The following is a 56,951-nucleotide window of genomic DNA, read 5'->3' on the forward strand; positions in this document are numbered from 1 at the left end:
AATGCCCGGCATGTTGACCGGAACGATCATCGGTATGGCGCAAGCCCTTGGCGAAACGGCACCGCTTCTGATGATTGGCATGGTAGCCTTTATCGTTGATATTCCCGGCGACTTTACCGACCCCGCAACCGTGCTGCCTGTGCAGATCTATATGTGGGCAGACTTCCCCGAAGTCGCCTTCCGCCAAAAGACAGCGGCTGCCATCATGGTGCTGCTAGGCTTCCTCGTTCTCATGAACGCATTTGCCGTGCTGCTGCGCAAAAGATTTGAGCGTCGCTGGTAGTCGCTTGCGAAAGAATTGACCTTATGGACACCCAAACAAACATGACCGAAAAAGCCACAACAGATATGCCGCACAACAAGATGACCGTTCGTGACGTCTCGGTGTATTATGGCGCTAAGCAAGCCCTTTTCGACGTCGATCTCGACATACGCGAAAAGAGCGTCACAGCGCTGATCGGCCCTTCAGGCTGTGGTAAGTCGACATTCCTGCGGTGTCTCAACCGCATGAATGACACGATCGACATTTGCCGTGTCGAAGGCCAGATTTTGCTGGAGGACGAAGATATCTACGCGCCGGATATCGACGTCGTGCAGCTTCGCGCCGATGTTGGCATGGTGTTTCAAAAACCCAATCCGTTTCCCAAGTCGATCTTTGAAAACGTCGCCTATGGCCCACGCATTCACGGCCTTGCAGACTCCAAGCAAGCGCTAACGGAGATTGTTGAGACAAGCCTCAAGCGCGCGGGCCTTTGGGAAGAGGTCAAAGATCGCCTCGACGAGCCGGGCAACGGCCTTTCCGGTGGCCAACAGCAGCGCCTCTGCATTGCGCGTGCTATCGCCGTGTCGCCAGAAGTCATATTGATGGATGAGCCATGTTCGGCGCTTGACCCCATCGCCACAGCCATTGTGGAAGAATTGATTGATGAGTTACGCCAGCAATACACGATCGTAATCGTGACCCACTCCATGCAGCAGGCTGCACGTGTGAGCCAGGAGACTGCGTTTTTCCACCTTGGATATCTGGTAGAACACGGCGCAACCGAAGACATTTTTACAAATCCCACCGATTCCCGCACGGAGAGTTACATCACCGGACGGATCGGCTAATCGAGGGACTGACCGCCATGCACAACGAAGCCCATATCTCCACCGCTTTCGACAAAGATCTTCGCCAGATTGAAGATCTAGTTGTGATGATGGGTGGCCTTGTCGAAAAACAGATCGAAGACGCGGTCGAGGTCATGACCACCCGCGATCTTGAATTGGCTGATGCTCTGAAAGCCTCCGACAAAGAGGTTGATCGCATTGAACAGGAGATTGGCGAACTTGCCGTGCGCTTGATCGCATTGCGTCAGCCCAAAGCGCAAGATTTGCGAGCGGTTTTGGCCGCCATCAAGGTCGCCGCAGACCTCGAGCGGATAGGCGACTACACCAAGAACATCGCCAAACGCACACATGTGCTGGCCCAAACAGATCCTATAGGCTCGTCAGCCAAAACCATCGCACGCATGTGCAATCTAGTGCGGCAAATGGTGAAAGATGTTCTGGACGCCTATATTGCGCGCAACATTGATCTGGCCGACGAAGTCCGTGCCCGTGACGACGATGTGGACCAGATGAACAATCAACTCTTCCGTGCGCTGCTCACCTACATGATGGAAAATGCCAGTAACATTACACCTTGCATGCACTTGCTTTTCATCTCGAAAAACGTCGAACGCATGGGCGATCACACCACCTCGATTGCTGAACAAGTTCACTTCTTTATCTCTGGCGAATTGCCTGACGACGAGCGACCAAAAGCGGATCTTACAAGCACCGCGTTCGTCACACCAAAATAGAGCGCCCCTAATGGCCCTTTCCGAAAGCGCGAAAATTTTGGTGGTGGAAGACGAACCGTCGCAGCGCGAAATGCTGGTCTACAATCTGGAGCAAGAAGGCTACGCCGTCATCTGGGCAGAAGACGGCGACGAGGCCATTCTGCTGGCAAAAGAAGAAGCGCCCGATGTTATTGTGTTGGATTGGATGTTGCCATCGATTTCCGGCATTGAAGTTTGCCGGCAGCTGAAAGCGTCGGCCACAACTTCCGAAATCGCCATTATAATGCTCACAGCTCGCGGCGAAGAAGCTGATCGAGTGCGGGGGCTAACAACGGGTGCCGATGACTATGTCGTAAAGCCTTACTCTGTGAGTGAGTTGCTGGCGCGGATACAAGTGCGGTTGCGCCACTCCAAGCCTTCAGCGACCGGCGGCATGCTGACTTTTTCCGACATCACACTCGACACAGCACAATACCGCGTTATGCGCGGCGGCAAGGCTTTGAAACTTGGGCCAACCGAATTCAAAATGTTGACAGTGTTCATGGAACGTCCAAAGCGCGTTTGGAGCCGCGACCAGTTGTTAGACAAGGTTTGGGGCCACGATGCGTTGGTTGATCTGCGAACCGTCGACGTTCATGTCGGTCGGCTGCGCAAGGCGTTGAACCGCGACGGAGAAGATAATGTGATCCGCACCGTGCGCGGTGCAGGCTATTCGCTGGACAACGAGGGCTAAGCGCTACTCGTTACCAAATGCTTTGCGACGCAGCTCGCCAACCGCATTGGCATGGGCATCAAAGCCTTCATAGGTGGCGAAAACTTCCGTTTTTGGACCAGTCTCGGCAAGCCCCTGCTCCGTCATACGCCCAAGCGAACAGGCTTTGAGAAAGTTGTGAACGCCAAGCGGAGACCGCGTCTTCGCCGCGCCAGATGTGGGCAACACGCAGTTGGGGCCCATCATGTAGTTGGCCACAGAACCGGGGGTCTGTTCACCGAGAAGAATTTCCGAAGCATTCCGGATATGAGGCAGGTGTTGTTCCGGCTTGGCGCTCAAAATTTGGCAGTGTTCTGGTGCGTAATCGTTGATGAAATCGTACGCAGCTTGGGTATTTTCTGCCAATACGATGCCACCGCTGTTACCCCCCAGAACAGCAGAGGAATAACCCACCCGTTCTTCACTCATATGCGCCCAATAATCCGGAATTGCAGCGCGGGCCGCTTCCGCCAGTTCGCGCGATGTGGTGACGAGAAAGACGGATGAGTCATCACCGTGTTCGGACTCGATGATCGTATCCAACGCAGCTATGCGCGGGTTCGCGGTCTCATCGGCAAAAACGATGCTTTCCGAAGGGCCAGCGGGCATGCCGGGGTCGATTCGATTTGAAAGGACAACTTTTGCCGCTGCCAGCCAAGGGCTGCCCGGCCCCTCGATCTTCATAACGCGTGGAATCGTCTCTGTGCCAAACGCCGCAGCGGCAACAGCTTGGGCGCCACCGGCCTTGAAGACAGTGCGGCACCCGGCAATATCTGCGGCCACCAGTGTGGCGCTATCAATTTTCCCGTCCGGTCCGGCAGGTGTGAGCACCGCCACCTTTTCCACTCCCGCAACAATGGCAGGAATAACACTCATCAGCGTAACGGAAGGAAACGAGCCTTTGCCACGTGGGCTGTAGCAGGCAACAGAATCAATGGCCGTGAAACGCTCGCCCACATGCACACCGGGGCGGATTTCCGTCCACCACTCCATATCCTTGGGCATCTGCATTTCATGGAAACGGCGGATGTTGTCCGCCGAATAACGGAGCACTTCGACAAACTCTGGATCAAGCGAGGAGTAGGCTTCTTCAATTTCCGCTTCGCTCGCTTGCAGGGTGCCGGGGGCGATGTTTGCGCCGTCGAATTCAGCGGCAAATCGGATCAAAGCATCATCACCTTCGGTCCGCACGGCCTCAATGATTGGCGCAACCTTGGCGATGAAAGGCGCAAGATCATCCTCGGCGCGCAACAAAAGCTGCGCGCGCTCAGCTTGGCTCAGCTTAATAAGTTCGTGGAGTGCAACGGTTTGATCGGTCATGATTGTCTTATAGGGCGGCATGAATTGGACTTCTATGCCACCCACCACGCGGCAAATCCACCACAAGCAGCTGCGGCGCTTGCAGCACGATTTTTTGCATGGAAAAGTCGTTTCGTCTTAAAGCCTTGGAATTTCCTCATGCGCGATCTCGAATTACCCGGCCGCTCTCCCGTCCACGCGAAAAATGGCATGGCCGCCACCTCCCATACGCTCTCAACACAAACCGCAATTGACGTTTTGAAGGCAGGCGGCAACGCGCTTGACGCAGCTATTGCAGCTTGTGCTGTGCAGTGCGTGGTGGAACCGGGTTCGACGGGAATCGGCGGCGATAATTTTTGCCTCTTTGCGCCGGAGGGTGGCAATAAGGTGATCGGTTATAACGGCTCGGGCCGCGCACCCGCCGCTGCGACTTTGGAGAAGTTGCGCTCGCTTGGTTTGAGCGAACTTGAACGGACGTCAGCGCATTCTGTGATCGTTCCCGGTGCAGTTGACGCTTGGTGTCGGTTGAACGCTGACCATGGACGCATACCTATGGCGGAGCTGCTTACGCCAGCCATCGATCATGCCCGCAACGGTTATCCGGTTTCCTCAAGGGTCCACACGGATTGGGTGGGGAATGCGGAAATTATCCGAAGCGATGAGAATTGCGCTCGCATATTTTTGCCAGACGGCAAGGTGCCGGCGGTTGGTCAACTGCACCACCAAAAGGGACTAGCGGACGCTTTAGAAATCATCGGCCGTGAAGGGCGCGATGCGTTCTACAAGGGCGAGCTTGCGCAGGAAATGGTGGCGACTTTGCAAGCGAAAGGCGGGCTTCATACGCTCGACGACTTTGCCTCTGCTAAGGGTGAATATGTGACGCCAGTGACAAGCACGTTTCGCGACCTCACAATCCATGAATGCCCGCCCAACGGCCAAGGCGTCATCGCGTTGCTGCTGATGAACATGTTCGAACGGGCGCCAGAAGGTTCGCTTATCTCCGCCGAACGTATTCATTTCGAAATCGAAGCGTGCCGCCGCGCCTATGCCGCGCGTGGGCTGACACTGGCAGACCCGGCACAAGCGGATGTGCCCGTTTCCGGTTTGATCGACAAAGCGTTCGCAGCTGAGTTGGTCGCTTCCATCGACCCCGCCAAAATGGTTGAGCCCGACAACAGCATCCTCATGCCGCGCCACAAGGACACCGTTTACATTTCGGTCGTGGATAAGGACCGCAATGCCTGCTCGTTTATCAACACCCTGTTCTGGGGCTGGGGCGGCGGCATCACGACGCCAAAACATGGTATCGTTCTCACCAATCGAGGCCAAGGTTTCGTGCTCGAAGAAGGCCACCCCAATTGCATCGCGCCGGGCAAGCGCCCGCTGCACACGATCATCCCGGCAATTGTCACGAAAGAGGGGCGCACGGTGATGAGCGTCGGCGTGATGGGTGGCGAATATCAGGCTATGGGTCAGGCACAATTCATCTCGCGCTACATCGACTTCGGCATGGACATTCAAGAAGCGCAAGACGCGCCGCGCTGGATGGTAGATCCGTTTGACGGCGAAGTGGAGATTGAAGGGCCGGTGCCAGACGCTATTGTCGAGCAGCTTCGCGGCATGGGCCATTCCATCGCGCGGTCGACGCGGCCAGTGGGCGGCAGCCAAGCCATTGCGATTGACTGGGAAACGGGCGTGCTAACCGGCGGCAGCGACCCTCGCAAGGACGGCTGCGCCATGGGCTATTAGGCGGCTTCCGCCTTCATCCACTTGTCGAGCGCAGCGATCTGTTTGTCGCTCATCAACATCCCCAGTTTGCTGCGCCGCCAGACGATATCGTCCGCCGTCATCGCCCATTCGTTGGTCATAAGATAGCGCACCTCGGCTTCGCTTAGACCGGCGCCGAATTCTTCGCCCAATTGGTCGGCAGAACTTGCCTGCCCCAGCACCATCGCAATGCGGGTGCCGTAAGCATGGCACATGCGGTCTGCGTCTTTGGGGTCTAGGAACGGGTAGCGCTGTAGCGTTTTCTCCACCAGCGCATTGAAGCTTTCGGTCGGAAAGTCACCACCCGGTAGCGGCTTGGTTCCCGTCCATTTGCCCTTGCGTCGACCAAGCTCGGTCTCAATCTCGTCCATCATCCGCTCGGCCAATTCACGGTAGGTCGTGATTTTTCCGCCGAAAATATTGATCAAAGGCGCACCAATCACATCCGGGTCGCCTTTGCCGCCATCCTGCTTGAAAATGTAATCGCGGGTCGCTTCTTGGGCAGCACTTGCACCGTCGTCATAGAGCGGTCGAACGCCGGAGTAGGTCCAAACGATGCTTTCCTTGGTCACCTCTTGCTCGAAATATTCCGACGCAGCGGCGCAAAGATAGTCAATCTCGTCTGGCGTGATGGCAACGTCCGCCGGATCACCCTCGTAATCGCGGTCGGTTGTGCCGATTAGCGTTGTATCGTGGGTGAAAGGAATAGCGAAAATGATGCGGCCATCGGCGTTTTGGAAAATATAAGCGTTGTCGTGCTCAAACAGTTTGGGCACCACGATATGACTGCCCTGCACCATGCGGACGTTGTGGGCGTCGTTACGCCCGAACGTCTTGCCGAGAACGCTGTCGATCCACGGACCGGCAGCGTTGACGACCAAGCGGGCTGAGAAGTCTTGGGTTCCGCCGGTCAGCGCGTTTCGCGTCGTCACGTGCCACTTGTCACCTTCACGGCGGGCGGAGACGCACTCGTTGCGCACCAAAATCTGCGCCCCATGTTCTTTCGCATCCATTGCGTTCAACACGACCAAACGGGCATCGTCCACCTGACAATCCGAATACTGAAAACCTTTGGTGAACATAGCTTTTAGCGGTTTACCGTAGACGCCGTTTGCCAAATCAACAGTCCTGGTACCCGGCAACAGTTTGCGGCCACCGATGTTGTCATACAAAAACAGCCCCAAACGCAGCAACCAGGCGGGACGAAGGTCTTTGTGGTGAGGCATGATGAAACGCATCGGGCGGATGATGTGGGGCGCGAGCGACCACAGCACTTCGCGCTCCTTCAGAGCCTTGCGCACCAACATAAATTCGTAATGCTCCAAATAGCGAACGCCACCGTGGACCAGCTTTGACGACCAATTGGATGTACCGCTGGCCAGATCGTTCATCTCGCACAGCACTGTTGTATAGCCCCGGCCTGCCGCATCGCGGGCGATGCCGACGCCGTTGATGCCGCCGCCGATAATGAAAACGTCGATGTCTTGCACGATGGTCTGCTTAAAAGTGGTATCTTTGCGTCTGTTCTAACACAGGCAATATCGCGCCGCGACGGGTTGCGGCACTTTATCCGGCGGTGGGCAATTTGAGTGCCGGTAGCAGGACCGAGAACTTTGAGCCCTTGCCGACTTCGCTGGAAACGATCAATCGCCCCCGGTGGCGCGATAGGATGTGTTTGACGATAGCCAATCCCAGGCCCGTGCCCCCTTTTTGGCGAGACCGGCCTGAATCGACGCGGTAGAAGCGCTCGGTCAGACGTGGAAGGTGTTCGGGCGCGATGCCCTGCCCTTCGTCGGTCACGCTGGCAATAAACACCGGCGTGGAAAAGCCCAACGCCTTATCGCGCCGTTCCAAGGCAATTGAGATGGTGCCCTCCGGTTTGGAGTATTTGGCGGCGTTCTCTATGAGATTCTGGAAAACCTGGGTGAGTTGGTCGGCATCGCCAAGCACTGTTGCCGTATTGTCAGCTAGGTTAATATTGAGGTCACGACCCTCGAAGTCTCCGCGTTCCTGCAAAGAAGCTACCACATCTGTGATGACTGCACTGAGATCGACACTGGCAGTCGGCCGCACACGCTCTTGTGCCTCAACGCGGGAAAGCGAAAGCAAATCATCAATCAAGCGGTCCATTCTCGCGGCTTCACGGCCCATGGTTTCAAGAAAGCGCACTTGGGCTTTCGGATCATTTCGCGCCGAGCCTTGCAGCGTTTCAATCAGGCCTGCGAGCGTGGTGAGCGGAGACCGCAATTCGTGGCTAACGTTTGCCACGAAATCCGATCGCATTTGTTCGGCCTCCAGTAGAGGCGAAATATCTTTGAGTACCAACGCTGCTGCGGCTTCATCGTCTACAAGTCGAACCGCCGTAAGCCTAAATGCGGTTCGATGAGGCACTTCTAGGTGAAATTGGGCCATAGAACGGTCCTGACCAGACAGCACGGCGCTTACGCAACGGATGGCCTCTGGGTGGCGCACAACGCGCACCAATTGGGTGCCGTCAATACCTTTCCCCAGGAGAGCATGGGCTGCCTCATTGGCGAACAGTATTGTCCGTGCTGTGTCGATGAGCAGAACCGGCTCGTCAAGGGCGGACAGGATTTGGTGTCGGTTGGCAGGCATTTTTATCGTTTCCCGCCGTACCATCAATCGAAGACGATGGCCGGACCTTCGGACTTCGCATTATCCAAGGACGCGTGAACCTTCTCGGCAATGGCGTTATAGATCGCCGCGTGGGGGCCATCCGGTGCGCTGTCGACAACGGGTGTGCCACCGTCTGAATTGGTGCGTATATCGAGGTGGAGCGGAACCGCGCCCAAGAAAGGAACACCGAGTTTCTCCGCTTCCGCCTTCGCGCCGCCGTGGCCGAAAATATCGGTCTGCTCACCACATTTAGGGCAGATGAATGTCGACATATTTTCGACAATGCCCAAGATCGGCACGGAGACTTTGTTGAACATATTGAGTCCCTTACGGGCATCAATCAAAGCAAGGTCTTGAGGGGTAGAGACGATGACAGCACCCGCCAGCGGCACTTGTTGCGCCATGGTTAGCTGTGCATCGCCCGTGCCCGGCGGCATGTCCACGATCAACACATCAAGAGGTGCCCATTCAACTTCGCGCATCAATTGGGTGAGCGCAGAAATGACCATGGGACCGCGCCAGATCATCGGCGAGTCTTCCGCTACCAGAAAGCCGATGGACATGGCTTTGAGACCCATGGCCTGCATCGGTTTCAGGATACGGCCTTCCGCTTCGGGCTTGCCGGTGAGGCCGAGTAGACGGGGGAGCGATGGGCCGTAAATGTCAGCGTCCAGAATGCCAACGGAGAGGCCGCGGTTGCGAAGACCGAGTGCAAGGTTCACAGATGTTGTGGACTTGCCAACACCGCCTTTGCCGGAAGCGACCGCGATGATGTGCTTCACGCCCGGTATACCCGGTTGAGCGGGCTTTGGTGGCGTCGTTTGAGCGGCAGCTTCAGGCTTGCCGATTTTCGCCGTGGGCATCATCGGTGGCGGAGGTGGCGGGGCCATGCCGCCGCCAGAGGCTGCGCCGGCCCCGAATTTCCGCTCAGCCGTTAGCGCCACCATTGCGGATGAAACACCGTTAATGTTTTCCACGACCACTTGCGCCTTGGCGCGCAGATTTTCCAGCTCCTGAGCGCGCTCAGCTGGAACGGTGAGTGAGAACATCACTTTGGCCTGACCATCACGGGTCGTCACAAAAGGGTCCGACACCATGCCAAGCGACACGATATCACCCTTACCGTCTGGGCCTGCCACTGTGGCAAGCGCCGCGCGGATGTCATCTGCGGTGATGGTCATACGTTCTCCCTCGGCCCCGAAAGGCCGGGGCGACAGTTCTTAACTAAGCAGCGTGCCGAGTTGCATAGCGATACCCATATCGCCTTCGACTTTCAGCTTGCCGGACATAAATGCCATTTGGGCATTCTCTTCGCCTGCCGCAATGGATTCGAACACATCTTTGTCGACCACAACGGTGCAATCAGCTTCGGCTTCGTTGTTGTGAACGCTTGCAGGGTCTGCCGCGCCATCAATCACCATGATGCCGTCATCGCCAAAATCAAATTTCACGACTTTGCCATCAATTGCGCCCTTGGCGGCAACGCGGGTCTGCATTTCTGCTGTCATTTCTTCTAGGGTCATGGGTGCTCCGATGGTGGCATTCAGTGAGTAACTTTTCGTTCCCTTGCCCTTGCCGAAAAGCCAAGCCATAGTCAACATACTACTGAGTATGTTGGGCCGCATCCGCCGCTCAATACCGGCACTATGGGAGGAGACATCCATGCGCGAAGCAGTCATCGTATCCACAGCCCGCACACCGATCGGCAAAGCCTATCGCGGCGCTTTCAACAACACGTCATCACAGACGTTGGCAGGCCATGCCATTGAACATGCGGTCAAACGCTCCGGGCTTGATCCGGCTGAATTCGAAGACGTGGTCATGGGCGCTGCCCTCCAGCAAGGCGTTCAGGCAGGCAATATCGGTCGTCAGGCAGCTTTGAAGGGCGGGCTTCCCGTCACGACCGCAGGCATGTCGCTGGACCGCCAGTGCGCGTCGGGCATGATGGCGATTGCCACCGCTGCAAAACAGATTGTGGATGACCACATGAATGTCTGCATCGGCGGCGGGGTTGAATCCATCTCGATGGTGCAAACGCCGGAAATGCGGATGGGGCCGGACCGCGATCTGATGAAGATGCACCCGCATATTTATATGTCTATGCTGGACACCGCCGAGGTTGTTGCTGACCGATACAACATTTCACGCGATGCGATGGATGAATACGCGTTGCAAAGCCAGCAGCGGACTGCAGCAGCCCAAGAAGCCGGTAAGTTTGACGACGAAATCGTGCCGCTCACCTCCACGATGGTGATGGTCAACAAAGAGACCAAAGAGAAATCCGAGCATGAAGTTACGTTGGAGAAAGACGAGGGCAACCGCCCTTCGACCGATCTGGCTGGCTTGAACGGGCTGAACCCGGTTATGGGTCCGGGAAAGACGATAACGGCGGGCAACGCCAGCCAGCTTTCCGATGGCGCGTCGGCCGCTGTTGTGATGGAAGCCAAGGACGCAGAGAAGCGCGGCATCCAGCCTCTTGGCGCTTATCGCGGCATCGCGGTCGCAGGGCTTGAGCCAGACGAGATGGGCATTGGGCCTGTCTATGCTGTTCCGCGCCTGCTGGAGCGTTTCAACCTGAAAATGGACGATATCGGCCTGTGGGAACTCAACGAAGCGTTCGCAGTGCAAGTGCTTTATTGCCGCGACAAGCTGGGCATTCCCAACGAGCTGCTGAACGTCAATGGCGGCGCGGTTTCCATCGGCCACCCCTATGGCATGAGCGGCGCGCGCATGGTTGGCCACGCGCTGATCGAAGGCAAACGTCGTGGTGCGAAATATGTTGTTTGCACCATGTGTGTTGGCGGCGGCATGGGCGCTGCTGGCCTGTTTGAAGTTTATTGAGAGCGCTGAATCATGGCTGATATTGAACTCACCAAGAATGGCCGCATCGCGACCATAACCTTGAACCGTCCTGAAGCCCGCAACGCCGTTACACGGGACGGGTGGATGGATCTGCTGTCGATGCTGCAAGACGTGGCAGCGGACGATGAAATCGGATGTGTGGTGCTGACTGGCGCGGGCGATGCGTTTTCTGGCGGCGGCGATGTTAAGGACATGGTCGCGAGGCTTAAAAGCACCGAGGAAGACGCGCCGATTGATGAACAGCAGAAGTTCATCCGCCACATCGTAGAATCATCACGCCTGCTTCACACGATGCCAAAGCCTACAATCGCCGCCATCAACGGCGCGGCCGCAGGTGCGGGCCTTTCGCTGGCGCTGGCTTGCGACATGCGGCTGATGGTGGAGGATGCCAAGCTGACCACGGCTTTTGGCAACATCGCGCTGTCGGGCGACTTTGGCGGCGCGTATTTCCTGACGAAAATTGTCGGCACAGCAAAAGCGCGGGAGATGTTTTTCATGCCGCTGCCCATGACCGGCAAGGAAGCGGCGGAAGCTGGCGTGGTGAACCGCGCCGTGCCTCGCGATCAATTTGACGCCGTTCTGGGCATGATAACGCAGCATATCGGCAACGGCCCCACGAAGACATACGACTTCATGAAGCGCAACTTGAACCTCGCGCTGAACAGCACGCTGGACGATTATTTCGATCAGGAAACAATGCTGATGACGCTGTCTTTCACATTCGAAGACCACCGTGAGGCGGCGACAGCTTTCGTTGAAAAGCGCCAACCAAAATTCAAAGGCAAGTAAGCCATGACTGATTCCGTTTCCATCGAATGGCGTGACAAGATCGCAGTAATCTGGATCGACAATCCCCCCGTCAACGCCCTGTCGCACCATGTGCGTGTGGGAATCGTGGAGCGCGTGAAAGAAGCGGTTGATGCGGGAGCAGAAGCGGCTGTTCTTGCAGGGCGCGGTGGCACGTTCATCGCCGGTGCTGATATCCGCGAATTCGGTAAACCGCCGATGGAGCCGATGCTGCCGGAAGTCTGCGATATTTTGGAAGCGACCGACATGCCGCTGGTCGCTGCCATTGAAGGCAACACGCTGGGAGGCGGTTTGGAAACGGCATTGGGCTGCCATTTTCAGGTGGCCGACGCCAAGGCAAAAATCGGCCTGCCGGAAGTTCTGCTCGGCCTCCTTCCCGGCGCGGGCGGTACGCAACGCGCGCCTCGGGCGATTGATGATCCTGCAGAAGCGTTGGCGATGATCACAAGCGGCAAACCTGTGAGCGGAACCAAAGCGTTCGAGATCGGGCTGGTAGATGCGGTTTCGCAGGGCAATACGGTGGATGATGCGGTTGAATTTGCAAAGGGCGTTGTCGGGCAGGATATGACCGATCGACGGCTTTGCAATCAGACTCGCGAAATGACGCCTGAAATCGTCGCTGTCTTCGATGAAGCGATGCCGAAAATCATCAAGCAGGCCAAGGGTGCCATCGCGCCCGTGAAAGCTGCAGAATGCGTGAAGGCAGCGTTCGAATTGCCGTTCCGCGAGGGTTTGGCGAAAGAGCGCGAGACTTTCATTGAACTGGTTCAGTCTGATCAATCAGCCGCCCTGCGCCACATATTTTTTGCTGAACGTGCTGCTGCTAAAGCACCGAAGGATGTGAAAGGCGAGCCACGCACCATCAAGAAAGTTGGCGTGATTGGCGCCGGCACGATGGGTGGCGGGATTTCGATGACGTATATCGAAGCCGGTTTCCCCGTCACGCTGCTGGAAATGAGCGATGAAGCGCTGGACCGTGGCCTGACCACCATTCGCAAGAACTGGGAGCGCGGCATCAGGAGCGGTCGCGTAACCGCCGAACAGGTTGAAGAGCGAATGGCGCTCTACACCCGCACAACGGACTTCGCTGACCTCGCCGATTGCGATCTCATTATTGAAGCCGTTTTCGAGACGATGGACATCAAGAAGGAAGTTTTCGGCAAGCTCGACAAGATCGCCAAGCCCGGCGCGATTTTGGCCACCAACACGTCCTATCTGGATGTGGACGCTATCGCTGCGCAAACCTCCCGGCCGCAAGACGTTTTGGGCATGCATTATTTCTCTCCCGCTAACATCATGAAACTGCTGGAAATTGTTCGTGCCGAAAAGACGGCAGACGATGTTTTACTCACCGCGCTCGACATGGCGAAAAAAACGCGCAAACAGCCTGTCGTTGCTGGCGTCGGCCACGGCTTTATCGGCAACCGGATGCTCACCCCGTATATTCGCCAAGCGAATCTGCTGGTGCTGGAGGGTGCAACGCCGGAGCAAGTTGACAAAGCTTTGACCGATTTCGGCTGGGCGATGGGCGTGTTCGCTGTGAGCGATCTGGCTGGGTTGGATATCGGCTACAAATCCCGCGCTGACCAAGACCTCTCCGACGACGAGCGGCGGGTTTACACGATCGCTGATCGTTTGGTGGAGGCCGGTCATTTGGGTCAGAAATCCGGCTCTGGTTTCTACTCCTACGACCCGGAAACACGCGCCCGCACGCCGAACCCTGAGGCGCTGCGCATCATGGAAGAGGTGCGCCGCGAAATGGGCATCAACACCCGCACGATCACCGATGAAGAGATCATTGAGCGCACGCAATTCGCGCTCGCCAATGAAGGCGCACACGTGTTGGGCGAGGGCGTGGCGCAAAGCGCAGGCGATATCGATGTGGTCTATAACTACGGCTACGGCTATCCGCGCTGGCGCGGTGGGCCGATGAAATATGCCGAGACGGTGGGGCTGGATAAGGTCGCCGCGAAGTTGACCGAATGGGCAGACGGTGCCGGAGGTGTTCACTGGAACCCGTCGGATCTGCTGATGGAAGCCGCCGAGCAAGGCGACGGATTTGACGGAGTGAAAGCATGAACCTGTTCGACCTCTCTGGCAAAACGGCCATCATCACTGGCTCCTCACGCGGCATTGGCAAGGCGATTGCCGAACAAATGGCGGCGCACGGCGCCAAAGTCGTCATCTCCTCACGCAAGCAAGATGCCTGCGATGCAGTGGCGGCGGAACTGAACGAGAAGCATGGCGCGGGAACGGCGCTGGCGGTGGCGTGCAATATCTCATCAAAGGACGCGCTTGAGAACCTCGTCACAGAGACCAAATCCGCCTTTGGTGACATTCATGTTCTCGTCTGCAACGCTGCATCAAATCCCTATTACGGGCCGATGGCTGAGATTGAGGACGAGGCGTTCGCCAAAATTTTGCACAACAACGTCATTGCCAACAACCAGTTGATCGCCATGGTCACGCCAGAAATGATTGAGCGAAAGGATGGCTCGGTTGTCATCGTATCATCCATCGGCGGCATCAAAGGATCGCCTATCATCGGCGCATACTGCATCTCCAAGGCGGCGGATTTCCAACTGGCACGCAATCTGGCCGTAGAATACGGCGCTCACAATGTGCGGATCAATTGCATTGCGCCAGGGCTGATCAAAACCGATTTCGCCCGCGCGCTTTGGGAAAATCCTGACAATTTGAAAGCCGCGCTTTCCACTACTCCCATGCGCCGCATTGGCGAGCCAGACGAAATCGCAGGCGCCGCTGTGTTCCTAGCGTCAGACGCTGGGCGATATATGACGGGCCAGCAAATCGTCATCGACGGTGGTCAAACCATTACATAAGGGCAATCACATGAGCGATCTTGAAACATTCCGCGCGGAGACCCGCGCTTGGCTGGAAGAAAACTGCCCTGCCGACATGCGCGATGGCGCTAAAGACGAGGCATCATCTTGCTGGGGTGGCCGCAAGTGGGAATTTACGTCCGAAGGCCAGAAGATTTGGCTTGAGCGCATGGGCGCACGCGGCTGGACTGTACCCACATGGCCGAAGGAATATGGTGGCGGAGGCTTGAACAAGGCGGAAGCCGCCGTCCTGCAAGAGGAAATGGACGCCATCGGCGCACGCAAGCCTCACGATAATTTCGGCATCACCATGCTTGGGCCAGCCATGCTTCACTTCGGCTCCGAGGAACAGAAGCGCGAGCATTTGCCAAAGATCGCCCGCGGCGAAATTCGGTGGTGTCAGGGCTATTCAGAACCGGGTGCAGGCTCCGACCTTGCCTCGCTTCGCACCAGCGCGGACGATGGCGGCGACCACTACATCGTCAACGGCCAGAAAATCTGGACCTCCTATGCAGACCGCGCGGACTGGATTTTCTGCCTCGTGCGCACCGATAAGGACGCGCCAAAGCACAAGGGCATTTCGTTCATCCTTTTCGACATGGAAAGCGAGGGCGTTTCCACAAAACCGATCAAGCTTATCTCCGGCTCATCGCCCTTTTGCGAGACGTTCTTCGACAACGTGAAAGTGCCGAAGCAAAATCTAGTTCACGAAGAAAACCGGGGCTGGGACGTCGCTAAATATTTGCTCACGCATGAGCGCGAAATGATCGGCGCCCTGTTTGGCTCAATGGGCGGTCCTGCGCTGGGTTCGCTGGCAGTGGAAGAACTCGGAACCGACGAAATGGGCCGTGTAGACGATCCACTCTTGCGTTCGAAACTTGTGCAAGCGGAAATCGACAGCCTTGCCTTTTCTGCCCTGTTGGAAAGCGTGGAAGCGAAAAATGGCGCCGGCGAAAGCCTCGGTGCAACGTCGTCAGTGTTGAAGTATTACGGCACGGAGCTGAACAAGCGCCGTCACGAATTGATGATGGAAGTGGGCGGCAGCGAAGCTATGGAAGTCGGGCAACGTTCGTCTGACTGGCTGCGCACCAAGGGCAACTCCATCGAAGGTGGGACGAGCGAAATCCAGCTTCAGATCATCGCCAAGCACATCCTCCAAATGCCGGGTGCATAGGCCATGATTTTATCTGACGATCAACAGATGCTCCGCGAAGCTGCGGCTGGATTTCTTTCCGAGAAAGCGCCTGTTTCCGCTCTTCGCGCCCTGCGCGACAAGGGTGAAGACAAGGGGTTTGACCCGGACCTTTGGCAGGAAATGGCGCAGATGGGTTGGGCGGGAATCATCGTGCCGGAAGACGCGGGCGGCGCCGAGTTCGGCCTAGTAGGCGGTGGGCTAATCGCGATGGAAATGGGGCGGCATTTGACGGCGTCCCCGTTTTTCAGCACCGCAATTGTAGCGGCAAGCGGCGTCTCGGCGTTTGGGAATGATGCGCAGAAGTCTGATCTTTTGCCTGCTATCGCAGCAGGCGAGCTGTTGATGGCCTTGGCGGTGGACGAAGGCCGCAAACATGCGCCTGCTAAGACTGCGATGGTGGCACACCGCAGCGGCAATGGCTTTTCGCTTTCCGGCGCAAAAACATTCGTGGTCGATGGGGCACAGGCCGATAAATTGATAGTCGCTGCCCGTACGGGTGGCGATGCGGGCGAGCAAAATGGCATTACTCTGTTCATCGTCGATGCCAATGCAAAGGGCGTTTCGCGCACTGCAAAGGCTATGGTCGATTCCCGCGCGAGCGCTGAAATTCATTTTGATGCTGTAGATGTTGAAGCCGATGCTGTGCTGGGTCGTGTGGACGCTGGATGGGAACCGCTGTCGCACATGTTGAATGCTGGTCGCGCCATTCTCTCAGCGGAGATGAGCGGCAGCGCAGCAACCGCTTTTGCTATGGCGCTGGACTATCTCGCCCAACGAAAACAGTTTGGCACAAACCTCTCTGCGTTTCAGGCCTTGCAACATCGCGCGGCCCACCTTCACACCGAAATAGCTATGGCAGAGGCGGCCAGTTTCGCCGCTCTGGCCGCGTTGGATGCGCGTGCAGAAGATGCCCCGCGCAAAACGGCCGTTGCTAAGGCGAAGGCAAGCCAAGTTAGCCTTCTCGCCGCACAGGAAGGGCTGCAAATGCACGGCGGCATGGGAATGACGGACGCTTTTGATATCGGCTTTTACCTCAAACGCGCCAAGGTGGCGGGAGAATTGTTCGGTGACGCTTCATTTCACGGCGAGGCATTGGCACGCGATTTGGGCTTTTAAGAACAAGTCACACGCTTTTCACACCAGCATCACGCTGAAAAACGTCTTGTCACGTGCTCGTGAGATGGGGTTCCTTTGTTTAGAATTGCCTGCCAAGGCTGGATAACCTTTAATCATGGCAGACAACTATGTCCGGCAAATCGTCAAGCATCGAGGCTCCTATCGCTGAATCCAACACGCAAAAGGCCGTACGCCGGGTCCCATGGCTGAAGATTTTCATTGGGGTCGCTGTAATTGCTTTGCTGATATTTGGCTACCGCATGCTGCCGTTGCAGGAGTGGATCACAGCCTTTCAGCAATGGGTACAGGGCTACGGAATTGTTGGCTGGTTCATCTTCATCGTCGTTTATGCCCTTACGTCTTTTGCCCTGTTGCCGGGTTCGTTCTTAACATTGGCTGCGGGCGTCATATGGGGTTTGGGCGGTTTTCCGATCGTGGTCGTTGGCGCAACTATCGGTTCCGCGCTCTCGTTCCTCGCAGCTCGTTATTTGTTCAAAGACAAAGTGCAGGCCAAGGTTGCGGAATATCCTAAGTTCAACGCGGTGAACCAAGCCATCGGTGAAGAGGGTTGGAAGGTTGTGGGACTGTTGCGTCTATCCCCTGCCCTGCCCTTCTCGTTGCAGAACTGGTTCTTGGGCATCACACCTGTTGGATTTCTGCCAAGCCAAATCGCTACATTCTTCGGCATCATGCCCGGCACCCTGCTCTACGTGTGGATTGGCTCGCTCGGCGGCCAGGCCGCTGGTGGCGACGATATGAGCGTCGCAAAATGGATCGTCGGTGGGCTGGGAATTGCAGCAACGCTGTTGGTGACCGTTCTTGTCACCAAGAAAGCCAATGCCAAATTGAAGGAATTCGCGGTCGATTGATCGCGCCTTTTTGTTCGCGTGACACCGCAAATTCGCAATGCACAACTTTTGCGCTTGACATTTTTTGAACAGTGTTCATTTTATGAACTACGTTCAATAATGGAATGATCCCATGTCCAGCACTTATGGCCGCATTACTCTTGATCTCGATAAACTGGTCTACACCGAAACTTTGACGCCGGAACTTGCCGCAAAGTTGGTGCTTTCGAAAGAACCTACTGCAGCGGCAAACACTCTTATCTCGGTGCTCTATATCATCGGAGCTATCGCAGCCGCAGCCGGTGTCGTCTTGCTAAAGCCCACTGCGATCACAGGCTTGGTTATTGCCGCGGTTTGTTTCGGTGTTGGACAATTCATTCGCTTCAAAAAATGGGCGCATCTCGACATTTTGGCTCTGGCCCTCGGCATCGGAAGTGCCGCTGGGCTAACAGGATGGTTCGCGTTAGAGTTTGGTGAGATCCTCCCCGCAATAGCCATCAACGGTTTTGCAACGGGCGTCACGCTCGTCATGGCGCTTGCGTTCCGCTCACGTTTTCTCGCTGCGCTGGTGCCGATTGGCATTGGCACGATGATCGGATCGGGTGGCGCTTATTGGCATGCATCCTACGGCATTTTTGTCCGCGAGGCGGCGGTTACTATTGCTCTGTTCGTGCCAATCGCCGCCGCACTGTGGGCGCTTGCGATGAAAGTACGGCACCCCGATTGGAAGCCAATGGCGACTGTCGCTGCGCGAATGGCTTTTATTATCGCCAATTTCGGCTTCTGGGTTGGCTCGCTTTGGGGAGACCATGTGGGTGAATATTTCATGGTGCCCAATCGCCGCGCCGAAGGCATGGGCTACAGCGAATGGCTCGATCTTCGAAACGCATTCAAGGAACAGGCGCTCTACATTCCGGACGCAGTTTTTGCGGTTGGCTGGGCGGTGTTTGCCGTTGCAGCCATCGCGCTGGGTCGTAAAATCGGCAACAGGTTCCTGGAACTTGCCGGTGTCGTGTTTCTCGCCATCAATGCCTTCACCCAGTACTTCGAATTCTTCAAGGACGAACCGTGGGCGCTGATCTTCGGCGGCATCGCATTGGTCGGAATAGCGCTCGCCTTGGTGCGGTGGCAGATGGGGCAGCGCCCTGTCACGACTTGACTACTTGCCCTTCCAAACAGGGTCGCGCTTTTCGGTGAATGCATTGAAACCTTCCAGCATGTCTTCGCTGCCGTAAAGCATATCGACCGTAGGAAGTTGCCGCTTGGTGATGCGGTTAAGCGCGTCCTGAAATTTGGAATCCTCTGCATCGCGCACCACTTCTTTGATTGCCGCATAAACCAGCGGAGGGCCGCTTTCGAGCAGTTTCGCCATTTCCCAAGCCTGCGCCATCAGGTCATCGGCAGGGTGAATGTGGTTGACGAAGCCCCATTTGTGCGCCTCATCGGCCTCCAGCCAACGGCCTGTCAGCAGCATTTCCATCGCGATGTGATACGGGATGCGCTTAGGCAGTTTGATTGATGCGGCGTCTGCCACCGTGCCGGATCGTATCTCGGGCAGCGCGAACGATGCATGTTCGGCGGCCAAAATGATGTCGCAAGAGAGTGCAATTTCCAGTCCACCACCGCAGCAGATGCCGTTGACCGCACAGATGACCGGCTTGTTCATGCGGGGCAATTCCTGCAATCCGCCAAAGCCGCCAAGGCCATAATCGCCATCCACAGCATCGCCCTCTTGGCCGTCGACGGTGGACGCAGCTTTCAGATCCCAACCGGGGCAAAAGAACTTTTCGCCTGCGCCCGTTAGAATCGCCACACGGAGATCAGGGTTATCACGGAAGTCTGCAAATACTTCGCCCATAATTCGGCTGGTGGCGAGGTCGATTGCATTGGCCTTCGGGCGGTCAATCGTGACTTCCAAAATGCCGCCTATAGTGCGAGTTTTGATCGGGCTTTCGCTCATGGTGTCTTGGTCCTTTTCACAATCAACGCGTCCACTGCCACAGAGCCGAAAGGCGTCGCAAAAAGCGGATTGACGTCTAATTCTTCCAATGTATCAGCGTGCTCGGCTGCGTAATTTGCTATGCACCAGATATTGGCAACGAGCGCATCAATGTCAGCCGCATCGGCACCGCGATAGCCTTCAAGAAGGGGATTGATTTTCAGCGAGGCAAGTGCCGCGCGAATGTCGCCCTCGTTGGCGGGCAGCAAGAGCGAAGCGGTGTCGTCCATGATCTCTGCCAAGATCCCGCCAGCGCCTATGGTGAGCAATAGACCGACAACCGGGTCACGGGTTACTCCGACGATAATCTCGATAGTCGGCTTTTGAGCCATTTCCTCAATCAGAAAGGATTTCGATAAGCGTGAGAGCGAAGATATTGCATGCAGCAAGTCCTGCGATGTCTTGAGATTGAGGCTCACCGCGCCCGCTTCCGTCTTATGCGCGATGCCCAAAGCCTTTGCTGCCAAAGGGAAAGTGAGGCTTCGCAGGGCAGCATCCACACCATTCATGTCGCTCACGAAGACACCTTTCGGCACGATCAGACCAGCAGCCGCGAGTTCCTGCTTGGCTTCCCATTCGTTGAGCGTAACGGCAACGCTTTCCCGCAACGGCGACAGCGCGAGCAGAGGTTTAGGTTCAGGTTTGCTCCAGATGGCACCGACAAAAGCAGCCGCTTGCGCGGCGATGATAGCGGTGTCCAGCCCACACAAGGGCACGATGCCCTTAACGATCAAATCCTCCGCCAACTCTTCGGGCATGGTCTCCGGTAGGCTGGCGACGATGGCCGCACGCGCTTCGATCTGCTTCACTGCAGCGATGAAAGCGTCAGCTGCACGTACCCAGTCATAAGGATCGCAAAGATCGTGTCGGGGGAAATCGATCACCAGCATGGCAAGGTCAAAGCGCGGGGAGAGTGCTGCCTCAAACATCCGCGTCATCGCTGGCCAATCGCCCCAGATAAAGGTGTTGTAGTCGAGTGGGTTGGCGATGCTGACTATTTCGCCCAGTGCTGATTTTAGTGCCTGTGCGGTGCTCTCATCGAAAGCGGGAAAAGAGACTGCCCTGCCCTGTGCGGCGTCTGCCATCAACGAGGCTTCACCGCCGGAGCAAGAAAGCGACAACAGTTCGCCGCCGTGCAAGGCGCCGTGCACATGGAACAGCTTCAGCGTCTCGATGAAGGCTTCCAGTGTGTCGACACGTGCGACACCCAGGCGCCTGAACAATGCTTCATGGGCAGCGTCGGAGCCCGCCAATGACGCTGTGTGGGTCATAGCAGCGGCTTGAGCTTGTTCGGATTTGCCCACCTTTATAACAACAATAGGTTTGCGGAGCTGGCGCGCCCGAAGCGCAAACCGCTCAAACGCTTTCACATCGTCCAGCCCCTCAATGTGGAGGCCTAGGGCGCTGATGCGCTCGTCTTCCAGCAGTGCAAGGCCCAAATCCGACAAGCCAAGTTGCGCCTGATTACCAACGGTCATCACCTGCGCCACAGGCAGGCCCCGCTTTTGCATTGTCAGATTGATTGCGACGTTGGACGACTGGGTGAGGATCGCCACCCCGCTATCGCAGGCTTTTGCTCCATGTTGGTCTGGCCAAAGCGCCACCCGTTCCAAAGTATTGATGAAGCCGTAGCAATTTGGCCCAATAATCGGCATGTCGCCAGCCGCTTCAACCAATGCCTTTTGAAGATCACCAGAGCCCGCGCTCTCGCCATCCGCTTCCGCAAATCCGGCCGCATAGCATACTGCTCCGCCCGCACCCCTAGCGGAAAGTTGCGCAACGATGTCGATAGACCGCTCCCGCTTCACCGCCACATAAGCTGCGTCGGGTGCCTCTGGAAGATCAGCGATGGATTTGAAACAAGCGCGGCCACTGAGAGTCTCCCGCGTGGGGTGAACCGGCCAGATTGTGCCTGTGAAGCCAAATTTATCGCACTGGTCCACAACCCGCTCACACTCCTTGCCGCCTATAACGGCGATGGTGCGGGGGTTAAGCAGGCGCATGAGATCAGCCACCGAGCGGCCTTAGCAATGCGCGGCTGATGATGTGGCGCTGGATTTCGGAGGTGCCTTCCCAGATGCGTTCAATGCGGGCGTCGCGCCAGATGCGCTCCAGCGGCAGATCGTCCATAAGGCCCATGCCGCCGTGGATTTGAATAGCCTCATCGGCCACCATCGCCAGCACTTCGGAGGCTTTGAGTTTGGCCATCGCCATGTCGCTGTCGGTGCATTCGCCCTCGTCGAATTTCGAACCGGCGTCCCATGTGAGCAATTCGGCTGCTTTGAGTTCCATCGCCATGTCGGCCAACTTGAAAGACACGCCCTGAAACTTGCCAATCTGCTGACCGAACTGCTTGCGCTCGGCGGAATAGTTCACCGCGTGCTGGAAAGCACGGTCCGCGCGGCCCAGGCAGGTGGCGGCCACCTGCAGCCGCGTTGCGCCAAGCCAGTCGTTCGCAACTTCAAAGCCTTTGCCAACTTCACCCAGAATGTTTTCAGCCGGCACGCGGCAATCGTCAAACTCCAGAATGGCATTCGTATAGCCGCGGTGGGACACGTTGTTGTAGCCGTCGCGAACCGTAAAGCCAGGCGTATCTTTATCGACGAAGAAGGCCGTGATTTCCGCCTTCGGGCCGCGCGGGGTTTCCACCTCGCCGGACTTCATGAAGCAGATGGCGAACCCCGCAATATCCGCGTGGCTGATGAAGTGCTTGGTCCCGTTCAATATCCAGTCGGAATTGCTGCCCGCGCCTTGCTTGTTTCTGGCTGGTTTGGCGCTCGCCTTCATGCCGCGAAGGTCCGACCCTGCGCCCGGTTCGGTCATTGCGAGGCAATCCCACGTCTCACCCTTCAGGCAGGGATCAAGATACTTCGCTCGTTGTTCCGGCGTTCCAGCGCACAAGATGTTTGAAGGGCGGGCTACGCATGTCCAATGCAGCGCATAATTGGCGCGGCCAAGTTCTTTTTCGTAGAGCAGCCAAGTGAGCGTATCCAAGCCACCACCGCCGAATTCTTCGGGGATGTTGGCCGCATAAAGCCCTGCCTCCATCGCCTTTTTCTGCAGCTCGCGCACGAGGTCCATTTCGAGCACGCCGGAGCGTTCGATCTCTTCCTCATGGGGATAGAGTTCATTCTCCACGAAAGCGCGAGTGGTTTCGATTATGAGGGTTTGTTCTTGGGTGAGTGAGAAATTCATTATAGCTTTCCAAAAGCATCAGCATGCCGGACGTCACCATGCTGTCCGGTCAGACAACCGGGCTTGAGTTCCAACGCGAGGAAATTGTCCCCTTCATAGGGCGAGTTAAAGTTCTTTGCTGCCACGGTGGTAAACCCAAAGCGCTCATAATATTCACGATCACCCAAGACGAATATCGCCTCCCACCCTTTGACCGCCAGATGTTTCAAACTGCGGTTTACTAGATCACTTCCAGCGCCCTGTCCTTGATAGGGCGGAGCAACGGAAAGCGGCGCCAAGGCCAAGGCCCAAACAGGTGCTTGCACCGTGGAATAAGCGATGTGACCGATGATCCGGCCGTCAATCTCACACACCATTTCCAACGCCATGTCGCCGTCATTTCGCAGCGCCAACACAAGTTCGGCTTCTGCCGGATTTTGAAATGCATCGCGCAAAAGCGAAGTTACAGCTGATGCGTCACTGCTCTGAAACAGTCTGGTGTCATGCGTCATTGGCCGCCGTTGCTTTCAATCGCGCTTCGTAAGCCGTGAGCAGTTTGCCCGCGCCCCAGCCTTTCCCGCCGTCCCCTTTTGCCAAGACCTTCATAATACCCGTCAGGTTTTCATCGCGGATGCGTTCGAGGTCGCGAATCGAGTGTTGGCCTGATTGCGCGTCGGACTGGTCGGCGATCTTGTCGATCAGCGCATCGTCCAGTTCAGGGACGTTCATCAGCTTAGTCCACGGCAGGCTCATCGTGGGGCCAAATTGTTCGATGAAATGACGCATGCCCGCTTCGCCGCCGGCGATGCGATACGTCTCGAACAGGCCCATCTGCGCCCAGCGCATTCCGAAGCCATAGCGCATGATGTTGTCGAGTTCTTCGGTCGTGCAAACATCATCGCGGATCAACCACAACGCCTCGCGCCATACGGCCTCCAGCAAACGGTCGCCGACAAAGGCGTCGATCTCCTTGCGGATGGTAATCGGCTTCATGCCGATCTGTTCGTAGGCCGCGTGCGCCCGCTCGATTGTTTCGCCACTGGTGCGCACACCGCCGACAATTTCAACGATAGGCAGCAGATAGACAGGGTTATACGGGTGTGCCACGAACATGCGCTCGGGCTGCATCATCTTGGCCTGAATGTCGGTGGGTAAAAGGCCGGACGTGGATGAGCCGATCAGCGCGGTTTCCGGCGCAGCGGCGTCGATCTGCATATGAACCTTTTGTTTAAGTTCGATGCGTTCGGGGACGGATTCCTGAATCAGATCAGAATCTTCCACCGCTTCCTCAATGCTGGATACGAAGGTCAGCTTTCCCAGCTTCGGCTTAGGCGCATCGGTCAGCATGTCGAAGGCGCGGGTGGCGTTGGCCATCACTTCGCCAACGATGCGCTCGGCATCGGGGTGCGGATCGAAGATCTTGCAATCGAGCCCGTTCAGCACAAATCGCGCCGCCCATGCTCCACCGATGACACCGCCTCCGATGGCTGCTGTTTTTCGGATTGTCATGCTGTCGGTGCTCGCTTCGTCAGGTTAAGTTGCTTTCGCACTTCGGCTGGCCTCATCACCTTCGCGCCCATGTTCTCGATGATTGTCACAGCACGCTCAACCAGCTGTGCGTTCGTGGCCAGCACGCCACGGTCGAGCATGAGGTTGTCTTCTAGCCCAACGCGGACATTGCCGCCTGCAAGCACGGACGCAGCGACGTAAGCCATCTGATCGCGACCCAGTGAGAACGCGCTCCAGTTCCAGTCAGCCGGTACGTTGTTCACCATCGCCATAAACGTGTTCAGGTCGTTGGGTGCACCCCACGGCACGCCCATGCAGAGTTGCACCAGCGCGTCTTCGGCCAGCACGCCCTCTTTCACCAGTTCTTTGGCAAACCAAAGATGACCTGTGTCGAAGGCTTCGATCTCCGGCTTCACGCCCATCTCGGTCATCATGCTGCCCATCGCGCGCAGCATGCCGGGCGTGTTGGTCATCACGTAGTCGGCCTCGGCAAAATTCATCGTGCCACAATCAAGCGTGCAGATTTCCGGCAGGCATTGGCGCACGTGTTCCACACGCTCGCTTGCACCGATCATGTCGGTCGCCGCCTCTTGCACAGGCAGCGGGTTTTCCACATCGCCAAACACCATGTCGCCGCCCATTCCAGCGGTGAGGTTCAGCACCACATCCACTTGCGCATCACGGATGCGGTCGGTGACCTCGCGGTAGAGTTCAAGGCGACGGCTGGGCGTCCCACTATCAGGGTCGCGAACGTGGCAATGCACCACCGCTGCGCCTGCCTTGGCGGCGTCAATGGCGGAGTTCGCAATTTGCTCTGGAGAGCGAGGAACGTGAGGGCTTTTGTCTTGCGTCGACCCAGAGCCTGTAACGGCGCAAGTGATGAAGACGTGGCGGTTCATGGTCAGCGGCATAGTGGCTATCTTTGTTCAATCGCAGGCTGGGCGAGGTTGGGAAATCAGCGCGTCAAACGCAATCGAAAAGAACGCATTTTGGACCGCTTTCGCACAATGAAGATTAAACCTCGTTCTGAGGCGGTCGCCACGCCATTAGATCAATTCGCCCATCCGCCAGAGCTTGCTCGACCCCGTTGAGCGCATCGGCCAAGCGCTCATCGACGATGTGGAGATATTGCGTCCAATCGGCGTAGCCGGAAACAGGCTCCGCTCCATCGGATATGCCGCGCAGTCCGATGAGCGGAATGTTGCTGGCATGGCAGGCGCGGGCGATTGACCACGTTTCCATATCCACCATATCGGCGTCGATGGTGCGATATGCATCGCCGGAAACCACATTCGCGCCCGTGCTTAGCCGGGCGGGGCGCAAGCCTTCAACGCTTGGCGCCAGCGGAATCTCTGCAGGCAGACCGAGAAAAGGCGTCTCGCCCTTAGGAAAGCCAAAGGCGGACGCGTCCATATCGCGATAGGATACATGCGAAACCTGATAGACTGCGGCTTGTTCCAGTGTCGCCGAACCTGCGCTACCAAGCGAGATGACGAGATCAGGCCGCTGGTTGCTATTCGGTGTCGTAGCCAGTCTTGCGGACAGTGTAATTGCGGCTTCCACAGGGCCAACACCGCAAATCAGCGGGTCGATCATGGCTTGAAGCGCGGGGCCATATTCCGCCCGCGTCGCCATAACCGGCAACACCGTAAAGCCAGCGATCTTTTTCAGGTTGCACATCTTCTCTCTCAACGTGATTTAACAAACCCGCCAGCGGCTTGCGACAGAGCGCCTGTTGGCATTTTTGGTACTGGGCGTCATACAGTGCGTGCAACCAAATCACCTTTCAAGCCGTTTGCGCTTTACCGATCCACCGCAGCGAAAGCCCGTCTCTCATGCAATACCTTATCGCCTATATCGCTACACTGATTGTTTTCTTCATCATTGATTTCATTTGGCTCGGCACGGTGGCGCAGAGCTTTTATCAAAAGCAAATTGGTCCGCTTTTGCTGGACGAATTTCGCATCGGCGTCGCTGCAGCGTTTTACTCGGTATACATTATTGGCATTGTCTACTTTGCGATCCGCCCGGCGCTGGAAGCGAATAATCTTGGGCTTGCATTGCTGAACGGCGCACTTTTCGGCTTTTTCTGCTATGCCACCTACGATTTTACAAACCTCGCCACGCTGAAGGGCTATACGACCACCGTGGCACTGGTGGACATTACTTGGGGCACGTTTTTGACGGCCAGTTCTGCGTTTCTGGGCGCCTGGATAACCCGCGCTATCTCAGGCTGATCGGCCAAGTTTTCTGGGGGACTTTCGATGTTTGCACGCTTCTTTTTCGCGCTCTTTTTGGCGATAGCCAGCCTCTCATTCGCCACATATAACAGCGCATTTGCGCAAGATGCAGCGCAGCCGAGCGGTCCCATCCAGACTGACGATAAGACTGAAGCAGACTCCGCCATTCGGGACCGTCTGCGCGAAATCTATCGCGAAATTGCGGAGTTCAGAAACATCTTCGTCACCGTTCAATCTGGTGTCGTAACCATCAAAGGACGTGTGCTGGAAACCACCGATGTGGAACGAGCAGCCGAACTTGCAGCACGGGTTGATGGCGTGGTGTCGGTGAATAATCAGGTTTCGGTGGAAACCTCGGTTGAGAAGCGCATTGCGCCTGCGTTGGAGCGCTTTATGGCGCGGGTCAATCAGGTTGTCGCCTTTCTGCCTTTGCTGGCGATTGCCGTGGTGGTGTTTGCGGTAATCGCTCTGTTCGGTTTCATGATAGCGCGAATGCGCCGCCCTTGGGATTCGCTGACGCCCAATCGTTTTGTCTCCGACCTGTTGCGCCAGATCATACGGCTGGCGTTTCTGATTATTGGCCTTGTGATTGCGCTCGACATTATGGGGGCAACTGCACTGCTTGGAACGATTGTCGGCGCTGCCGGTATTTTCGGTCTGGCAATTGGCTTTGCCGTGCGAGACACCGTGGAGAACTATATCGCATCAATCCTGCTGTCGTTCCGCCAACCATTCCGTCCGAAAGACTATGTGGATGTGGAGGGTCGCGAAGGCTCTGTCATCGCGCTCACCTCGCGTGCAACAATACTGATGACGGCGGACGGCAACCATGTTCGCATACCAAACTCCACGGTGTTCAAGAGCACGATCACAAACTATTCGCTCAATCCGGAACGGCGGTTTGATTTTCAACTTGGGGTGCAGACTGACGATCCTCAAACCGCTGTCACGCTTGGAGTGGAAACGATTTCCGCGCTGAGTTTCACGCTCAAAGATCCTGCACCGGATGGATGGATTAAAGAGATCGGGCCATCATCCGTCGAAATCTGGCTCGGCGGTTGGGTGAACCAGAGCGAGACGAGCTTGCTGAAAGCCAAAGGCGAGGCCATTCGCAAGGTGCTGGCTGCATTTAAGGCCGCAGGCATTGATGTACCAGCGCCGACGTATCGTGTGGCCATGGATGGTGAGGTCAAAGCGACCGGCAAGAAACCGGCTAAAGCGCCAACCCGAAAAGCAACGGCCAAGGCTGCCGCTATCAAAGAGACTGAGGGTGACGTATCAGCGGATACAGTGATCGACCAAAAGATTGATGAGCAAATTCGCCAGTCGCAGGGCCAAGACCTGCTCAACAGCGATGCGCAGCAGGAAATTGGCTGAAACAAGCGGGCGTGTACGCAGACCGGGGAAGCCGGTTAACTATTTTGAAACCAAAGATGACGGGTTGCGTATATCGAAAGTTAAACCCTTTTGGAGACGCTCCCTATGAAACTTCTAAAATCGCTCACCATCGCGGCATTTGCCGTTACCACACTTGCAGCATCTGCATTTGCAGCAGGTCACACGAAAACCGTTGTTGAAACCGCCATTGCATCACCAGACCATAAAACGCTGGTCGCGGCGGTTAAAGCAGCTGGACTGGTTGAAACGCTTTCCGGCGATGGCCCGTTTACGGTGTTCGCTCCCATCGATGCAGGCTTCGCTGAACTGCCAGCCGGAACCGTGGAAACACTGTTGAAGCCGGAAAACAAAGCCATGCTGCAAAAGGTGCTAACCGCGCATGTGGTTGCAGGCAAAATTATGGCTGGTGATTTGATTTCCAAAATTGAAAAGCATGGCGGCTATCTGAACATCAAAACCGTGAGCGGAGATGTGATCACCGCTCGCGTGGACAGCAAAGGCGTCTACATTTTTGACGAATCGGGGGGTGTTTCGCGCGTAACGACTGCTGATGTGGAAAGCTCCAACGGCGTAATTCACGTTGTGGACGATGTGCTCGTTCCAAAGTGATCTTTGTTTGAAGTGATCTAAGCATAAAGGCATCTGACTTTTGTCTGACAATGAGGGCCGTACCAGCGATGGTGCGGCCCTTATCACATCCGCTTTCATCACCACAATTTGAGCGCCCGCCCCTGCAAACGTGACCAAGGGCACACTATTTCGAGCTGTGAAGCATGATAGTGTATGCGCTTGAACAGGAGAACTACCATGAAACGTCAGATTCTAACCCGCCGCCAGATGCTGTTTTCCTCCGGTGCTGCAATGGTTGGCCTTTCCATGATTGGCCTACCCGGAACACGTGTTGCGCAAGCCGCTAACGACCCTCTCGCCATGGCAACGACTTTTGGCCACGACCTCGTGCCTGCCACTATAGAGCCCATTGAGAAGTCTGATGATGAATGGAAGAAGCTGCTCTCCGCAGACGCGTTTGATGTGTTGCGCAAACACGGCACGGAATATCCGTTCACCAGCCCGCTGAACGATGAAAAGCGCGCTGGCACTTATGCCTGCGCTGGCTGCGATCTGCCGCTTTATCGCTCGGAAACGAAATTCGACAGCGGCACGGGCTGGCCAAGTTTTTATGAGGCTATCAAAGGCACGGTTGGTACGGACACAGATTTCAAGCTGTTCTATTCCCGCACGGAAGTTCATTGCATCCGCTGCAAAGGCCATCAGGGCCATATTTTCGCCGATGGTCCCGAGCCAACAGGCAACCGCCATTGCATCAATGGTGTTGCTTTGAAGTTCACCCCAGATGAAACGCAGAGCGGCTGAGCCACAAATAAAAAGGCCGGATCAAAAATGATCCGGCCTTTTTGAACGATAATTGGAACTCCTAACGGGCGTCCACATCCTCAATCAGTTTACCCGTGTAAATCACAGGCCCAGTCGCAACACCTTCCGGCGCACCGCCCTGCGGCTCCACTGAAATCGCTAGCAAATCCCCGCTCTTTGCAGACAGGTCGCCGAGATCAATAGCGCCTTCGCCAACAAGGCCAACCGAGACAGCTTTTTGGCCTTCTGGCACATACCACAATTCAAGGCTCTTGCCGTCCGGACGTTCAACGCCGAGGCTGCGGACCAATACTGCACCGGTTTCCGCGTTCACCTTCACGATCAATGCAGGCTGGTCTGCATTTGCGTTGACGACCGCGATGTATTCCTTACCGCTCTGCATTGCAGGCGTTTCTCCGCCTGCCACCTGCTCTTGAGCGGGCGCGCCGCCCTTTAGAGCCGTATCGACACGCGAGCGGGCATCGTCGTTGACCAGCAAAAAGCCAAGACCCAGAGCCGCCAGCGAGGCCGCGATTGCACCAAAGCGCCAGCGCGACCGGCTGCGCTCTACCGCGCCTGCATTATCGTTTGCCGCGCGCGGTTTGGCTGCTTCGGCTACGGCGCTGGATGGCGTCTCGCGATCGGTTCTAGTTGAAACGCCTGCCTGCGAAGCTCCGAGAGCAGCACCTGTTGCTAGTTGGGTGACGTTCGTGCGCTGCACCGCATCGGCCAAACCAAGACCGCCTTGTCGCTGATCGTTATCCGGCAAAGCGCTTTCGATTTTTGCCCACACATCGTCGCCGGGAATGACCGGTGAAACCGTGCTGCTCAAATCGCCAAACATCTTTTGCCAAAATGACACGTCAGCCTGTGCGGTCGGGTCGCTTTCGACCACCGCTTCAAAAGCCGCGCGTTCGGCTGCGCTTAGCGTACCGATGACGTATTCGGCCGCGTCCAGTTGTTCTTCTTGCCTGCTCATGCTTTCTCCAAACAGGTGCGCAGAGCCAAAAGGCCCCGCCGTAAACGGGTTTTAATCGTGCCGATGGGCGCGTCGAAGCGCTCCGCCAGCTCTTCGCGCGAATAGCCTTCATAGTAAGCTAAAAGGACGTACTGCCGAACGTCGCTTTTCATCTCTCCAAGGCAAATTCGCAGCGTTTCAAGATCTTCAAACCCAACTTGCTGGGCGTCTTGTCCGCCCAATCTGAAAATTTCTTCTTCATCGCCCGGCTCATCGACTGTCGTTTCGGGCCGTGTGGCGCGGATGATGTCGATGGCGCGGTTTCGCGCAATCGTGGCCATCCAAGTAATTGGACGCCCGTAGGCAGGGTCATAGCTTCCGGCCTTTTGCCAGATTTTCAGGAACACATCCTGAAGCACGTCCTCAGATTTCTCACGGTTCTTCAGGATACGTAAAATGACCCCAAAGAGTTTTGCGGACGAGCGTTCGTAAAGCGTTTTAAACGCGATGCGATCACCACTGGCCGTCTTCGACAAAAGGTCTTCGAGCGGAACAAGTTCTTGATTCATAAAGAGGCGGGCTCTTGTGTTTGGCACGGCCATAGGGGGCTCCTCACTATAGTCCTCACCCTAGAAGGTTGGCAACGTGAAGGAATACGGGAGACAGGCCGCTTGGGTTTTCGCCTTTTTGTGAATTTTTAAACTTTCAGCGCTGCATTCACCGCCTGCGTGATTTCTGCAACACCCGCCGTGCCGCCCCGTTCTGTGGAGACGAGCGACCCATCGGCATAGGCAGCATCCACGGCATCGACGACCAATTGCGCTGCTTTGCCCGCCAGCGGATCGTCATGTTCGTCTGCCAGCCATTCCAGCATCATCGCGCCTGACAGGAACATGGCAGTTGGATTGGCCTTCCCGCTGCCGGCGATATCGGGTGCGGAACCATGGCAGGGCTGAAAGACTGCGTGGTCATCGCCGATATCCGCAGACGGCGCCATGCCGAGGCCGCCGATCAGACCCGCACCGAGGTCGGAGAGAATGTCGCCATACATGTTTTCTGTGACCATCACATCATAGATCCACGGGCGTTTGACCATTTCCAGCGCAACCGCATCCACATACCCATAGCGACGCCTTATTTCGGGATATGCCCTGCTTGTCTCGTCGAAAACATCGCGGAAGAAGGCCATGGATTTGAAGACGTTGGCTTTGTCCACGCAGGTGAGTTCTCCCACATGCCCCTTGGCTTTGCGCCTCTGCGCGAGCCGGAAGGCGAAATCGGAAACACGGCGTGTGCCTTCGCGGGTGATAAGCTGTGTATCGGTCGCTTCGTTCTCGCTGCGTGTGCCTTTGCCGACAGACGCGAACAACCCTTCGGTCGATTCGCGGATGAGCACGAAATTAAGCGCGTCGCCACGAGGGTCTTTTAGAGGACCGCCAACGCCCGGAATGGACCGCACAGGGCGTACACCTGCATAGAGGCCGAGGATAAAACGCAGTTCGATTTGCGGTATGATTTCCGTGCCGTCCGGATAGCGCACCGCCGGATCGCCCATGGCCGCCAGCAAGATCGCATCTGCGGAGCGGCAGGCGGTGACCGTTGCTTCCGGCAGGCTTTCGCCGGTTTTCTGATAGGTTGCAGCCCCCGCTTCCAGCCAAATTTCGCGCAAGGGCTGCGCGCCGGCAGCCGTCACAGCGCGTTGAAGAAGTTCAACGCAGGGTTTGGTGATTTCAGTGCCAATGCCGTCTCCTGGCAGAATTGCGATTTCATAAGGGGATGGCATGGTGCGCACCTGTTTGTGGTTTTGCTCTTACTTTCTTTTCACGGCATGTTGGCGCAGTAGCAAGCCCTGATTCCCTGCCACTTTTTTATTGCCCACATTTCCTGCAAGCGAGACGCATCGTGACCGTTCGTCGACTGAGCGAAAACATCATCAACCAGATTGCCGCCGGTGAAGTTATCGAGCGGCCCGCCAGTGTTGTGCGAGAATTGCTTGATAACGCTGTGGATGCGGGTGCGACGCGTATCGACATCGTAACCGCAGGTGGCGGGAAAAAGCTCATCCGTGTCACCGATAACGGACGCGGCATGACACGGGATGACTTGGCGCTTGCAGTGGAGCGTCATTGCACCTCGAAATTGACTGATGATCTCGCAGCCATCAATTCGCTTGGTTTTCGCGGCGAAGCGCTGCCATCTATCGGTTCGGTGGCACGGCTTACCATTCGCTCGCGGGCGCAAGGTTCGTCGGAAGGCTGGGAGATTGGTGTCGAAGGCGGCAAAGAAATTGCAATCAAACCGGCTGCGCTGACAAATGGCACGGTGGTGGAAGTGGCCGATCTGTTTTTCGCCACCCCGGCCCGGCTCAAATTCCTAAAGACCGACCGTGCTGAGGCCAACGCAATCACCGATACCGTCAAGCGCATCATCCTTGCCCATCCGCAGATACATTTTGCGCTTTCAGGCAGTGACAGGCAGGCGCAGGACTATCCAGCTGTTGCCGGAGACGAAGCCTTTGCCAAAAGGCTTGAACAGGTTTTGGGCCGGGAATTCATCGACAACGCGCTCGCCATCGACGCAGAGCGCGAAGGCGTGCGGCTTACAGGGCATGCAAGTCTGCCGACTTTCAATCGTGGCAATCAGTTGCACCAGTTTCTGTTCGTCAACGGCCGCCCTGTGCGCGACAAGCAACTCACAGGTGCCGTGCGCGGGGCGTACATGGATCATCTTCCGCGGTATCGCCATCCGGTTCTGGCGCTTTACATCGACATCGACCCAGCGCTTGTGGACGTGAACGTGCATCCAGCCAAGGCCGAGGTGCGGTTTCGAGATGCGGGACTGGTTAAAGGTTTGATCGTCGGTGCGTTGCGCGAGGCCATTCATCAAGCGGGCCATCGTGCCTCCACTGAAGGCGGAAGCGCGATGCTGGCTGCCCTTCGCCCTCAGGCTCAACCGGGGGGGGCGTCCAGCAATTCGTTTGGGGGAATGTCTGCGCCACCGCCGAACAGACCCCAGAACTACGATTGGCAAAACTCGCCCAATAGGCCGACTGATGCGGCAAACGGCTTTGCAGAACAATCGCAAGCCGGTTTCGACATGACCGGTGCACCGTCTGCGGATGTGCGAGCTCCGATTGATGAGCCGGAACATCTCACCGCGCAGCCACTTGGTGCGGCGCGAACGCAAGTGCATGAAAATTACATCATCGCGCAGACGGACGATGGCATGGTCATCGTCGATCAGCACGCGGCCCACGAACGCCTTGTCTATGAACGCATGAAGGCGCAATTGGCGCAAAGCGGCATCGCGGGGCAAGGTTTGTTGATCCCCGAAATCATCGACATGCCCGAAGAAGATGTAAACCGCCTGACAGAGCACGCAGAAGCCCTACAGCGGTTTGGGCTTTCAATCGAAGCCTTCGGTCCAGGTGCCATTGCGGTGCGCGAAACACCAGCGATTTTGGGCGAGGTCAATTGCGAAAAACTGCTGGCCGATCTGGTGGATGAAATTGCGGAATGGGGTTCGGCTTCTCTGGTGGGCGAGAAAATCGACCACGTTGCCGCCACCATGGCCTGCCACGGTTCGGTGCGTTCAGGCCGCAGACTTTTGCCTGATGAAATGAACCAGCTTTTGCGCGATATGGAAGCGACACCGAATTCCGGTCAATGCAATCACGGGCGCCCGACCTACGTTGAATTGAAGCTATCTGACATTGAGCGCCTGTTCGGCAGGACTTGAATTTGGCGCCTGTTCGTGGCCTTTTAAAACCTTGGAGGAGAGCCAAGTTATGTTGAAGAAACTGTCCGTTGACGGTCCCGGCGAAGCGAAAATCCGCTTTCTGGAATCCGGCTACCAAGTTCTAGTGCCCGGCACATTCGTTCGCTGCGCGGTGACCGGCAAGGCCATTCCACTGGATGAGTTGAAATATTGGAGCTTCGACCGGCAGGAAGCGTATATCGACGTGGAAGCCTCGTTTGCGGCGGAAGAAAAAGCGCGGAGCTAGGCAAGAGTCTTTTCGCGGTTTGCCCTACGAATAGCTTTTGCCTGCGCTATCATTTTTTCCAGCAAGCCTTCCACTGTTCGCGGATTATCAAACGTCAGATGAATGCGTAAAGGGTGGCTTTGCGTGTGTAATAGTTCTTGTGCCCCCCCCATGCGGCGCAAGCGAATGTGATCTTTTTCAGTCGTCACCAGAACAAGTTTTTCCGCACTGGCATAAGACAACAGTTCGCGGCATTCTTCGGTGGAAAACGGATGATGGTCGTGAAAATTGCGCACTTCCACAATTTCCGCACCCGCCTGTTCGAGACTGATGTGGAACTTCTTGTTGTCTGCCAGACCTGAAAAAGCGAGCACACGACGGCCTTCGAAATCCTGCGGGTTGTCGATGGAGATCTGCGCTTCAAGGATGGGCTTTGCAGCGCGGGCCGCCTTGCGGATCACCTGCGCAGCACCCGGAGCCTTTCCGATCAGCAATACAGCGTCACTTGCTAACAACTGGATGCCGAGATTAGCGCGAACCGGACCAGCTGGAATGCAAAAGCCATTGCCTATCCCCCGCCGTGCATCGACCACAGCCAGCGAGAAATCCTTGTGGAGGCTGGGGTTTTGAAAACCATCATCCATGATGATGATGTCGACCCTTTGCTCAACCAAAAGCGCTGCTCCCGCTGGTCGATCGGCAGCAACAACCGTGGGCGCTTGCTGCGCCAGAAGAAGAGGCTCGTCGCCGACATCTTTGGCGTTATTCTTTTCCGTATCAACTAGCGTAGGCGTATTGACCGAACCACCATAACCCCGGCTCAAAAAGCCATGCTTCAGTCCCATATCTTTCACTATGCGGCCCAGCGCCAAGGCGGTTGGTGTCTTGCCCGCACCGCCAGTGATGAAGTTGCCTACACACACAACAGGCACGTCAGCCATGTTGCTCGCCTTCTGCGTCATGCGTTTGGCGGCTACGCGACCATAGATGAAGCCAAGGGGAGAAAGCGCCCATGCGGGCACTCCAGCTTTGGTGAACCAAAAAGGAGGCGCTTCGCTCATTTAGCGGCTCCAGAGGCATTGCTTGCACTCGCGGCACGGTTTTTATGCTGCTGCAACCCGACCTGTACGCGCAGGGGCATGATGTAGGCGTCTAACGACAGGGTTGTACGTTCCAACGCGCCAGTCATGCCATCGACTGTTTCGCGTGCAGCGTCGCGCATCATTTCAAGATCGCTTCGCTTACGCAGCAAATGCAGGACGTGACTTGCCAGCATGTTCTCGTCGCTCACCAGACGCGCACCGCCAGCATCAAGCAATTTTTGATAGGTCTCGCGGAAGTTTTGAACATAGCGGCCAGAAAGAATGGCAGCACCGGTCATGGCAGGCTCGATTGGGTTTTGCCCCCCTTCTGCTGCGAGCGATTTGCCCATGAAGGCAATTTCCGAAAGGCGCAGATAAAGGCCCATTTCGCCGATGGTGTCACCAAGAAAGACATCTGTATGCGAACCGATAGACTTACCAGACGAGCGGGTAACGACATTGAGCCCTTGTGCTTGCAGTTCCTCTTCGACTTCACGCGAGCGGTCTGGATGGCGCGGCACGATGATCGTCAACAGTCCCGGCGCGTGGCTGGCCACCATGCGATGCACTCTGCCCATTATGGCCTCTTCGCCGCGATGGGTGGAAACAGAGACCCAAGTTGGGCGGTCTTGAATTTGGGACTTTATCTTCGCCAGAACTCTCTCATCAACTTGCGGCACACCAACGTCTGTTTTCAGATTGCCAGCCACCGAAACCCAAGGCGCACCGAGCGAACGAAAGCGTTCGCCGTCGGTCTCAGATTGCGCGATAACCTGCGAAAGCTGGCCAAAAATCGCCTGCGCCAGCGCGGGGCGCTTTTGCCATCGGCGGTTTGAGCGGTCGGACATACGGGCGTTGACGAGTATCTGCGGCACGTTGCGCTTGGCGAGTTCCGAGATTGTCATTGGCCAGATTTCGCTTTCCGCGAAAATCACCAGATCAGGTTGCCAATGGTCGAGAAAACGGCGCACGGCGCGTTTAACATCCATCGGCACATATTGGTGGATGGTCCGCTCGGACAGGCGGTCTTCGGCAATCGAAGCCGACGTGACGGTGCCGGTGGTAAAAACCAGATTAATGCCAAAGCTTTCCATGCGTTTGATGAGCGGCATGATTGCAAGCGATTCGCCCACGCTTGCGGCATGAAGCCAGACCAATGGGCCTTCGGGGCGTTTCCAGCTTGCATAACCGTAGCGTTCGGCTCGACGGCTGCGGTCCTCTTTACCCTTGCGGGCACGGGCGCGCAAAAACGGGCCAGAAAACGGATACAAAATCGATCCGACACCGCGGTAAAGCATCAAGGCGGTTCTGGCCCAGAAATCTGCCAAAGATACGTTTCCTGTCATGCTTGCCGATGCATCGTGCAGCGGTGAGATTTGTCTTCGGCCTGGACGGCTTTAGCCGTTTTCCGGGTCCAACAACCTGTGCAGATGAGCCACGTAATAGCGCATATGGGCATTGTCGACCGTTGATTGGGCTTTGGCTTTCCATGCCGTACGGGCCGACTCAAAATCTGGATAGACACCAACAATGTCAATCTCGTCCAAATTCCGAAAACGGTTGCTCGTCAGACTTTCCAATTCGCCGCCGAACACGAGGTGCAGCAATTGTTTTTCTTGTTTTTCACTCATCAGATGGCTCCAAAATAAGGTGAGATTAGGCTTGGCGCTGTTTATTCATGGCGCGACGGGCGAGATCAAGCATTTCATCGTGATGATCCGCATTCGATGCCACTAGCGAGCCTTGACGGGTGGACGGGCAATTATAGCTCAGCGCTTTTGAGCGCATGTCCGTTAGCCGACCACCAGCCTCGTGAACGATCAGATCCGCCGCTGCCAAGTCCCAGTCGCGGGCTGAACCGCGAGCGAGTGCGACGTCGATTTCGCCCATCGCAACCATAGCCAGACGCCATGCGAGGGAGGGTATGAACGGCGTTTTTTCAACTGCACGGTCCGCGAAGTCTTCCGTAGCGTTGAGGAAAGGGCGCGGGCCGGTCATGATCAGCGTGTCCGTCGGTGCGCGAACGCTGGCGGTTCCGCCATCAAGCATTGTGCCAACGCCGAGCGCAGCGCTCAGCGTTTGTTGCAGGACGGGCGCGACCAGAACACCAACGACCGGACGGTTATCTTCAACCACAGCAATGGAAACGCACCAGCGGTCCATGCCGTTGATGAAGCCGCGTGTGCCGTCAATTGGGTCCACCACAAACGTGCGCAGCGCACCCAGCCTTTCGTCGCTATCTTCCGTCTCTTCCGACAACCAACCGTAGTCAGGTCGCGCCTCGAGCAGCTTCTCTTTCAAAAAAGCATCCACCGCGAAGTCAGCTTGCGAAACGGGGCTATCGCCCTCTTTCCACCAGACTTCCGGGTCCTTTCCGAAATAGGAAAGCGCGATTGCACCAGCTTCGCGGCCCAGCTCTTCGACCAGTTTCAAGTCTTTGCGGTTGGGTTCAGCGTCCGGCAATAGTCAGGCCTTCAATGGCAATGGCTGGCGTGTGGATGCTGCCCTGCGTGTCGATTTCGCTTGCTGGCTCCAACCGCTTAAACATGTCTTTGAGATTGCCTGCGATGGTGATTTCGCTCACCGCATAGGTGAGTTCACCGTTCTCGATTCGAAAGCCGCTGGCACCGCGCGAGTAGTCGCCCGTTACCATATTTACGCCTTGCCCGATCAGCTCTGTTACCAAAAGACCGGATTTCGTGTCAGCAATCATCTGCGCCAACGAACGCTGCCCAGCGTCGAGCGTCAGGTTTGTTGTACCAGGGCTGGTGCTGGAGCCAGAGCGGTTGGCGCGACCGTTGGTTGCAAGACCAAGTTCGCGGGCGGTGGCACTATCAAGAAGCCAGTTTTGTATCACACCACCATCAATCAGCGGCAGATCTTCAAGCGCCACGCCCTCGCCGTCAAAGGGACGCGAAGCGAGGCCGCGCAACCGGTGAGGCCGATCTGTTACGCGCACTGTTTCGCTGAAAGCGGCCTCGCCCATCGCATCACGCAAAAACGATGTCTTACGCACAACCGATGCACCGTTCAGCGCGGAGACCATGTGACCAACCAATGATCGCGCCATGCGCGGCTCGAATATTATCGTTCCCTGCTGGGTAGGCAGCACTTGCGGCGACAGTCGTTTAACCGTGCGTTCGCCTGCTGTCTTTCCGATGGATTGAGGGTCGCGCAAGTCTTTTAAGTGGCGCTTGCTGTCAAAATCGTAATCCCGCTCCATGCCGGTTCCTTCGCCAGCCACGGCGGAGACGGACAAAGAATAGCGGCTGGCGGCGTAAGATCCGATGAAGCCGTGGCTTGTGGCCAAAACCGTGCCCCCAATAGAGCGGCCACATCCTGAACCAGAGGATTTGGTCACACCTTTGACGGCCAGTGCAGCCTCCTCGCATGCGCGTGCGCGCTCTGTCATTTCTTCGACGGTAAGGACCGTGTTGTCCAGCAGGTCTAAATCCGGAAACTGCTTGGCGAGACGCTCTTCGTCCGCCAATCCACCATAGGTGTTTTCAGGAGAGACTTTCGCCATTGCCACCGCACGCTCGGCCAATATCGCCGCATCGCCTCCGCGATTGGCCGACACACTTGCGGAACGGTTTCCGACAAACACTCGAAGTGAGAAAGCATCGTTTTCTGACGCGTCAATTTCTTCCACCGCACCATTTCGTATGTCCACCCCAGTTGATCGGCTGGAGGCTACAACCGCGTCGCCAGCGTCCGCACCAGCGCGTTTGGCGGCATCCACAAGCTCGATTGCACGGTCTTGCAGCGGTTTGAGATCGAAGTCGGAATCAGTGGGGTGGTTTTGCACGCTGGCGTTCTCGTTTTCTCGGCTATCACTGCATAAGCAGTGCGACCGTGCGCTTCAAGACTGACATTGCCGCACGCTTCATGCTATTGGCGAACAATGGCAACCAGCACCACCCTTTTCCTCGATGCGACCGTTCTTTTGGGCGGTGCGGTAATTGCCGCGCCGTTGTTCAAAAAGATCGGGCTTGGCACCGTTCTGGGCTATTTGTTCTTGGGTATTTTGCTCGGCCCCGTCATCAATTTCATCCATGATGGAGAAAGCGTTTTGCATGTAGCCGAACTCGGTGTTGTGTTGCTGTTGTTTATCGTTGGCTTGGAACTGAAGCCTGCGCAGTTATGGAACATGCGCAGCGAGATTTTTGGGCTTGGCGCGTTGCAAGTATTTGTCAGCGGCGTTGTGATCGCAGCGCTCTCTCTGCCTTTTGGCGTAGGGCTTTCCACCGCCATCGTAATCGGCTTTGGCCTAGCGCTTTCCTCAACAGCTTTTGCACTACAGTTGCTGGAAGACGCGCGCGAACAGCACACACCGCACGGCAAACGCGCCTTTTCGATTCTGCTGTTTCAAGACATCGCCATCGCACCACTGCTGATTATGGTCGCAGTGTTGGCGGCTGGCTCTATGGAGCTTTCGATGGAAAGCGCAAAGCTGGTGGCCATCGCAGTTGCCAGCCTGATAGGCTTGGTGCTTGTGGGCCGCTATGCATTGAACCCACTGTTTGGAATCATCGCCAACACAGGTGCGCGTGAAGCGATGATTGCAGCTGCCTTGTTCATCGTGATGGGTGCCGCACTGCTGATGAACTATGCCGGACTTTCCATGGCAATGGGCGCTTTCATCGCGGGTGTAATGCTCGCAGAATCCTCCTATCGCCATGAGCTTGAAGCCAATATCGAGCCGTTTCGTGGAATTTTACTGGGGCTGTTTTTCATTGCCGTTGGGCTATCGGTCGACCTATCCACTGTGTTAGAAAACTGGCTGATTATCGCGCTTCTGGTGCCAGCACTTCTGACGGTAAAGGCGGCCATTCTTTATGGACTTTGCAGGGCATTCGGGTCACCGCACAACATCGCGGTCAAGGTTGCAGCAGTGCTGCCGCAGCACGGTGAATTCGGGTTCGTGCTGTTTTCCGCTGCCGCCTCGGCCGCTCTGCTGGACAGGGAACAAGCGTCTCTATTGATCGCTATCGTTACGCTTTCGATGGTGCTGACGCCGCTTTGCGTGAAGCTGGGTTCAATGCTGGTTTCTGAATCGCAGCACGAACATATGGAAGAAGACTTCGAAGGCGCGGAAGGGTCGCGCATTCTGATGATCGGTTTTTCTCGGTTAGGGCAAGTGACCGCTCAAACACTGCTGGCGGGAGGCTGCGAAGTGACTATTCTCGACACCAGTGCCGAGCGTATTCGCAATGCTGCGAAGTTTGGTTTCCGCATTTATTTCGGCGATGGCACCCGCAAAGATGTGCTTCGGGCGGCAGGCATAGAAAAAGCAACAATGGTCGCCGTTTGCACCAACAAGGTGGAGGTCACCAACCGCATCGTGGATTTGATCCGTAATGAATATCCCGACATCAACCTGTATGTGCGTTCTTACGACCGTGCCCATGCGCTGGAACTGCTCACCAAAGATGTGACATTCCAAATTCGCGAAACATTTGAATCGGCGCTCAAAATGGGTCGGGCATTGTTGGAGGGTTTGGGGCATTCCGCCGAGGACGCGCAATTGATCATCAACGATGTGCGTCGGCGTGACCTGGAACGCTTGCGGATTCAGGCTCGGGAAGGTTCAATTATGGCGGGCTCCGAGAACCTTCACATTAAACCCGTGCCCGAACCCTTGGTGCAGCCGCGCCAAGAGGCTCAGCCTTTGGACGAGAAAACGGAGCAGGCGCTTCAGGGTGACGACGACACTGCGGACGCCAAGGCATGAGCGCTGCGACGGCGGTCGAGCGCGGAAAATTCTTAACCGGTAGCACAATGCGCCATGTGATCGTGATGACGTTGACGGCATCGGCGGGCCTCGTCTCGGTCTTCTTCATCGACGCACTGAACCTTTTTTACATCTCGCTGCTGGGCCAACAGGCGCTGGCGGCGGCGGTGGGCTATGCCACTACTATCCTGTTCTTTTCCTTTTCCATCGGCATCGGCATGTCGATTTCTGCTTCTGCGCTTGTGTCACGCGCCATTGGTGCTGGAGAAACAGAACGGTCGAGGAAAATGGCGACAACCGCGCTGATTTATCTGGCCGTGGCTATGGTGGTGTTTTCAACGCTTCTGTTTTTCACCCGCCATGCAACCCTCGCCATGATCGGTGCGCAGGGTGAGGCCTTGGAGATGGCAGCTCGCTTTATGGCGATCGTCATTCCTTCCATCCCGCTGGTAGGATTTGGCATGTGTTTCGGTGCGTTGCTGCGCTCGAAGGGTGACGCTAAACGGGCCATGTATGTAACGCTGTCCGGCGCTGCTGCTGCAATGGTTCTTGATCCGCTGCTGATCTTCGGGTTTGACATGGGCTTGGATGGCGCCGCTTATGCAACCGTGTTGTCTCGGTTGGTGATTGTGGCGGTTGGCCTCCACGGCGTGCATAAGGTTCACAACATGCTGGGGCGACCCGATGCGGAAGACTTTATCGGCCATCTGCGCCCGTTCATGGGAATCGCCCTGCCCGCGCTGACGACGCAAATGGCAACGCCCGTCGGCAATGCTTATGTGACAGGCGCGATTGCCGAATTTGGTGATGACGCGGTGGCAGGATGGGCGATTGTCGGACGGCTCATACCTGTAGCCTTCGGTGTTATCTTCGCACTTTCAGGCGCGGTGGGGCCGATCCTCGGACAGAACTACGGAGCTAAGGATTACCCGCGTGTGTTGCAAAGCATGAAAGATGCGTTTGTCTTCACGCTGGTGTTTTGCCTCAGCGTCTGGCTGCTTCTGGCGCTTGGAAAAGACGGGATCATCTGGCTTTTCGGCGCGTCGGGTGAAGCGGCGGATATCATCTCAATTTTTTGCCTATGGGGCGCAGGAACATTTGTGTTTGCAGGGGCGCTGTTCGTCGCAAACGCGGCCTTCAATAATCTGGGCAAGCCACTGCTTGCGACGGCCTACAATTGGGGACGTGCAACGCTTGGAACGATACCGTTTGTATATTTCGGAATGGCATGGGGCGCAGAGGGCGTGATCATCGGCTGGAGCCTTGGTGCGGTGGTCTTCGGTGGCTTGGGTGTGCTGTCGGCCTATCGCTTGGTTAAAAACCTGCCCGAGACAGATGGTGGCGGGCCAATCGACCCGCCAACACATTTGCCACCGAGTGCCAACTCACCGTTCACTACGGCAAAGGGTGCAACGACTGGTTGAACACCTCAGTTCGTTAGCTTCTGGCCAACTGTCACCTGCGTTGGCTCGCCGCCAAACAATTCATTCGCCACCCGTTTTGCCTGCTCAAGCGTGACTTGGTTGAGATAGTCCTCGCGGCGATCGATATAATCCAAACCAAGATCAGCCTGCTGAATGGCGACTAGGACCGAGGCGATCTTGCTGGACGAATCTAAATTGGAAATCGCGTAGGTGCCGATGATGAACTTCTTTGCTTTTTCCAATTCTTCGGCCGTTGGACCCTCTTCACCCATCCGCTTCATTTCTGCGCGCATGATGTCGATAGTCTGTTGCGCGGCAGCAGCGTTGGTGGCCGAACCGGCTCCGACCGTTCCCGCATAGTCATAAGTCCCAAGGAATGAATAGACACCGTAGGCCAAACCACGCTTCTCGCGCACTTCTTCATAAAGGCGTGAGGAAAACGAGCCGCCACCAAGCACGTGGTTGACCAGATAGGCAGCGAAGAAATCCGGATCATCGCGCTTCAGGCCGGGCATGACAAAACCGATGGTTGTCTGCGGCACATTTAGATCTACGTGGATGGATTTACCCGCTTCAATGGTCGCTTCAGGGATAGCTCTCAAATCTGCCTTTTCTGGCAGGCTTGCGAATACCGCGTCCAGAATGGGTTTCAATTCGTCCGCGCTGATCGCACCAACCACGCCGATAACAAGATTATCGCGGGCAAATACCTTGTCCTTGTAGCCCCGCAGATCATCAACGCTGATCGCTTCAATCGTCTCCGCCGTGCCTTCACTTGGCCGCGCATAGGGGTGGTCGCCAAATGTCGCTTCGCGCAGGGCCTTGGCCGAGAGCGTGCGCGGGTTATTCTCTTGGCGGCGCAGATTTGTCAGCGCGGAGGTTTTCATGCGCTCGATTGGGTCTGCATCAAAGCGCGGCTTGTTGAGCATCAATGCCAACATATCGGCGCTCTCCACAAAATTGATGCGCAGCGCTTTGATGCCGCCGGAGAAATTATCCAGACTGGCGTTGAAGCTATACTCCACGCCAACCTCATCCAGCTTTTCCTGAAACGCCTTGCTTTCAATATCGCCAGCGCCTTCATCCAGCAGTGTGGTCAACAGGCGGGCTGTTCCTTCTTTGCCGTCAGCATCCTGCAACGATCCGCCTTTGAAGGAGAACTGGAGAGCCACGATTGGCACAGTGTAGTCTTCCACCAAAAGCGCGGTTACGCCTTTTTCAGAGGTAACAGTTTGAATTTCAACCGCGCGGGCCGGCAAAAGGGCTAGTGCAAAAAAGGTGAAAAGTGTCAGGCCAGCGATGAGGGCTTTCGCCGGCGTTTGGGTTAGACGGTTCATGGCTTAGCCCTCCTTCGGTTGTTCAGTGGTGGCAGCTTTCCTCGCAGCCGGGCTCAGTGTTCCAGTCACGGAGGCGTTGATGTCGAGATATTTTTTGGCAGCCGCATTCACATCTTCCAGTTTGGTGGCCATCATATCGTCGGGCCATTTCTCGATTTCTTCAACGGTCGCGCCAATCGCCAGAGAGGCACCGTAGATGCGGGCCAAGGTCGATTGGCTGTCACGCGCCATAATCGTGGAGCGCAGCAAGCGCTTTTTGGCACGGTCGAGTTCCTCCTGGGTGACGCCGTTTTCGCGCACATCGGCGATCACTGCGTCAATGGCAGCCTCTAGCTGCTCAACTGTCACGCCAGGGCGCGGTGTCCCATAGAAACCAAAGGTCGTGTCATCCTTGGAACTACCCTGATACCAAGCGCCTGCGCTGGAGGCGATCTTGTCCTCGATGACGATCTTGCGTTGGATGCGGCTGGTTGCACCGCCACCTATGATCTCACTCAGCAAGTCGAGTTCTTCGCCAACTTCGCCGCCCTCAGCGCTGTAATATGACGGCACCAAATAGCGTCTCTGCCAGCTTGGCGTGGTCACACGTTCGTGCGTCATGGAAATGCGGTGCGGTGCGCGGAACGGTGGCTCGCTCAGGCGCACGCGGTTGCCTGGTTCGGCGCGGCGAGCAACCTTGCCGTATGTCTCCAGCGCCAATTTGCGAACCTCTTCTGGGTCCACATCACCAGCAACCACCAAGATAGCGTTATTGGGCGTGTAAAAGCGGTCGTAAAAGTCGATGGCTGCGTCTTTATCGAGTTTCTCGATTTCATGGCGCCAGCCAATGATCGGCACTCCGTAGCGGTGATTCCGATACATCGCGGCAGACATCGCTTCGTTGAACAGCCCTTCGGGACGGTTTTCGATGCGCGAATTGCGCTCTTCGAGAACGACGGACCGTTCTGGGTCAATCACTTCATCGGTCAGAACCAGATTTTCCATCCGGTCAGCCTCGAGCCGCATCATCTCGCCCAAAAGTGATGGTGTGACACGCTGGAAATAGCCGGTGTAATCGTATGAGGTGAAGGCGTTTTCCTGGCCACCGTTTTCGGAGACCTTGGCGGAAAACTCGCCGCCCTTGACCGTTTTAGTCCCTTTGAACATCAAGTGTTCAAGATAGTGCGCGATGCCAGACTTTCCCGGCGGTTCATCAGCAGAACCGGCCTTGTACCAAACCATGTGGGTCACCACCGGTGCGCGGCGGTCTGGAATGATCACCACTTCCATGCCGTTATCCAGCTTGAAATTTGTCACGTTGATACCCTGCTTTGCCTTCGCGGCCAGCGCAGAGACTTGCGCCATCGCAGGTGTTTGGAGTGCAGGCATCGCCACCAGCCCGGCTAAGGCAAAGGCGAGCGCCATCTTTTTCGGTGACAAACGTTTGGCTTTAATAGGCAGTGAAAAGGGCATTTCGGTTCCTTTGATCAAAAGGGCGTGGGCCAGAGTGGGGCGGACCGATAAACGGCTTGGCAGAACATAGACTTGTGAGCAGGTATAAGGCTTTGCAATGGCAGACGCAGTTAACTTTTCGTCATGTGGCGTGATGCCGCTTTTGGTGTGTCATGCCTGAAGTTCGAAAAAACCAATGGCGGTTTCACCAAAATTGCGGCTTTCAATGCTGTTGAAGCCCTGAAGGGCAGAAGGAAGCGTGTCTTTGCGCTCCTCCAAAACCACCAATGCATGCGACGCAAGCCAGCCCTCGCGCAGCAGAGCCGCTAACGCCTGCTCACCGAGCGTTTTGCCATAGGGAGGATCGGCGAAAATTAGATCAAACGGTTCCAGCGCACGAATGGGGCCGGGACGGGTAGCGTCTGTTTTGGAAATTTTCGTTTTTCCATTGAGGCCAAAATTCTCAATGTTGGTGCGCAACAGCCCCCTGCCCTCGATGCTGTTTTCCACAAACATTGCAAAGGATGCACCGCGGGACATTGCCTCCAATCCCAACGCGCCGGTGCCTGCGAAAACATCGAGCACGCGTCCGCCGTTTAGCTTTTCTGGCCAATTGTGAGAGAGAATATTGAACAGGCTCTCACGGGTGCGGTCTGTTGTGGGACGAATAGCGTTGGATTTGGGAACAGCGAGCGAACGCCCGCGCAAACTACCGCCGACGATCCGCATGGCTCTTTCCGGGCTTGGTTCGCGACGGTTTTCCTCTATTGGGCTTAGCGCGGCTGTCTGGCTTTTTGGTATCGAGACGCGCCAGTGAATCTGCCTTGCCAGCGGACTTTCCGCCGCGCTTTTTCTTGACCCCATCTTCCTTCTTGCCAGCTTGAGCAGCCTTGCGTCGTGCATCCTTTTCCAGTGCTTTGCGGTCGATCAAGGGAGCGTCAAATTCCGCGCCCGACGCGGCGATAAGTTTTTCACCAAGTTGATCGCGCAACGTTCGTCCGCGTACTTCGGTGACTTGGCCTCTCGGCAGATCACCCAGTTGGAAGGGGCCATAAGAGATTCGGATCAGGCGGTTCACATCCAAATCAAGCGCGGCGAGCACTTTTTTAACCTCACGGTTTTTGCCTTCGCGCATGGCGAAAGTCAGCCAAACGTTAGTCCCCTGCACCCGCTCCAATTCGGCTTCGATTGAACCATAGAGCACGCCATCAACCGCGATGCCGTCTTTCAGCGTATCGAGACGTTCCTGTGTGATTTGGCCATGAGCGCGAACGCGGTAGCGGCGCAACCAGCCTGTTGACGGCAGTTCCAGGGCACGGGCCAAACCGCCATCGTTGGTGAGCAACAGCAGGCCTTCGGTGTTGATATCAAGTCGGCCAACGGAAAGAACACGAGGAAGATCATCTGGCAGCGCCTCAAACACTGTGGGGCGACCTTCGGGGTCTTTGTTGGTCGTCACCGTGCCGGACGTTTTATGCAGCAACCAGAGCCGTGTGCGCTCTACGGTTGGCATGGGCGCATTATCGACCAGAATTTCGTCCGTGGGCGAAACGTTCACGGCAGGCGAAGTGAGCACCCGCCCGTTCAACGTCACCCGACCGTCCTCAATCCAACGTTCGGCCTCGCGGCGCGAGCAGAGACCAGCACGGGCCATGTACTTGGCAATGCGCATCGGCGCGGCACCGCTCGCAGACGCGGCTTCAGTATCGAAGCTCGTGCCGGCGGATTTCAGCGCGGGCTTTTGGCTAGATGAGGGTTTGAACTGTTTCATGTCGGCTCCCTAACACCTCACCGCGCTTTGCGCGAGACACGTTTGGCGATATGGAAAGGTGATGGGCGAAAGTTTCATGGAAATAGCGCTGGCTGAAGCGCGAAGCGCGGCACAGCGCGGAGAAGTTCCGGTGGGCGCTGTGCTGGTGCGCGACGGCGAAGTTCTTGCGCGTGCTGGAAACCGAACGCTCCAACTGCATGACCCCAGCGCACACGCAGAACTTCTGGTCATCCGCGAAGCGTGTTCCACGCTTGAAAGCCAGAGACTGCCGGATTGCGATCTTTACGTAACACTGGAGCCTTGCGCCATGTGCGCGGCGGCGATTTCATTTGCACGGATTCGGCGGCTTTATTTTGCGGCGGACGATACCAAAGGGGGCGCGGTTGCTCATGGGCCAAGGTTTTTCAATCAGCCTACATGCCACCATGCGCCAGACGTGTATTCCGGAATTGCCCAAAGCGAAGCAACAGCACTGTTGAAAGAGTTTTTTCAGATAAGACGAAGCAAAGGCGTGTAGAGCGAAATCAGTCTTTGCTGTTGAAGATTGAGCCGAAAAGCGACTTGCGGCCTTTCGCATACGGATCAACCTCTTTTTCGCCCGGCACGCCAACAGGAGCTGACTCAGCAGGAGTTCTGTAAGGGGCTGGCGGCTCCGTGAGGTATTTTCGAGGAGCCGTGCCGGAAGCGCCGCGCGACAGTGATCTATCTGCAAGAAAGGCTTCCCGTGCAGCTTTGCGCTCTTCAGGCGTCATGGCGTCATTGTCACGAACATCAGCCGCACCGGGGCGGCGCAACACTTTGGCTCGTTCCGCCGATTCACGTCTTGCTGCAACAATTTCTGGCGGCAATTCACCACCATTCGCTTCTGCGTCCGCCAGATCCGACAACAATTGCTGACGGCGCGCCTCAGGATCAGACGGAAAGTAACCCGCTTGGTTTTCGACGGTCTCCGCTGGTGCTGGCAGTTCCGCCACAGCCGGCGGTTTAACCAGACCCGGACGAGACAAGTAATTGATCGGTTCTTTTTTCTTTTCCAAGCCGCTCATGGCCGCAATTCCCAGCAGATCATCATAAAGCTGTTCTTCTTGGGTTTTGCCGGTGCCATATGTGGAGGTGCCGACACAGCCGGACAGCAGCAGTGCTGCGGCGGGGGCCGCGAGTATGAAAGCTCTCGTGCGAACTACGCTTTTCATTTTTGCTCCATCGGCCGGATATTCGGCTCGGCTTTATTCGGTCGGCGGCTACTAAAGGCCACAACACCGCCGCACAGCGATACCGCACAACAATGCGGCCACAATCCGGCAGTGCGCCACATTTTGTGTGGGCACGCTTATACGCCCACCAAAGCGTAGCCTGGTTGCCTTTACCTACAATTACCGCCCCGCCAATGCAATCGCGGGGCGATCACGACATCTTTCAAGGGTTAAACCTGTTTTGGTCGTTCTATTTGCCTGCCAAAGCCTCAATTTCACGCATAGCGTCAGCGTCACGCAGTGAAAGGTCCGGATAGTCGGGATCGGTACCCACTTCTGGCAAAATACGCCATGAGCGAGCGCATTTTTTACCCTGCGCCATACGGTTGACGACAGCGACGCTAGGGCCGATCTGATCGTAAACAAAAGCCTCTGCCGGACAATCGGGGTGGTCCGTGGCTTTTTCGGTTGGCGAGATCAGCACTTGCGCACCGCATGTGATGAATAATTCATCCGCGTCCAATCCATCAAAGATGCCTGCAAAGCCTGAGCCGATGTAAACCAAGGGCGCAGCTTCCAGCGACGAGCCGATGCGCTTTTCGCGGCGCTCGTCTTCTAGAGCGGTGGTCACCACACGGCGCACGGTGCGCAGTTTTGACCAGCGTTGTGTCAGGCCATCGTTGCGCCATTCGGCCGGAATCTCGGGGAACTGACGCAAGTGCACCGAATCAGCGCTCGGGTTGCGCTCCAGCCATGCTTCTTCGGTGGTGAAGCAGAGGATCGGCGCAAGCCATGCGGTCAGGCAATCGAACAGTTCCGACACGACATAAAGGGAAGCGCGACGGCGCATGGAGGATGGGGCATCGCAATAAAGCGCGTCCTTGCGCACATCGAAATAAAACGCCGATAGCTCAATATTCATGAAATTGAGCAGGCTTGAGAACACTTTCTTGAAGTCAAACGCATCGTAGCCCTCACGAACCGTACCATTGAGTTCAGACAACCGGTGCAACATAAATTGTTCAAGTTCCGGCATGTCGGCATAGGCAACTTTCTCACCATCGTAGTGCGCCAGCGTGCCGAGCATCCAACGCAGCGTGTTACGCAGCTTGCGGTAGGCGTCGATCGCAGTCTTGAGGATTTCGGGGCCGATGCGCAGGTCTTCGGCGTAGTCGGATTGGGCCACCCAAATGCGCAGGATGTCAGCGCCGGATTGCTGGATCACCTGTTGCGGCGTGACCTGATTGCCCAGCGATTTTGACATTTTGCGTCCGTCTTCCGCCATCACGAAGCCGTGTGTCAGCACCGCGTCGTAAGGCGCTCGTCCGCGCGTGCCGCAGCTTTCCAACAGCGAGGAATGAAACCAACCGCGGTGTTGGTCGGAGCCTTCAAGATAAAGATCGGCTGGCCATTTCAGGTCTTCGCGCTGTTCCAGACAGAAAGCGTGGGTGGAGCCTGAATCGAACCAGACGTCGAGAATGTCGTCGATTTTTTCCCAAGCGCTCATGTCATCGACGAAACCCTCTAGAAAGCGCTCTTTTGCGCCTTCTGCATACCACGCATCCGCGCCTTCTGCCTTGAAGGCTTCCGTGATGCGGTCGATGAGTTCTTCGGAGCGGTCAAAATCTGGGCCGGGTATGATTTTGCCGCTCTGCGTGTGGCGGAAGACGCTGATCGGCACCCCCCAGGCGCGTTGGCGCGACAGCACCCAGTCGGGGCGTTTTTCGATCATGTCGCGGAGGCGGTTCTGGCCAGCGGCTGGCACGAAACGGGTCTCGTCGATGGCGGCAAGCGCGGTTTGGCGCAGCGTGCCCATGTTAGAGTTTTCGCCGCCAACCACGCCGTGTTTATCCATGTAGACGAACCATTGCGGCGTGTTGCGGAAGATGATCGGCTTCTTCGAGCGCCACGAATGGGGATATTCGTGCTTTAGGCGGCCACGCGCGAACAGGTTGTTGGCCTTGATGAGCGCAGTGATAACCCGCTGGTTCGCATCACCCTTCTTGCCCTTGTCGTCTAGCACACGAGCGCCTTGGAAACCGGGGGCATCGTCAGTGTAGAAGCCCGCGTCATCGACGGGGAACGGGATGCGCGTGTCGATGCCCATGGCTTCGATCTGCTTGGCGTTCGACATCCAAGCCTCAAAGTCGTCGCGGCCATGAGAAGGCGCGGTGTGGACAAAGCCCGTGCCCGCTTCGTCGGTGACGTGATCGCCAGCGAGCATGGGAACGGTGAAATTGTAGCCACCAAGCTTGGCGTTGGCGAGCGGATGAGCGAGAGAGATTGCTTCGAGTTCTAGCGGTGTTACATCACGCAGCTTCTTCATCTCGACTTTGGCTTTTGCAGCGCACTCTCCAGCCAACTTGTCGGCAAAAATCAGTTTGTCGCCTGCCTGTGGTCCAAAATCATTTTCGGCGCTCGAGACTTCGTAGAGACCGTAGGGAACACGGGGGGAATAGCACACCGCACGGTTGGCAGGGATGGTCCAAGGTGTTGTGGTCCAGATGACGATTGATGCGTCGGCCAATTCCTTTGATCCATGGATCGGAAACTTCACCCAAACCGTATCGCTCTCGTGGATTTCGTATTCCACCTCGGCCTCTGCAAGCGCGGTGCGCTCGACGACGCTCCACATGATCGGCTTTGAGCCACGATAAAGCTGTCCGCTGGCGGCGAACTTCATCAGCTCTTTGGCGATCAGAGCCTCGGAATCGTAATTCATCGTCAGATACGGAGTTTTGAAATCACCCGTCACGCCGAGGCGCAGGAATTCTTCGGTTTGCACACCGACCCAATGGGCGGCGAAGTCACGGCATTCCTTGCGGAATTCGTTGATCGGCACTTCGTCCTTGTTCTTGCCCTTGGCGCGGTATTGCTCCTCGATTTTCCATTCGATTGGCAGGCCGTGGCAATCCCAGCCGGGCACGTAGTTGCTGTCATAGCCGCGCATCTGGAATGAGCGAGTGATGACGTCTTTGAGAATTTTGTTGAGCGCGTGGCCGATGTGTAGATTGCCATTGGCATAGGGCGGGCCATCGTGGAGCACGTATTTCTCGCGGCCCTTGGCGTCTTCACGCAGCCTTTTGTAAAGGTCCATTTCCTCCCATCGCGCGATGATTTCCGGCTCTTTCTTGGGCAGGCCCGCACGCATGGGAAAGTCCGTCTGCGGCAGGTAGAGAGTTTTGGAATAATCGAATGTGTCGCTCGTCTTGTCAGACATTGTTGTCTCGTTTTAATCCGCCGCAATGCGCTCGGTTGGCGCGGGATCGGGCGGCCCGTTCGGGCATGATTGCTTGAAAATCGCTGTTGCCCGCTTTGAAAAGGCGCGGACATGCCTGTTCCCGGTCGCGGCGACAGCCTATCTAAGCCACCTGCCCGACCGGGCTTATAATTCGAAACCGGAAATTGCTCGCCGTTTTGTTCATGGCGATGACTTAGCAAAGGCGGCTTGCGGATTCCAGCGCTTAATATTTCGGCTCTTGCAGCTTATCAAAAATCGCTCGGCGCATGGCTTTGGTTGCCATATTGGGCGCAAAGCGGCCCGCCATGCCAGCAAAGGATGCTGCGATGCCGGGGTAGAGTTCGCTGCGCTTGGTTTTGGCCGCTCGTAGAATGGATTTAGCCAGTTTTTCAGGATCCATGCGCTTGTCGGCCTTTGCGCCGGGCGGTGCGTGTTTTTCAGCATGGGCCGTGCGGATGGGGCCGGGAAAGACCGTCATCACCGACACACCTTTTTTCTTGAACGGCTTGCGCGCGCTTTTGGCGTAGATCGCGATGCCGTCCTTCGTCGCTGCATAAACACTTGCACCGGGATAGCCGACAGCATGAGAGAGCGACGAGATGAAGATGATCTTGCTTTTGGCCGCCATTTTGCCGTTTGCCACAAAAGACGACGCCAGCAGAAGTGGAGCCCGAAGGTTGACGTTGATCAATCTGCGATAGGCGTCGGACGGGATCTCCTCGAATTTGCCTGTGGCTGAAATGCCTGCGTTCAAGATCACCAAATCGTAAGGCAAGGTGCCGGGTTCTTCTGCCAGCAGGCGCAGCACGCCTTTATCTTCCATGTCGACCAGGCGGCTTTCGCACAGGCCAACATGGCTTTGAGTGAGTTCGTGCAGGCCAGTGCGGTTGCGATCGACTGCGACGACCGTGTGACCTTCTGACAGCAATTGCTCTGCCAGTGCGCGGCCCAAACCCTCAACGGCACCTGTGATGAGAACGCGCATTACTGGACCTTCCTTAGGCGGCGCGGAGTGCGCCAGCCGGTACGGAAGATGAAGTTGCGCTTGATGACACGCTCGGCCACGCCGCTTTCTATGGCGGAGAGGATTGCGTTGGATGCGCGGCGGCTTCCCGTAAAGAAGATGCGGAACATACCCGCTTTGAAACCGGCCTTGGCGTGCATTCCGGTGCGGATTGCGCCGGGGTGCAGGATTTGCACATTCGCACGATCGCGCCATTCTTCGCGCAAGCTGCGAGCTAGGCCGCGTTGGGCAGCTTTTGTGGCGGCATAAGTGGCGAATTTCTTGGAGCCTTTGTGCGCGATTGATCCAATCAGCGTGAGTTGCCCCTTTGCTTCAAACAAGGCTGGCGCAATGGCACGGGCGATTTGCACGGGGCTTTCGACATTGACTGCTACTTGCTCTGCCAAAACCTCGGCTGGCTCGTCCGCCGGATTGCCGGCCCAGCCAATACCTGCGTTGAGGATGGCAAGGTCGCAGCCAGTCCAGCCCATCGTTTTCATAGTCTGGACGATGCTGCGGGCAGCCTCTTCCGGTTCAGACTGGTCAGCACGAATGTAAGTGAGCGTTGCGCCGCCGAAAATATCGTCGGTGCGGGCCAGCGGACGGCGGCCTGTGGCGAGCACACGAGCGCCAGCCTGCGCATATTTGCACGCCATCGCAAGGCCGATACCGTCGGTGGCGCCAGTGATCAAAACCCTTTTGCCAATCACACCACTCATTCGACAAGCCCTTCAAAAGCGATTGATTGGTCAAGCGCAGAGAGAGGTGACACTGCCGAGAGGAGTGCACGCGCCTCGGCGCTGTCGCGGTTCATCTGCTCCACTAAGGCTTCCGCACTGTCAAATTTCTCTTCGCCGCGTAAATGGCCAAACAGGGTAATTTCAATCTCCTCGCCATAGAGGTCGTCTTGAAAGTCGAACACAAAGGTTTCCAGCAGAGCTTCGCCGTTGTCGAATGTCGGGCGGCGACCATAACTTGCAACGCCGTTGTGCAGCGAACCGTCAGCGCGGCGCAGGCGCACAGCATAGATGCCGTGGGCGAGACGGCAGTTTTCCGGCAGCGCGATATTGGCTGTTGGATAACCGAGCGTCCGGCCAAGCTGGGCACCTTTGATGACTTCGCCGCGGACGCACCAGCGGTAACCCAGCAGACCTGCGGCTTGCACCACATCGGCGGAACCAAGGCAGCGACGGATTCGACTTGATGAAATGGGATCGGCGTTTTCATCCGCCTGCGCTTCTACGATGGTGACGCCAAAACCTGACTTTTCGCCTTTAGCTTTGAGAAATTCTGGCGACCCTGCCCTGTCCTTGCCGAAGTGGAAATTGAAGCCGGTGACGATATGGCTTGCCCCCGCTGCGGCTAGCAAATGCAAATCGACGAAATCATCAGCGCTTGTGCCAGCGAGTTCGCGGGTGAATGGCAGAACCAGCAAGCCATCAAGCCCGAGTGCGGCAAGCACACGTGCCTTCATATCCTGCGGAGTGAGGCGAAAGACGGGACTTTGTGGCTTAAACAGCGTGCGCGGATGGGGCTCGAACGACAGCGCGGTGCACGGCACGCCTTTGGTACGCGCAAGTTCCATCGCCCGTTCCAGCACGATTTGGTGGCCACGATGGACACCGTCAAAATTGCCAATAGCAACGACGCCGCCACGCCGCGCTTCAGGCAATGCGGTTGTCAGATCATGAATAAAATCGGCGGATGGGAATAACATTGTGCGCGTCTACCAAACCAACCGCGACATCCAGAAATCGGGCGTTGCACCCTGCTCTTTCAGGAAAGTTTCGAGTTTTGCAGTGTCAGGATTTTCCGCGCCACCGTATTCGCCCGCGTGGATACCGCCTGCGATATAAAGAAGGTTGGAGCCGAAATCCTGAGCGCCCTTTACATCGGTTGGCATACCATCGCCAATTGCCAGCATGTTGGATTTGTCGATCGTCTCGCCCGTGAGTTCTGCGACCTTGCGGCTTGCGAGAGCGTAAATCGGCGCATGGGGCTTACCGGCAAGGCGCGTCTCGCCCCCCATTTCAGCGTAGAGCCGAGCCAGGGAACCAGCACACCAGATGAGGCGGTCACCACGCTCCACAACAATATCGGGGTTAGCGCAAATGAACGGCACGCCACGCGCGACTAGAGGCTCAAACCGTGCGCGATAGTCTTCGGGTGTTTCCGTTTCATCTTCGAACAGACCCGTGCAGACGATGGCTGCGGCGGTGTCTTCGCCAACCATTGATGCATTTAGGCCGTCAAACAGGGGCTTGTCGCGGTCAGGACCGAGATGGAAAATAGAGCCATCAGCCTGACGAATGAGTTCGCGGGTGACATCTCCCGAGGTCACGATCTCGTCATAGGTATCACGCGAAACGCCAAGCTCGTCCAATTGCTGGATCACACCGGCGCGTGGGCGCGGCGAATTGGTGATCATCACCACAGCACCACCGGCAGCGCGGAATTGGCCGAGCGCGGCTTCCGCGTCGCGGTAAACGGAAACACCATTATGAAGCACGCCCCATACATCACACAAAAGGGCGCGATATTGGCCAGAGAGTGCGGAAAGACCGTCGATATGCGGGGTCATGGGTAGGAATTTCCGAGCAGCAAAAGGATTGGTGCGAGTGCGGTAAGGCCATGCCCCACGCCCGTCAAGACGCAGGCTTGTCCCATCGGCTGTACGGGTCAGCGAGAGGCAAGACTTCACTTGCGCCACATCAGGCCGTATTGGTTAACCTGATTCGGGCGGGCGGAGGTCGTCGGCGGGCATGGACCGTACCAATATATTGGGTTTCACCACTGTGATCATTGTCGCAGCGATTGGGTCGGCGGCTTTGGCATGGCTTCTCTTTGCAACGGGCATCGCATCCGCTGTCGTGTCAGCTCTCTTTGGACTGGTCATTTTCACGCTGTGTTATGTGATCCTGCGCGACATACAACACACATCCACGCTTAAGGCGCTTGATGCGCGGTTTGAAGCGTTTGCGGAATTCGAGGCTGATCTGGAAAGACGTTTGGCGCAAAAGCAGGACGCGGATTTGGGTGAAGCGTCCGAGAGACAAAAGAAAGACCGCGTTCAAATAGGCACTACGATGCAGGCGATGGCAGAGCGCATGGCCGCACTGGAAAAGCAGATCAACGCCACACCTGCCGCCAAGGTTCCTGCAACGACCCAAGTGGAAAAGGTCAGCGAGGGACATTCAGTCTCCGGCATTGTGGCAAACGCGGCAGCGCTCAAAAAGATCGATCTGAAACAGGCTTTGAAAAAAGATGAGCTGAGCATCCATCTGCAGCCCGTGGTGGACCTTGCACAGCGCAGGCCAAGCAATTATGAAGCGCTTATGCGGCTGAAACTGCCCGCTGGCGATTATCTCGATGCAGGCCAGTTCGATAAGCTCGCCAAAAAAGGCGGTCTGCTGCCGATGATGAACCGCAAACTACTGCATGCTTCGGTGCGGATGCTCGAAAGGCTTGAAATACTGAACAAAAAAGCGGGTCTTTTTACAAACGTGTCAGCAGAGCTGCTCGAAGATGCGCAGGCGTTTAAGGAAATGCATGGCTTCCTCCAGCGCAACAAGAATTTTGCCGATGAATTGGTGATCGAGATCTCACAACGCGAGTTGAGGCATCTAAAACCTCTCGCAAAAGACCGTCTCGGGCAACTGGTCGATATGGGCTTTCATCTGTCGCTTGACGAAGTGATGGACCTGCGGCTTGATATTGCAGCGTTGCAACGCGTGGGCTTCCGTTTCGTCAAAATACCAGCCGGAATTTTGCTGCATGCCAGCGTCGATGAAAAGGCACCGCTGATGCCTGCGGAACTGGCCAATGCGATGAAAGACGTCGACATAACCCTCATTGCAATGGATGTGGAGCGTGAAAACGAGGTTCTGTCTCTACTCGATTTTCAAGTCGAATTTGCCCAAGGCCTTCTGTTCGCCCCACCCCGGCCCATCAAGAAAGAATTGCTCGACGGGCCTACGCTGAAGCGGGATACGGGTTCATGACACAAAAAAGCCCGCCGCGGTTTCCCGGGCGGGCCTCTTGTTTTTTCGTGTTGCTTAGAAGGTCAGCGACAGTTCCGAGATTTTCTCGGTGATCTCACGGAATGTTTCGATCAACTCAGCGTTGTCGTCCGCCGCATAGTAGAGCGGCTCGC

At 56.5% G+C, this 56,951-nt stretch carries 51 protein-coding genes and 3 pseudogenes (2 of these 54 cut by a window edge); 23 read left to right on the forward strand and 31 right to left on the reverse strand.

Annotated elements, in window-relative coordinates; genetic code table 11:
- The 4 genes and pseudogenes from pstA to phoB all read left to right on the forward strand — a co-directional run.
- A pseudogene (pstA, locus tag ACFQ14_RS06720) lies at positions 1-283 on the forward strand (phosphate ABC transporter permease PstA) (its annotated part extends 560 nt beyond the left edge of the window); the annotation flags it as partial.
- Positions 284-324: 41 nt separating this feature from the next.
- On the forward strand, positions 325-1,110 hold the full coding sequence (pstB, locus tag ACFQ14_RS06725) for a phosphate ABC transporter ATP-binding protein PstB (RefSeq protein WP_377212088.1): 786 nt from the start codon (positions 325-327) through the stop codon (positions 1,108-1,110).
- A 17-nt stretch (positions 1,111-1,127) separates the two neighbouring features.
- Complete coding sequence (phoU, locus tag ACFQ14_RS06730; RefSeq protein ID WP_377211930.1) at positions 1,128-1,844, forward strand: phosphate signaling complex protein PhoU; 717 nt, start codon at positions 1,128-1,130, stop codon at positions 1,842-1,844.
- Between the two features lie 10 nt (positions 1,845-1,854).
- On the forward strand, positions 1,855-2,556 hold the full coding sequence (phoB, locus tag ACFQ14_RS06735) for a phosphate regulon transcriptional regulator PhoB (RefSeq protein ID WP_377211931.1): 702 nt from the start codon (positions 1,855-1,857) through the stop codon (positions 2,554-2,556).
- Positions 2,557-2,559: 3 nt separating this feature from the next.
- Here the strand turns inward: phoB and hisD are convergent, their stop codons facing one another.
- Positions 2,560-3,894, reverse strand: a complete 1,335-nt coding sequence (hisD, locus tag ACFQ14_RS06740; RefSeq protein ID WP_377211932.1) for a histidinol dehydrogenase — start codon at positions 3,892-3,894, stop codon at positions 2,560-2,562.
- 138 nt (positions 3,895-4,032) lie between these two features.
- On the opposite strand from hisD, the gene ggt reads away from it, so the two are divergent.
- Positions 4,033-5,622, forward strand: coding sequence for a gamma-glutamyltransferase (ggt, locus tag ACFQ14_RS06745; protein ID WP_377211933.1), 1,590 nt, complete (start codon positions 4,033-4,035; stop codon positions 5,620-5,622).
- Here the strand turns inward: ggt and glpD are convergent.
- The 4 genes from glpD to ACFQ14_RS06765 all read right to left on the reverse strand — a co-directional run bounded on the left by glpD (position 5,619) and on the right by ACFQ14_RS06765 (position 9,800).
- A complete protein-coding gene (glpD, locus tag ACFQ14_RS06750; RefSeq protein ID WP_377212089.1) occupies positions 5,619-7,133 on the reverse strand; it encodes a glycerol-3-phosphate dehydrogenase in 1,515 nt (504 codons plus the stop codon). The two genes, ggt and glpD, sit on opposite strands and share 4 nt — an antisense overlap.
- A gap of 73 nt (positions 7,134-7,206) precedes the next feature.
- Entirely contained in the window at positions 7,207-8,256 is a 1,050-nt protein-coding gene (locus ACFQ14_RS06755; RefSeq protein ID WP_377211934.1) for an ATP-binding protein, read from the reverse strand.
- Positions 8,257-8,279: 23 nt separating this feature from the next.
- Positions 8,280-9,458 carry an Mrp/NBP35 family ATP-binding protein gene (locus ACFQ14_RS06760; protein ID WP_377211935.1) on the reverse strand — a complete coding sequence of 393 codons (1,179 nt, stop codon included), beginning with the start codon at positions 9,456-9,458 and terminating at the stop codon, positions 8,280-8,282.
- Between the two features lie 39 nt (positions 9,459-9,497).
- Positions 9,498-9,800: an SCP2 sterol-binding domain-containing protein gene (locus ACFQ14_RS06765; RefSeq protein WP_377211936.1), complete on the reverse strand. Its 303-nt coding sequence runs from the start codon at positions 9,798-9,800 to the stop codon at positions 9,498-9,500.
- Positions 9,801-9,939: 139 nt separating this feature from the next.
- Here ACFQ14_RS06765 and ACFQ14_RS06770 point away from each other — a divergent pair, with 139 nt between their 5' ends.
- The 8 genes from ACFQ14_RS06770 (at position 9,940) to ACFQ14_RS06805 (ending at position 19,107) form a co-directional block, all read left to right on the forward strand.
- Positions 9,940-11,118, forward strand: coding sequence for an acetyl-CoA C-acyltransferase (locus ACFQ14_RS06770; RefSeq protein ID WP_377211937.1), 1,179 nt, complete (start codon positions 9,940-9,942; stop codon positions 11,116-11,118).
- Between the two features lie 12 nt (positions 11,119-11,130).
- Complete coding sequence (locus ACFQ14_RS06775; RefSeq protein ID WP_377211938.1) at positions 11,131-11,928, forward strand: enoyl-CoA hydratase-related protein; 798 nt, start codon at positions 11,131-11,133, stop codon at positions 11,926-11,928.
- A 3-nt stretch (positions 11,929-11,931) separates the two neighbouring features.
- The gene (locus tag ACFQ14_RS06780; RefSeq protein ID WP_377211939.1) at positions 11,932-14,025 is read left to right on the forward strand and encodes a 3-hydroxyacyl-CoA dehydrogenase NAD-binding domain-containing protein; all 2,094 of its coding nucleotides are present in this window, start codon (positions 11,932-11,934) and stop codon (positions 14,023-14,025) included.
- Entirely contained in the window at positions 14,022-14,789 is a 768-nt protein-coding gene (locus tag ACFQ14_RS06785) for an SDR family oxidoreductase (protein WP_377211940.1), read from the forward strand. Before ACFQ14_RS06780 ends, ACFQ14_RS06785 begins: the two co-directional genes overlap by 4 nt.
- A 10-nt stretch (positions 14,790-14,799) precedes the next feature.
- Positions 14,800-15,963, forward strand: coding sequence for an acyl-CoA dehydrogenase family protein (locus tag ACFQ14_RS06790; protein ID WP_377211941.1), 1,164 nt, complete (start codon positions 14,800-14,802; stop codon positions 15,961-15,963).
- Between the two features lie 3 nt (positions 15,964-15,966).
- On the forward strand, positions 15,967-17,100 hold the full coding sequence (locus tag ACFQ14_RS06795) for an acyl-CoA dehydrogenase family protein (RefSeq protein WP_377211942.1): 1,134 nt from the start codon (positions 15,967-15,969) through the stop codon (positions 17,098-17,100).
- A gap of 128 nt (positions 17,101-17,228) precedes the next feature.
- Positions 17,229-17,969: a TVP38/TMEM64 family protein gene (locus ACFQ14_RS06800; protein WP_377211943.1), complete on the forward strand. Its 741-nt coding sequence runs from the start codon at positions 17,229-17,231 to the stop codon at positions 17,967-17,969.
- 112 nt (positions 17,970-18,081) lie between these two features.
- On the forward strand, positions 18,082-19,107 hold the full coding sequence (locus ACFQ14_RS06805) for a hypothetical protein (protein ID WP_377211944.1): 1,026 nt from the start codon (positions 18,082-18,084) through the stop codon (positions 19,105-19,107).
- Here ACFQ14_RS06805 and ACFQ14_RS06810 read toward each other — a convergent pair whose 3' ends face one another.
- The 7 genes and pseudogenes from ACFQ14_RS06810 to ACFQ14_RS06840 form a co-directional block, all read right to left on the reverse strand.
- Positions 19,108-19,908 (reverse strand): carnitinyl-CoA dehydratase, encoded by an 801-nt coding sequence (locus ACFQ14_RS06810; protein WP_377211945.1) that lies wholly within the window; start codon positions 19,906-19,908, stop codon positions 19,108-19,110.
- Positions 19,905-21,950 (reverse strand): acetate--CoA ligase family protein, encoded by a 2,046-nt coding sequence (locus tag ACFQ14_RS06815; RefSeq protein ID WP_377212090.1) that lies wholly within the window; start codon positions 21,948-21,950, stop codon positions 19,905-19,907. The genes ACFQ14_RS06810 and ACFQ14_RS06815 overlap by 4 nt, the downstream gene beginning before the upstream one ends.
- A 4-nt stretch (positions 21,951-21,954) precedes the next feature.
- Positions 21,955-23,142 (reverse strand): acyl-CoA dehydrogenase family protein, encoded by a 1,188-nt coding sequence (locus ACFQ14_RS06820; RefSeq protein WP_377211946.1) that lies wholly within the window; start codon positions 23,140-23,142, stop codon positions 21,955-21,957.
- The gene (locus ACFQ14_RS06825) at positions 23,142-23,633 is read right to left on the reverse strand and encodes a GNAT family N-acetyltransferase (protein WP_377211947.1); all 492 of its coding nucleotides are present in this window, start codon (positions 23,631-23,633) and stop codon (positions 23,142-23,144) included. Before ACFQ14_RS06825 ends, ACFQ14_RS06820 begins: the two co-directional genes overlap by 1 nt.
- A gap of 16 nt (positions 23,634-23,649) precedes the next feature.
- Positions 23,650-24,630: pseudogene (locus ACFQ14_RS06830) on the reverse strand (3-hydroxyacyl-CoA dehydrogenase NAD-binding domain-containing protein); the annotation flags it as partial.
- Positions 24,627-25,541 carry a BKACE family enzyme gene (locus tag ACFQ14_RS06835; protein WP_377211948.1) on the reverse strand — a complete coding sequence of 305 codons (915 nt, stop codon included), beginning with the start codon at positions 25,539-25,541 and terminating at the stop codon, positions 24,627-24,629. The pseudogene ACFQ14_RS06830 and the gene ACFQ14_RS06835, both read right to left, overlap by 4 nt.
- 103 nt (positions 25,542-25,644) lie before the next feature.
- Entirely contained in the window at positions 25,645-26,310 is a 666-nt protein-coding gene (locus tag ACFQ14_RS06840; RefSeq protein WP_377211949.1) for a 5'-methylthioadenosine/S-adenosylhomocysteine nucleosidase, read from the reverse strand.
- Positions 26,311-26,465: 155 nt separating this feature from the next.
- Between ACFQ14_RS06840 and ACFQ14_RS06845 the strand changes: the two genes are divergently transcribed.
- The 4 genes from ACFQ14_RS06845 (at position 26,466) to msrB (ending at position 29,642) form a co-directional block, all read left to right on the forward strand.
- Positions 26,466-26,867 carry a DUF2177 family protein gene (locus ACFQ14_RS06845; RefSeq protein WP_377211950.1) on the forward strand — a complete coding sequence of 134 codons (402 nt, stop codon included), beginning with the start codon at positions 26,466-26,468 and terminating at the stop codon, positions 26,865-26,867.
- A gap of 27 nt (positions 26,868-26,894) precedes the next feature.
- Positions 26,895-28,247: a mechanosensitive ion channel family protein gene (locus ACFQ14_RS06850; RefSeq protein ID WP_377211951.1), complete on the forward strand. Its 1,353-nt coding sequence runs from the start codon at positions 26,895-26,897 to the stop codon at positions 28,245-28,247.
- Positions 28,248-28,352: 105 nt separating this feature from the next.
- Positions 28,353-28,877: a fasciclin domain-containing protein gene (locus ACFQ14_RS06855; protein WP_377211952.1), complete on the forward strand. Its 525-nt coding sequence runs from the start codon at positions 28,353-28,355 to the stop codon at positions 28,875-28,877.
- A 198-nt stretch (positions 28,878-29,075) separates the two neighbouring features.
- Entirely contained in the window at positions 29,076-29,642 is a 567-nt protein-coding gene (msrB, locus tag ACFQ14_RS06860; protein ID WP_377211953.1) for a peptide-methionine (R)-S-oxide reductase MsrB, read from the forward strand.
- 61 nt (positions 29,643-29,703) lie between these two features.
- Here the strand turns inward: msrB and ACFQ14_RS06865 are convergent, their stop codons facing one another.
- The 3 genes from ACFQ14_RS06865 to ACFQ14_RS06875 all read right to left on the reverse strand — a co-directional run bounded on the left by ACFQ14_RS06865 (position 29,704) and on the right by ACFQ14_RS06875 (position 32,383).
- Positions 29,704-30,621, reverse strand: coding sequence for an anti-sigma factor (locus tag ACFQ14_RS06865; RefSeq protein ID WP_377211954.1), 918 nt, complete (start codon positions 30,619-30,621; stop codon positions 29,704-29,706).
- Positions 30,618-31,169 carry a sigma-70 family RNA polymerase sigma factor gene (locus tag ACFQ14_RS06870; RefSeq protein WP_377211955.1) on the reverse strand — a complete coding sequence of 184 codons (552 nt, stop codon included), beginning with the start codon at positions 31,167-31,169 and terminating at the stop codon, positions 30,618-30,620. Before ACFQ14_RS06870 ends, ACFQ14_RS06865 begins: the two co-directional genes overlap by 4 nt.
- A gap of 128 nt (positions 31,170-31,297) precedes the next feature.
- Positions 31,298-32,383, reverse strand: a complete 1,086-nt coding sequence (locus tag ACFQ14_RS06875) for an isocitrate/isopropylmalate dehydrogenase family protein (protein WP_377211956.1) — start codon at positions 32,381-32,383, stop codon at positions 31,298-31,300.
- A gap of 119 nt (positions 32,384-32,502) precedes the next feature.
- Between ACFQ14_RS06875 and mutL the strand changes: the two genes are divergently transcribed.
- Positions 32,503-34,338, forward strand: a complete 1,836-nt coding sequence (gene mutL / locus ACFQ14_RS06880) for a DNA mismatch repair endonuclease MutL (protein ID WP_377211957.1) — start codon at positions 32,503-32,505, stop codon at positions 34,336-34,338.
- Positions 34,339-34,387: 49 nt separating this feature from the next.
- Complete coding sequence (locus ACFQ14_RS06885) at positions 34,388-34,603, forward strand: DUF2093 domain-containing protein (RefSeq protein ID WP_377211958.1); 216 nt, start codon at positions 34,388-34,390, stop codon at positions 34,601-34,603.
- On the opposite strand, the gene lpxK is transcribed toward ACFQ14_RS06885, so the two are convergent.
- From lpxK to ACFQ14_RS06910, 5 genes are all read right to left on the reverse strand, one after another.
- Positions 34,600-35,643 carry a tetraacyldisaccharide 4'-kinase gene (gene lpxK / locus ACFQ14_RS06890; RefSeq protein WP_377211959.1) on the reverse strand — a complete coding sequence of 348 codons (1,044 nt, stop codon included), beginning with the start codon at positions 35,641-35,643 and terminating at the stop codon, positions 34,600-34,602. The two genes, ACFQ14_RS06885 and lpxK, sit on opposite strands and share 4 nt — an antisense overlap.
- Positions 35,640-36,992 (reverse strand): lipid IV(A) 3-deoxy-D-manno-octulosonic acid transferase, encoded by a 1,353-nt coding sequence (gene waaA, locus ACFQ14_RS06895; RefSeq protein ID WP_377211960.1) that lies wholly within the window; start codon positions 36,990-36,992, stop codon positions 35,640-35,642. The genes lpxK and waaA overlap by 4 nt, the downstream gene beginning before the upstream one ends.
- A gap of 69 nt (positions 36,993-37,061) precedes the next feature.
- On the reverse strand, positions 37,062-37,295 hold the full coding sequence (locus ACFQ14_RS06900; RefSeq protein ID WP_377211961.1) for a DUF4170 domain-containing protein: 234 nt from the start codon (positions 37,293-37,295) through the stop codon (positions 37,062-37,064).
- 25 nt (positions 37,296-37,320) lie between these two features.
- The gene (locus ACFQ14_RS06905) at positions 37,321-38,127 is read right to left on the reverse strand and encodes a 3'(2'),5'-bisphosphate nucleotidase CysQ (protein WP_377211962.1); all 807 of its coding nucleotides are present in this window, start codon (positions 38,125-38,127) and stop codon (positions 37,321-37,323) included.
- On the reverse strand, positions 38,114-39,472 hold the full coding sequence (locus tag ACFQ14_RS06910; RefSeq protein WP_377211963.1) for a TldD/PmbA family protein: 1,359 nt from the start codon (positions 39,470-39,472) through the stop codon (positions 38,114-38,116). Before ACFQ14_RS06910 ends, ACFQ14_RS06905 begins: the two co-directional genes overlap by 14 nt.
- Positions 39,473-39,568: 96 nt before the next feature.
- Between ACFQ14_RS06910 and ACFQ14_RS06915 the strand changes: the two genes are divergently transcribed.
- Both ACFQ14_RS06915 and ACFQ14_RS06920 read left to right on the forward strand, forming a co-directional pair.
- The gene (locus tag ACFQ14_RS06915; protein ID WP_377211964.1) at positions 39,569-41,398 is read left to right on the forward strand and encodes a monovalent cation:proton antiporter-2 (CPA2) family protein; all 1,830 of its coding nucleotides are present in this window, start codon (positions 39,569-39,571) and stop codon (positions 41,396-41,398) included.
- Positions 41,395-42,822 (forward strand): MATE family efflux transporter, encoded by a 1,428-nt coding sequence (locus ACFQ14_RS06920; protein WP_377211965.1) that lies wholly within the window; start codon positions 41,395-41,397, stop codon positions 42,820-42,822. Before ACFQ14_RS06915 ends, ACFQ14_RS06920 begins: the two co-directional genes overlap by 4 nt.
- Before the next feature lie 5 nt (positions 42,823-42,827).
- Here ACFQ14_RS06920 and ACFQ14_RS06925 read toward each other — a convergent pair whose 3' ends face one another.
- The 4 genes and pseudogenes from ACFQ14_RS06925 to ACFQ14_RS06940 form a co-directional block, all read right to left on the reverse strand.
- On the reverse strand, positions 42,828-44,159 hold the full coding sequence (locus ACFQ14_RS06925; RefSeq protein WP_377211966.1) for a M16 family metallopeptidase: 1,332 nt from the start codon (positions 44,157-44,159) through the stop codon (positions 42,828-42,830).
- Positions 44,160-44,162: 3 nt separating this feature from the next.
- Positions 44,163-45,611 (reverse strand): M16 family metallopeptidase, encoded by a 1,449-nt coding sequence (locus ACFQ14_RS06930; RefSeq protein ID WP_377211967.1) that lies wholly within the window; start codon positions 45,609-45,611, stop codon positions 44,163-44,165.
- Between the two features lie 150 nt (positions 45,612-45,761).
- On the reverse strand, positions 45,762-46,319 hold the full coding sequence (gene rsmD / locus ACFQ14_RS06935; protein WP_377211968.1) for a 16S rRNA (guanine(966)-N(2))-methyltransferase RsmD: 558 nt from the start codon (positions 46,317-46,319) through the stop codon (positions 45,762-45,764).
- Positions 46,303-47,361, reverse strand: a pseudogene (locus ACFQ14_RS06940) (pseudouridine synthase); the annotation flags it as partial. The pseudogene ACFQ14_RS06940 and the gene rsmD, both read right to left, overlap by 17 nt.
- A 61-nt stretch (positions 47,362-47,422) precedes the next feature.
- On the opposite strand from ACFQ14_RS06940, the gene ACFQ14_RS06945 reads away from it, so the two are divergent.
- The gene (locus tag ACFQ14_RS06945; RefSeq protein WP_377211969.1) at positions 47,423-47,878 is read left to right on the forward strand and encodes a nucleoside deaminase; all 456 of its coding nucleotides are present in this window, start codon (positions 47,423-47,425) and stop codon (positions 47,876-47,878) included.
- Between the two features lie 7 nt (positions 47,879-47,885).
- On the opposite strand, the gene ACFQ14_RS06950 is transcribed toward ACFQ14_RS06945, so the two are convergent.
- The 6 genes from ACFQ14_RS06950 to ACFQ14_RS06975 all read right to left on the reverse strand — a co-directional run bounded on the left by ACFQ14_RS06950 (position 47,886) and on the right by ACFQ14_RS06975 (position 55,379).
- Positions 47,886-48,554: a hypothetical protein gene (locus ACFQ14_RS06950; RefSeq protein ID WP_377211970.1), complete on the reverse strand. Its 669-nt coding sequence runs from the start codon at positions 48,552-48,554 to the stop codon at positions 47,886-47,888.
- A gap of 250 nt (positions 48,555-48,804) precedes the next feature.
- Positions 48,805-51,774, reverse strand: a complete 2,970-nt coding sequence (ileS, locus tag ACFQ14_RS06955) for an isoleucine--tRNA ligase (RefSeq protein WP_377211971.1) — start codon at positions 51,772-51,774, stop codon at positions 48,805-48,807.
- A 244-nt stretch (positions 51,775-52,018) separates the two neighbouring features.
- Positions 52,019-52,780 carry an SDR family NAD(P)-dependent oxidoreductase gene (locus ACFQ14_RS06960; RefSeq protein WP_377211972.1) on the reverse strand — a complete coding sequence of 254 codons (762 nt, stop codon included), beginning with the start codon at positions 52,778-52,780 and terminating at the stop codon, positions 52,019-52,021.
- Positions 52,780-53,517: an SDR family NAD(P)-dependent oxidoreductase gene (locus ACFQ14_RS06965; RefSeq protein WP_377211973.1), complete on the reverse strand. Its 738-nt coding sequence runs from the start codon at positions 53,515-53,517 to the stop codon at positions 52,780-52,782. The genes ACFQ14_RS06960 and ACFQ14_RS06965 overlap by 1 nt, the downstream gene beginning before the upstream one ends.
- Entirely contained in the window at positions 53,514-54,515 is a 1,002-nt protein-coding gene (locus ACFQ14_RS06970) for a bifunctional riboflavin kinase/FAD synthetase (RefSeq protein ID WP_377211974.1), read from the reverse strand. Before ACFQ14_RS06970 ends, ACFQ14_RS06965 begins: the two co-directional genes overlap by 4 nt.
- A 9-nt stretch (positions 54,516-54,524) precedes the next feature.
- Positions 54,525-55,379 carry a TIGR01459 family HAD-type hydrolase gene (locus ACFQ14_RS06975; protein ID WP_377211975.1) on the reverse strand — a complete coding sequence of 285 codons (855 nt, stop codon included), beginning with the start codon at positions 55,377-55,379 and terminating at the stop codon, positions 54,525-54,527.
- A 181-nt stretch (positions 55,380-55,560) separates the two neighbouring features.
- Between ACFQ14_RS06975 and ACFQ14_RS06980 the strand changes: the two genes are divergently transcribed.
- The gene (locus ACFQ14_RS06980; protein ID WP_377211976.1) at positions 55,561-56,799 is read left to right on the forward strand and encodes an EAL domain-containing protein; all 1,239 of its coding nucleotides are present in this window, start codon (positions 55,561-55,563) and stop codon (positions 56,797-56,799) included.
- Between the two features lie 54 nt (positions 56,800-56,853).
- On the opposite strand, the gene ACFQ14_RS06985 is transcribed toward ACFQ14_RS06980, so the two are convergent.
- Positions 56,854-56,951: the 3' end of a pilus assembly protein TadG-related protein gene (locus ACFQ14_RS06985; RefSeq protein WP_377211977.1), read on the reverse strand. The gene runs 1,912 nt beyond the window's last position; only the last 98 of its 2,010 coding nucleotides appear in the window; its start codon lies off the right edge, out of view — the gene reads right to left on this strand; its stop codon occupies positions 56,854-56,856.

The sequence above is a fragment of the Pseudahrensia aquimaris genome, from assembly GCF_042676045.1.
Classification (GTDB): Bacteria; Pseudomonadota; Alphaproteobacteria; order Rhizobiales; family Rhizobiaceae; genus Pseudahrensia; species Pseudahrensia aquimaris.

Coding starts and splice junctions, on each gene's coding strand:
- ACFQ14_RS06885 (WP_377211958.1), top strand. CDS start 34,388: ATGTTGAAGAAACTGTCCGTTGACGGTCCCGGCGAAGCGAAAATCCGC.
- ACFQ14_RS06870 (WP_377211955.1), bottom strand. CDS start 31,169: ATGAATCAAGAACTTGTTCCGCTCGAAGACCTTTTGTCGAAGACGGCC.
- ACFQ14_RS06925 (WP_377211966.1), bottom strand. CDS start 44,159: ATGAACCGTCTAACCCAAACGCCGGCGAAAGCCCTCATCGCTGGCCTG.
- ACFQ14_RS06770 (WP_377211937.1), top strand. CDS start 9,940: ATGCGCGAAGCAGTCATCGTATCCACAGCCCGCACACCGATCGGCAAA.
- ACFQ14_RS06765 (WP_377211936.1), bottom strand. CDS start 9,800: ATGACCCTAGAAGAAATGACAGCAGAAATGCAGACCCGCGTTGCCGCC.
- ACFQ14_RS06805 (WP_377211944.1), top strand. CDS start 18,082: ATGTCCAGCACTTATGGCCGCATTACTCTTGATCTCGATAAACTGGTC.
- ACFQ14_RS06920 (WP_377211965.1), top strand. CDS start 41,395: ATGAGCGCTGCGACGGCGGTCGAGCGCGGAAAATTCTTAACCGGTAGC.
- ACFQ14_RS06775 (WP_377211938.1), top strand. CDS start 11,131: ATGGCTGATATTGAACTCACCAAGAATGGCCGCATCGCGACCATAACC.
- ggt (WP_377211933.1), top strand. CDS start 4,033: ATGCGCGATCTCGAATTACCCGGCCGCTCTCCCGTCCACGCGAAAAAT.
- ACFQ14_RS06780 (WP_377211939.1), top strand. CDS start 11,932: ATGACTGATTCCGTTTCCATCGAATGGCGTGACAAGATCGCAGTAATC.
- ACFQ14_RS06790 (WP_377211941.1), top strand. CDS start 14,800: ATGAGCGATCTTGAAACATTCCGCGCGGAGACCCGCGCTTGGCTGGAA.
- ACFQ14_RS06755 (WP_377211934.1), bottom strand. CDS start 8,256: ATGCCTGCCAACCGACACCAAATCCTGTCCGCCCTTGACGAGCCGGTT.
- msrB (WP_377211953.1), top strand. CDS start 29,076: ATGAAACGTCAGATTCTAACCCGCCGCCAGATGCTGTTTTCCTCCGGT.
- ACFQ14_RS06810 (WP_377211945.1), bottom strand. CDS start 19,908: ATGAGCGAAAGCCCGATCAAAACTCGCACTATAGGCGGCATTTTGGAA.
- ACFQ14_RS06800 (WP_377211943.1), top strand. CDS start 17,229: ATGTCCGGCAAATCGTCAAGCATCGAGGCTCCTATCGCTGAATCCAAC.
- rsmD (WP_377211968.1), bottom strand. CDS start 46,319: ATGCGGATCGTCGGCGGTAGTTTGCGCGGGCGTTCGCTCGCTGTTCCC.
- ACFQ14_RS06950 (WP_377211970.1), bottom strand. CDS start 48,554: ATGAAAAGCGTAGTTCGCACGAGAGCTTTCATACTCGCGGCCCCCGCC.
- ACFQ14_RS06850 (WP_377211951.1), top strand. CDS start 26,895: ATGTTTGCACGCTTCTTTTTCGCGCTCTTTTTGGCGATAGCCAGCCTC.
- ACFQ14_RS06915 (WP_377211964.1), top strand. CDS start 39,569: ATGGCAACCAGCACCACCCTTTTCCTCGATGCGACCGTTCTTTTGGGC.
- ACFQ14_RS06840 (WP_377211949.1), bottom strand. CDS start 26,310: ATGTGCAACCTGAAAAAGATCGCTGGCTTTACGGTGTTGCCGGTTATG.
- phoU (WP_377211930.1), top strand. CDS start 1,128: ATGCACAACGAAGCCCATATCTCCACCGCTTTCGACAAAGATCTTCGC.
- ACFQ14_RS06970 (WP_377211974.1), bottom strand. CDS start 54,515: ATGTTATTCCCATCCGCCGATTTTATTCATGATCTGACAACCGCATTG.
- hisD (WP_377211932.1), bottom strand. CDS start 3,894: ATGACCGATCAAACCGTTGCACTCCACGAACTTATTAAGCTGAGCCAA.
- ACFQ14_RS06930 (WP_377211967.1), bottom strand. CDS start 45,611: ATGCCCTTTTCACTGCCTATTAAAGCCAAACGTTTGTCACCGAAAAAG.
- ACFQ14_RS06965 (WP_377211973.1), bottom strand. CDS start 53,517: ATGAGTGGTGTGATTGGCAAAAGGGTTTTGATCACTGGCGCCACCGAC.
- ACFQ14_RS06825 (WP_377211947.1), bottom strand. CDS start 23,633: ATGACGCATGACACCAGACTGTTTCAGAGCAGTGACGCATCAGCTGTA.
- ACFQ14_RS06760 (WP_377211935.1), bottom strand. CDS start 9,458: ATGACCATCACCGCAGATGACATCCGCGCGGCGCTTGCCACAGTGGCA.
- ACFQ14_RS06960 (WP_377211972.1), bottom strand. CDS start 52,780: ATGCGCGTTCTCATCACAGGTGCCGTTGAGGGTTTGGGCCGCGCACTG.
- ACFQ14_RS06820 (WP_377211946.1), bottom strand. CDS start 23,142: ATGAATTTCTCACTCACCCAAGAACAAACCCTCATAATCGAAACCACT.
- ACFQ14_RS06845 (WP_377211950.1), top strand. CDS start 26,466: ATGCAATACCTTATCGCCTATATCGCTACACTGATTGTTTTCTTCATC.
- ACFQ14_RS06980 (WP_377211976.1), top strand. CDS start 55,561: ATGGACCGTACCAATATATTGGGTTTCACCACTGTGATCATTGTCGCA.
- ACFQ14_RS06975 (WP_377211975.1), bottom strand. CDS start 55,379: ATGACCCCGCATATCGACGGTCTTTCCGCACTCTCTGGCCAATATCGC.
- lpxK (WP_377211959.1), bottom strand. CDS start 35,643: ATGAGCGAAGCGCCTCCTTTTTGGTTCACCAAAGCTGGAGTGCCCGCA.
- ACFQ14_RS06865 (WP_377211954.1), bottom strand. CDS start 30,621: ATGAGCAGGCAAGAAGAACAACTGGACGCGGCCGAATACGTCATCGGT.
- ACFQ14_RS06815 (WP_377212090.1), bottom strand. CDS start 21,950: ATGCGCCTGCTTAACCCCCGCACCATCGCCGTTATAGGCGGCAAGGAG.
- ileS (WP_377211971.1), bottom strand. CDS start 51,774: ATGTCTGACAAGACGAGCGACACATTCGATTATTCCAAAACTCTCTAC.
- pstB (WP_377212088.1), top strand. CDS start 325: ATGACCGAAAAAGCCACAACAGATATGCCGCACAACAAGATGACCGTT.
- ACFQ14_RS06785 (WP_377211940.1), top strand. CDS start 14,022: ATGAACCTGTTCGACCTCTCTGGCAAAACGGCCATCATCACTGGCTCC.
- ACFQ14_RS06945 (WP_377211969.1), top strand. CDS start 47,423: ATGGGCGAAAGTTTCATGGAAATAGCGCTGGCTGAAGCGCGAAGCGCG.
- ACFQ14_RS06855 (WP_377211952.1), top strand. CDS start 28,353: ATGAAACTTCTAAAATCGCTCACCATCGCGGCATTTGCCGTTACCACA.
- phoB (WP_377211931.1), top strand. CDS start 1,855: ATGGCCCTTTCCGAAAGCGCGAAAATTTTGGTGGTGGAAGACGAACCG.
- ACFQ14_RS06795 (WP_377211942.1), top strand. CDS start 15,967: ATGATTTTATCTGACGATCAACAGATGCTCCGCGAAGCTGCGGCTGGA.
- ACFQ14_RS06900 (WP_377211961.1), bottom strand. CDS start 37,295: ATGAGTGAAAAACAAGAAAAACAATTGCTGCACCTCGTGTTCGGCGGC.
- ACFQ14_RS06875 (WP_377211956.1), bottom strand. CDS start 32,383: ATGCCATCCCCTTATGAAATCGCAATTCTGCCAGGAGACGGCATTGGC.
- ACFQ14_RS06835 (WP_377211948.1), bottom strand. CDS start 25,541: ATGCCGCTGACCATGAACCGCCACGTCTTCATCACTTGCGCCGTTACA.